Origin of the sequence: Acaryochloris sp. CCMEE 5410, from assembly GCF_000238775.2 — a bacterium.
GTDB lineage: Bacteria > Cyanobacteriota > Cyanobacteriia > Thermosynechococcales > Thermosynechococcaceae > Acaryochloris.
Map to the genome: position 1 here is coordinate 1,575,857 of NZ_AFEJ02000002.1, position 57,671 is coordinate 1,633,527.

Consider the following 57,671-nt stretch of genomic DNA (forward strand, 5'->3'; position numbering starts at 1 on the left):
CCCCACCAGTTCGAGTTGCAAAAACTTAGGATAAAGATGTAAAGGGTTCATGTAGTACTGAGTTAGAGTTGGCAAAAATCGCTAGACTAAACCCAATTCCAAGAAGCAACCCACATTCTGCATTACGAGAAACCAACCATGAACGTCAGCCTCAGTCTGGCCCTAAACGATGACCAACTTGATGCATCCCAAGGAACGCAACAACGGCAATTATCCATTGCTGTGTCTGCCATTCACGACACGGGATTGAACAATGGCACTCGCAACGCGCCCTTGAACCTCTGTCTGATATTGGATCACAGTGGCTCAATGACGGGCCGTCCGTTAACAACGGTCAAAGAAGCGGCCCAAAGCCTGATCGATCGACTCAATCCTGGCGATCGCATTGCTGTCGTAGCCTTTGATCACCACGCCAAAGTCCTGGTGCCCAATCAACTCGTGGAAGACCCCGAGCAAATTAAAGCCCTGATCCAAAGGCTTGAGCCTAAAGGGGGCACTGCCATTGATGATGGTATGAAGCTAGGGATTGAAGAGTTAGCGGTCGGTAAACAAGGCACGATTTCCCAAGCTTTTCTGCTCACAGATGGTGAAAATGAACATGGCGATAATCAGCGCTGTCAACAGTTTGCTGAGCTAGCAGCAGGGTATAACATAACACTCAATACCCTAGGCTTTGGCAGTCATTGGAATGAAGATGTCCTGGAAGGCATCGCGGATTCTGGGGGAGGAAGCCTCTCCTTTATCGAAAAGCCAGAGAATGCCGTAGATGTGTTCAATAGCCTGTTTACCCGCATTGAGACCGTCAGCTTAACCAATGCCCATTTCTTAATTTCCCTAAACCCCGGGGTCCGGCTGGCGAATCTCAAACCTGTAGCTCAAGTCACCCCCGAGACCGTAGAGCTACCAATTACAGAGGAAGGCGAGTTGGCCATTATTCGGATCGGAGATCTGATGACCCAAATGCAACGGACGGTACTAGCCAATCTTTATATTGACCAGCTCCCATCAGGTCGACAGACTATTGCTACCCTTCAGGTCCGCTATGACAATCCTGCGTTGGAACAAACGGATCTGCTCTCCGAGAAAATCCCGGTTGAAATTGAGGTGACGGAAAGTTATCAACCCTCTTCGAACCCAGACGTTCAGAAAAATATTTTGGCGTTAGCCAAATATCGTCAGACGCAAATTGCAGAAACAAAGCTGCAGGAAGGCGATCGTGCGGGTGCAGCAACCATGCTGCAAATGGCCGCAACTACTGCCTTGCAAATGGGGGATGAAAATGCTGCCACAATCTTACAAGGCAGCGCCACTCGTCTACAGGCAGGAGAAGAGCTGTCGGATAGCGATCGCAAAAAAACCCGCATCGTGTCCAAAACGACATTACAAGCCCCTTCCTAACCCGTAGAGCGATGCTCGATCCATCTGCCACGCTGCTCACATCATTCACCCAACAGCACCTATGACTGGCTTACTTTTTTTGGCCGCTTTTGTAATTCTCGGAGTCGGCTATCAACGCGCCCGTCCCATGGGACAAATTGGCGTTTTAGCCTGGTTTCAATCCCTGGTCCTTATGGGACCCTGGCTGCTCATGTTTGGTCTGCTTAGTTTGGGGATTACCCTCAATCTAGCGAGCGTTCTGTTGATGGTCGTCTTGTCTGTTAGCCTCTATATCATCCTAGGCCGACGATTACGCTCTTTAGCCAATCAAGACTCCCAGCAGGTTCGTCCCCCAAACACCCCAGATCGCTCTTCCACAGAATCAGCAACAGCCCCTAACCCAGATAATCCTACTACTGATAGCAAAGCCCCCGAGTCTCAGCCCTTGAGGTTCCCCAACGACAATTGCCCCGCCTCCCATTTCAGCAGACGATCTCAAAGCCATCCAGGGAATCTTTGGCATTGACACTTTTTTTGCCACAGAAACCATTCCCTATCAAGATGGGGTGATTATTCAGGGAAATTTGAGAGGAGATGCCCCCACCGTTCATTCCGAGTTAACCCAACAACTCGAATCAAGATTGCCAGAGCAGTATCGTTTATTTCTGGTCGAGAATACGGACGAAAAACCCATCGTCATTGTCTTACCGCGACGCAACGATCCAAAAGTCGGTGGGTGGACCCAAAAGCTGTTTGCAACCATTCTCAGTTTAGCTACCATTGGATCCTGCCTTATTACAAGTGCCTTTTTATTGTCTTTCAACCTCGTTGAACAACCCGAGCGGTTATCAGAAGCACTCCCTATCGGCTTAGGATTAGTGGGCGTGTTAGTCGCCCATGAAGTTGGCCATCAGATTAGTGCCCAACGCTATCAGGTGCGTTTAAGTTGGCCCTTCCCTTTTCCAGCCCTACAAATTGGTTCTTTTGGTGTCTTTAATCGGTTTGAATCTCTACTTCCTAATCGCCAAAGCTTATTTGATATCGCCTTTTCTGGCCCGGCTGCTGGGGGTTTATTTTCTCTCACATTGCTTATTTTGGGATTAATTTTGTCCCCGTCCAGCCCTATCTTACCCCTTGATATTTCGTTTCTGAGAGGGTCGATTTTAGTGGGGATGTTAGCGCGTCTGTTCTTGGGAGATACCTTGCAAGTCTCCAGCATCTTGGTTCATCCCTTAGTCGGTGTAGGCTGGATTGGCCTAGTTATAACAGCCCTGAATTTAATGCCTGCTGGCTCTTTAGATGGAGGACGGATTATTCAAGCCATCTATGGACGAAAAATTGCGCGTTTAAGCACCTGGATTACCCTTGTGATACTGGCTCTGATTGCCATCGCCAACCCCATTGCCTTGTATTGGGCCATCATTATTTTGCTCCTTCAGCGAGATTTAGAACGTCCCAGCCTTAATGAGCTTACGGAACCAGATGATACCCGAGCAGCATTAGGATTAGCGGCTTTATTTATCATGGTGGCCATCCTTATGCCGCTTTCTCCAAGTTTAGCGACCCGTATTGGTATTGGTACGTAGTAGCATGTCTAACCATAAGGCATAGCAATGAGGATTAATTAGGTGAGCAAGGCAAACGGACGTCGAGGCTTATCTGATTCTCATCAGGGTTGGCCTGAGCTGAGAGACGTGGAGAGTGATGAATGGCTAATCTAGCATCGAGCATTCCCCTGCCATACACCAGTCTCAGGTGAATTCATGCAACGTTCCCATGCCAAGTCGGTCATTCTCTTTTTGCTAATCAGCAGTTTATGGCCCATCCCTGGGTTAGGACAGAGTCAGGCTACACAGATCTCGCTAGACCAAGCCAAGCAGGAGCTCAAGGCAGGGCAATATAATCAAGCTGAAATTCATCTACGTCAGATTGTGCAAGATCAACCTCAGTCGGCCGAGGCCTATTTCAATTTAGGGCTAAGCCTACATCTACAGCTCGAATTAGACGAAGCGATAAAAACCTACGAACAGGCGATCCAACTTGACCCCACTTACGACCGCCCTTATACCAATATGGGGTTAGCGTTGATTGAAGCCAATCAACTGGATGAAGCCAGTACTGTATTCAAACAGGTCTTATCTTTACCAGAACGCCCCGAACAACCTGCTAGCATCCACACCTTGGCCCACTACAATTTAGCCATTATCCTCAAACGGCAAGGCAAGCTAGATGCTGCACAGCAGGAGGTTCAGGCAGCTCTAGCCATCACACCTGGTTTTACGCAAGCTCAAACGCTCCAACAAATGCTGAACTGAAATACTCGCCTTTATTTCCCCTTGGACAAGATATAGCCCACGGTGCGATTTTCAGGCTTAAAGGTCGCTTGGGCAATGCGCTGAACATCTTCTGGAGTAACTGATTCAATCTTTTCAAGTTCACTAAATAGATTGCGCCAATCTCCAGTTTTGACTTCATACTCTGTCAGCAGCCTTGCCATACCGCTATTCGAATCTAGCGATCGCAATAGGCTAGCCCGAGCCTGGGTTTTCAGACGATCCAAGTCTTGAATATCCACCAATTCCGTTTTGAGTTTTGCCAACTCAGCATTCAACGCAGTAGCGACTTCATCTACCGTATGTCCAGGGGCTGTTAACGCGTAGAACAACATCAGGTTCGGATATTTGTCCCCAGGGAAGCCACTAAAGCCTTCGGCACTCAAGGCAATCTTCTGCGATTCCACTAAGGACTTATAAAGCCGAGATGTGCGGCCATCACTCAGCAAGCTAGCAATCAGTTCATAGATGACATGATCTGGATCGCTAATGGCCGGACGATGATAGCCTTCTAGATACCAAGGTTGGGACTTTAGCTCCAGAGTGACAGACTTTGTTTTCTGCTGTGGAGGTTCTACCTCCGTGACTTTAGGCGGCTGCGATCGCGACTTGAAGCGGCCAAAATAAGTTTTCGCAAGCTTCTTCACCTCTTTGGGATTCACATCTCCCACAACGGCAATAGTTAAATTACCAGGGCCATAGTAGGTATCAAAGAAGTCTTGAACATTCTGGCGAGTTAAATTGCGAAGATCTTTTTCATAGCCAATCACCGGCTGCAGATAAGGGTGGATATCAAAGGCTTCGCCTAAGAAGACTTCCACCATTTTGCCGATGGGGGAATTATCCGTGCGTAGCCGCCGTTCTTCTAAGATGACTTCTTTTTCCTTATAGAACTCCCGAAAAACAGGCTCTAAGAAGCGCTCTGATTCCAAAGACATCCAGAGTTCCAGCTTATTGGCAGGCAAACTATAGAAATAGCGAGTCGCATCTGAAGAGGTCGTGGCATTAAGGCCCACTCCCCCTTCTTGATTGATAATTTGGCCCATCTCATTTTGCTTGACCAGTTCCCCGGCTTGCTTGGAAACTTCAGCAAATTCTTGGGTTAAGGATTGGACAGCTTGCTCATCTTTTTTTGCTTTAGCCGCTTGGATTTGGTCAAAGAGTTTGTCTTGCTGCTCTAAAAGTGGCTCTTCAGACTCATAGTCTGTCGCACCAATCCGGCGAGTGCCTTTGAACGCTAAATGTTCTAGATAATGGGCAACCCCCGTTTGTCCCACTGGTTCATCAGAACCACCCACATCTGCATAAGTATGCAACGCAACAACAGGTGCCTGATGTCTTTCTAGAACAATAAACTTCAGGCCATTTTTGAGCCGGAATGTTGTCACCTTATCCTTGACACGGTCCAGATAGGGTTGGATAGATTGACCCACTTCTGCTGGAGGGGATTTCGGGGTTTCTGCCCAAACCGGTTGACTATAAAGAGCGAGGCTAACAAAGGCAGCCAATAGCAACAAAGCAATTTTGTGTAATCTAGACAACCGCATTCTCCTTTGTAATGGCGTCGGAGTTACTGAGTTTTCTCCAGAATCGGGTTCATCCCGTGACGTTGGATCAGTTGCATTCTATCTTGCGCTTCTCGCACAGAGGCAAATGACCCCACTTGCATCACGGATCGTCCTTTGTAGGAAGATCGAAATGCACCGGGAACCAACCCTTTAAGCTTACTTTTTTGACGGGAGTTAAAGGCTGACACGACGACTCGATATCGCGGTCCCAATGCAATCGTGGAGGAGGGGGGTGCAGGGGGTAAACCCGCTCGAAGATTATAGATATCAGAGCCTTTATCTGCTCGACCTATGGGAATTCGAGAACCTGGTACCGGGAGCACACCTACCAGAGCAGGCACAGTTCTTAGGGCGAGACGACGCCGACTATCTTTGATGACCTCAGGCTTTAAACCATTTCGTTCCATCAGCTTAACCATGCGTTCCAGTTTGGAGCGACTGTCAAATAACCCCACTTGCATCACGGACCGCCCCTTATGGGAGGATCGAAAGGCATCGGGGACCAGAGACTTAATTTTAGATTTTTGTTTGGTATTGCGAGGTCTAACAACCACCCGATACAGGGTACTAGACTGGCGGGCAGCTGATTGAAACCGACGCCCACTGTCAGCGGATGGGGAAGGAACCGGAATATCTACACCACGACTAGCAATTGAAGAAGGAGGGACGGCAGCAATTCGAGACGGCCCATTTTCAATCACCTCTGGCCTCAAGTCATTGCGCTTCAACAACTTGACGATGTTATCGACTTTGGAGCGGCTATTGAACAAGCCGACCTGCATCACCGAACGACCTTGGTAGTTGGATTGAAATGCATCTGGCACTATTGATTTGATGCGAGACTTTTGCTGACTATCATAAGGCTCAACGACAACGCGATAGAGAAAGCCTGACCGTGAGGCTGATGCAGTCCGAGAAGGAACAGGAATATCGACGGCTCTCTCAGGGGAAGGGGGCACAATAGGCTCCCTCCTCGCGGATGATCGCGGGGGAGGAGATAAGCGCCGTCCTGCAAAAACAGCCGGCTGTGCTTGCTCCGTATTGAGATAAACATGGCCTAGGGTTTTGCCATTGTAGGTCCGTTTAGCAAACTGCCAGCCCGAATTTAAATGAATTTTGAGCAAGCCAGAACTCATGCCTCCGGTCCTACCGATGACCATGGGTTCTCCTAACCGGCGAGAACTAGGCATACCTAGCAACAACAGCTCATCCCCTTGTTTCTGCAACGTCAATTGGTAATTTAACCCTAGATCTCTACCTGCCTGACGAATAGAGTAGCCATTGCTATCGGTGCTGCGACCACAAATTCCCGTAAAGTCGAACTGGAGCAACAGGGGTTCAATTTCCGTTGGACTCGATCCATGCTCTTTCCAACATTTTTTGCTGCTAGAAATTTGCTCCAGGATCAGCAGATTGTAGTAGCCTCGATCGCGGGGGACTGCAACCGCAATAAATTTATTTTGGGGAACAGCTGTTTTTCCAAAGGTAGCGGCTAATAAGGTTTGAGGGCTGCGTTTACTCTCTAATAGGTCTGGATTTGTAGTGGGTATTCCAACTGCGATCGCAGGTAAAGTCGTCGCAAATGGAATGGCAGCAGCAGCGAATGCCGTCAACCTATGAAGAGATAAGTAATGCATGGGGTTGTCTCCAGCGCCCTGATTGATGACGATGAATGCTCTTTAAGTATTATTCCCAAACTAAAAAAAAGAAATCAGTCAGATCTAGGTTGAAGCTTGAGTTTTACAAGATTAACTTAAACCTTTGGATTTTGAAGTGGATTTTTTGTTCTCGGTTATAAAACAGAACATTTATCAGTTTGAGTCGGTTTCTAACTCTGGATAGAGTATCAGAACCCGCTCCAGATGGATAGTACCCAAAAAGCCTTTATCACCTACCTGTCGAAGCAACGGCAACTGAAGTTCCCAACGGTAAGCAATTGGGGCAATCCCAAGGACAAATAGCTCAGAACCACTCCATTAAATCTTTTCGCACAAAAAATCTTTGATCAGCCTTCCTCTTCTTCCTGAATCCAAGTTTCTTTGGGATCCGGCGTTTGAGACATCTGGGGATTCATCCCTTCAGGAAAGTCCTCGTCTTGTATCCAAGTTTGCCTTGGATCTGACGTTTGAGGCGCATCCATCGCGGGGGATAGCTGATCATCTTGAATCCAAGTTTGTTTTGGATCTTGCAGTTGAGTCGGCGGCGAATCGATGCCAAACGGATTATCTACCGCTTCCATCCAAGCCTGTTGAGGCTCCTGAAGCTGGGTTGGACTAGAGTCTTGGAGTTGAGTTGAACTGGAATCTTGAAGTTGAGTCGGATTTGGTTCTTGCAATTGGGTAGCGCTGAGATCTTGGAGCTGTGTCAGACTCGAGTCTTGGAGCTGAGTTGGGTTAGGCTCCTGCAGTTGGGTGGCACTCAAGTCTTGGAGCTGAGTCGCCGTTGGGTCTTGGAGCTGAGTCGGGTTCGAATCCAATGGATCGTATAGCTGGGTTGGGCTTGAATCAAGGTCCTGTGCGGCTGCCAGATCTTCACTGTCAGGGACTTGAAGCTGAGTCGCCGTTGGGTCTTGGAGCTGAGTCTTTGGGCCTCGCTGGGATGGCGGCGTATCCTGCAGTTCAGTTTTAGGATTTTGAATGCGAGTTTGTGCCTGTAACTCCCGAGACGTAATATCCACCCACTCATCCGGGGCTTCTGGTTCCATTTCAGGAATCTGCAGCTCAGTTTCTGATCCTTGCAGCTTCGTTTCAGCTGGCATAGCCATCTCGTTAACTGCCCCTGCCGTCGCCGCCCCCAACACCACATTTTCAGGGGAAAGAGGACTACCGCCTTCCTCACCCACTGGCCCTGAAGGGGATGGAGTTGGGGGCTCTTGTAACGCTGTTTCAGGCGCTTGAATCCGAGTTGGTCTTATTTTTTCAGCATAATTGGGGGCCGGTCGCGGTGCTGGTTTTGGCTTAGATTTTGCCAGCAATGTTTTCAATACACCACCCACGAGTCCCCCCAACACCAAAACCATAAGAGCTATGGGTAGCCACCCTAGTCCGCCAGACGTATCTTGAGGGTCTCCTGCCGTCTCTGTGCTCGCAGATGGTGGGTCCGTACCATCTGGACTAGAACCATCCGATGATGCCGACGGGGGATTGCCTGATTGAGCATAATCCGCAGATCCAGCATTGGCATCTGTTTTTCCGTCCTGGGCAGAATCCTTCGTCGATGAACCATTGGCGCTGGCGTCATCGGATATTGCAGGTTGGGTCTTCGCTTCAGCAATCGCATCTTGTCCCGGAGCAGAGGCCACAAAGTCGAGAAACGTCTTAGTCGAGGCAGTGGGCGTACCTTGATAGACATAGGTAAAGGGCTGAGAAAAGGGATAGCGCGGATCATCCGGCAAAGTGTTGTACATGGAGAGGGGACGAATCGCTTCAGCTTCGCCAATCTGGCTGGCAAGGGCATAGCTAATGCCATCCTTACCCAATTCATCCATCAGCGCCGAAACGTCATCTTGATCTAACTGCACAATTTGACCGCCCGCTTCAAAGTTAGCGGCTCGGAATAATTCATAGGTTTGTAGCGTACTTTGAAGATTGCTGGCTATCGGACGATGAATCACACGGATAGGGGCAGAGGGTCCTCCCAATTCGGACCAGTTCGTAATTTCTCCCCGAAAAATCTTTACCACTTGGTCAATAGTTAACCCCTTGGCAAAGGGATTATCTTGGCCTACCACAATGGCAATTTTTTCCCGGGTAACGGGGACTTGGACTAAACCCTGTGCTTTCTCTTCCTCAGTAAGGAGACGGCTAATGGCCGCTAAATCAGCCTGTTGACCTTTGACCTGGAGCGGAGCATCAGCCTGCTGGCGCTTAATCTCAACCGTCGTATCCGGGGTTTGATTTTCATAGTGCTGCTTGAGCGCCTGATTAATCGGAGCCATGCGGGTCAGATTGTCGATGCGAATGGTTGTCGCCCCTTCCTGAGCTTGCACCCGTTGCCCAACCGATTCCGGCAAAAGGATTGCCGAGGAGACCCCCAACGTGACCACCATCGCTAGCTGGGAAATAGAAGTAGATCGTTTGGGTCTCATGTACTCAGCCTCCAACAAAATATATAGGCGTTAGTAACCAGTCGCGTTAAATCGATATTGACCGTCGTCCATTGATCCTGCTGCCAGCATCATGTCCTGAGCACTATCTCTGGGGATACTGGCAAGCATTAAAATATGCGCCTACCAAGCCTACTCCAGAGAATAATTTGGCCATGACAAAGCAGTTGGATATTAACAGTCACTTAGGAAAACTCCAAGAGTGAAGAGCATACCGAACTGCTGATCGAGTTTGCACAGACCAATTATCACAACTCTAAGGGCAGTCTCGTAAAATCACTTTTATTTTTAAGGTTTTCTCAAGTGCATATTCAATGTCGCTCAAGCTCAAGGTCGCTTAAATCGTTGATCGTTCAGTAGCTGGGTTAAACCTTGGGGGGCTAACCCGTCCGGATCGATGGGCATATATCTATGTAGACTAGGTAAAAGATGGGAAGAGTAGGAGTAGGTGGTTGCGGACTTGCGATCGCAAGTCTGAGGAAAGTCCGGGCTCTCGAAAGGCCAGACTTGCTGGGTAACGCCCAGTGCGGGTGACCGTGAGGAGAGTGCCACAGAAACATACCGCCGATGGCTTGTTTCGCTACAGGATAGCCAAACATTCACAGGTAAGGGTGCAAGGGTGCGGTAAGAGCGCACCAGCAACGTCGAGAGGCGTTGGCTCGGTAAACCCCGGTGGAGAGCAAGGCAGAGGGCAACGGTTGGTCTTTTCCCCGCTCTCGTTTGTAGCGCCGCTTGAGGCGTCTGGTAACAGGCGTCCCAGATAGATAACTACCCTCTTTCGACCAAACATGGGCAAATGTCCAGGTGGAGGAAGAGAACAGAACCCGGCTTACCGCCTGCTCTTCCCTCTGTTCTAAGGGGGTATTCCCTTTGCTTTAAACTTCATCTTTACTTCCACTATCAATGGCCAGTTGCCCTCCTCAACGACAACGACAGCTCGAAAAATTGATCCTGCGACTAGGGCTGCCTGGGAATGCCCCTATTCGCTGGGATCTTCTCGATCTGGCCCTGACCCATCCCTCTGCCTCTGGGCAGGCCAATTATGAACAATTAGAATTTGTGGGCGACGCCGTTGTCCGTCTCTTAGCTGCTGTTCTTTTACAGGCAGAGAACGTTCAGGGATCCGTGGGAGAATGGTCTGCGATTCGTTCCGTCTTGGTCAGCGATCGCCACCTAGCGACCCTAGCCGCTAACTATGGTCTGGATCGATTTCTACTGCTAGGTCCCAGTACCCTGAAGGATCGCCGAGGCCAAGACTCTCGACTAGCCGATGCGTTTGAAGCCGTCTTGGGGGCCCTTTATCTCAGCACCGGTGACCTCTCGCTAATTCAGCCCTGGCTCCAAGATCCTTTGCGAAAAAAGGCAGAGCAGGTCAGAATCGATCCCGCGTATCAGAACTATAAAGCGGCCCTCCAGCAATGGACTCAGGCCGTTTATCAACAATTGCCCGAATATCGAGTCCAAGAGACTTCACCTCCATCCCTGGATCCTAGTGACGTGATGGCTGACCGCTTTACCGCCGAAGTCTGGCTGCAAGAGGAATTATTGGGGGTGGGGAAAGGGCACTCTATCAAAGCAGCGGAGAAAGCCGCAGCCCAAATAGCCTTTTTAAAAGTCCAGTCGCCGTTGGCCGAGACTGAGTTTTAGGTTTCAACAGTCCCTTTTCCATCATTCGATAGGATAATGGATATATATCTACGGCTCAAAGATTCATAGAAAAGGATAAAAATGATGGATCTGGTCCTACTCCAGAATAAGCTTGATAATCTTTCCTTCGCGGTCTTGTTTGTAACCATGTTGGTCTATTGGGGAGGACTTGCCTTTCCCAACATTCCGTTTTTCCCCACCTTGGGAACCGCCGGAATGGCCATCGCGAATCTATGTATGGCTTGCTTACTCGGCGCTCGTTGGATGGAAGGGGGCTATTTCCCCATTAGCAACCTGTATGAATCTTTATTCTTCTTAGCCTGGGGTGTCACCACCATTCATCTCTTAGCCGAATGGCTCAGTCGGAGCCGATTGGTCGGAGCTGCAACTGCGCCCGTGGCCATGGGGATCGCTGCCTTTGCAGCTCTATCTTTACCTGATGAGATGCAATCCTCAGCGCCCTTGGTGCCTGCCCTCAAATCGAATTGGCTGATGATGCATGTCAGCGTCATGATGCTGAGCTACTCGGCCTTGCTTGTGGGGTCTTTATTAGCCATTGCCTTTTTAATCGTGACCTTTGGTCAGCCCGTAGAACTCAAAGGCAGCTCGATTGGCACCGGCAGCTTCCGCAAGCGAGAACCTCAAGCCCCCGCCGCTTCTGCCGCCAGCAACTTGGATGATGGATTATCGATGGGTTCAGCTCAAGCCACTGCTGTGCTCACTCCCGTCTCTACTCCTCAAGCGCCTTCTTTTTCTCTAAACCGCATGAGCCTGGCAGAATCCTTAGATAACCTGAGTTACCGCATGATTGGATTGGGATTTCCCCTATTAACCGTGGGAATTATTGCCGGTGCTGTATGGGCGAATGAAGCCTGGGGGGCACCCTGGAGCTGGGACCCCAAAGAAACTTGGGCTTTAATTACTTGGCTCGTATTTGCTGCCTACCTCCATGCCCGGATCACTCGGGGGTGGCAAGGGCGACGCCCAGCCTATTTAGCTACAGGGGGATTTTTTGTCGTCTGGGTATGTTATCTAGGAGTCAACCTATTAGGCAAAGGATTACATTCCTATGGCTGGTTCTTTTAAGTCGTTCCAGTAGATCGTTCAAAATACCCTCAAACTTAAACCAATTGCAGCATCAATGCTCGATACAGCAAGGCAGTCACCCCATAGCTAATCATCACAATTGTGGGGACTGCCAGGGCTGCAATGGGTTCCGCAATTTTGCCAATTTTGGTGTAGCCACTGTATAAGCCCAGAATGGCAAAACTGGAAGCAAACAGACTCAAGGCAATCAACTCAATTTGACCGAGCTGCATCGCCAAGCCGCAAAGAATCGCCCAGACGCCCACGGGCAACATGGCCGACCCAGCAACCAGCAAATCTCCAGACCAGCTGCCACCCTTTCCCACCATCCGCCGAATAAGACTGCCCGCTAACACTAGGCTAGAAAAAGCCACTAAGCTAAGCAGCATCACTTGGGAATCAGACACGGTCCAGGTTTCTGGGGCAAAGAGATGGTTCCCTCCCACCACACAGCCCATAGCCAGCCCCGCACCAATCAAGCTAATACCAATGGATTGATACGGCAACTGACTTTGCCACACCTGTAGGGCAGCACCACTGGGATTCACCAGCAGGCGAGGTAAAGTCGTCAAAGCAGTAGTTGCCAAAATTGCCCCATTTCGAGGCAGATTCAAGAGGATATTGGCGGGCTTGCGATTGAGATCTTTGAGGGTGGCGATGGCCCGTTGGTAGTGACCAATATGCCCCTGTTGTCGGAACAAACTCGCAGCTGCTTGCAGATCACGAATCGCCAAGCGCTCTTTCACTTTGATATAAGCGATGCCTCGGTGATAAAACGCTTGGGCGTAGTCTTTTTCGAGGGCAATGGCTTGGGAATAGGATTCAATAGATAAATCTAAATGGCCTAACCGATAGCAAGATCGTCCTCGAAAAAAGAAGGCTTGAGCCGATTGGGGCTGAATGCTCAAAATATGATCACAATCTTGCAAAACTTCCCGATTATGGCCGAGGGCAAACCGAGCTTGACATCGCCCCATATAGGCTTCTAAATAACGCTTATCGAGATGAATCGCTTGGGTAAAATCGGCAATCGCAGTGGCATAATTTCGTCTATTTGCCTTCTGTACCCCTTGCATAAAATACTGTTGAGCATCTTGGAGAACAACAGAACCAGGTTCTTCAACAAATGGAGATCGAGGACCATCGTTATGATCATAAATAACCCGCTGATCACGATTACTCAGAACTTCATAGGCCGTACATATTTTTTGGAAAACCTCTGCAGCCCTAGGGTTATTGGGATTTAAGTCGGGATGATACTGGCGAACCAGTCGACGAAAAGCCGTTTTGATATCTGCTGGAGTCGCCTGTGGAGACACCTGCAGCACACTGTAATGATCTTGTGAGTCCACCATGAAAGTTTTGGAAGCTAAACCGTTCGACAACTGATTGAGGATTTAAGATGTGATCTTGCTTACACGCTCTTCTTCCCAAGTATGGCATTTCGGTTAAAAGATGTATCTATCAGCCCAAAATTCTTATTTTTCTTAGTATTTGTTTCCATTCCCAAAAATTGTTGTGAATAGACTTTACTCTAGCCTTAGAAAAATGCTTTCAACCCTTAAGTTTATCTGCAATAAATGAGGTCTTCCCCAAAATCAAGCTTCCTCCTAGAGACCTGTCGTGATTAATTCTGCTCCTTGGACTCCGCTTCATGCTCATTTGCACCACATCCTGAAAGTACGGCAACTTTTGCCCATGCAACAGCGAATCTTAATCGCTCTTTCGGGTGGACAAGATTCATTTTGCCTCTTACAGCTTTTAGTTGACCTACAGCCCAAATGGGGTTGGCAACTCGCCATTGCCCATGGCGATCATCGCTGGCCTCTAGATTCTGATGCTAACGCCCACCATGTTACTCAAATTGCCCGCCAATATCAGTTGCCCTACTTCCTACGCCAAGCCACCACGGAACTCAGAAGCGAAGCCGCCGGACGCCAATGGCGATATCAGATCCTGACAGAAATTGCCCAACAGGAAGCATATCCCCTGGTTGTCTCTGCCCATACTGCCAGCGATCGGGCAGAGACCTTGCTCTATAACTTAATACGAGGCAGTGGTACAGATGGCTTACAAGCCTTAAGTTGGCAGCGTCCTCTCTCAGATCGGGTGATGCTCGTGCGGCCTTTACTCGAAGTGACGCGGGCCCAAACCGGAGAATTTTGTCAGCATAGAAATCTGCCGATCTGGCAGGATGCCATGAATCAAAACCTTGTCTATCGCCGTAATCGCATTCGGCTAGAAGTTCTCCCTCATCTTAAGACCCATTTCAATCCTCAAGTGGAAACCACCCTGGCTCATACTGCAGAGATCTTGCAAGGTGATGTTGATTTTTTAGAAACAGAAACCCAGAAACTATTGGCGATTTCCCTGCCTAGTTCCCCTCCGGTCTTATCTGAAACAGAACAATATTGGGGGTATATTGATCGGGATACCCTCCAATCTGCTCCCCTGGCATTACAACGCCGAGCCCTGCGTCATTTTTTGCAGCAGGCTATCGATATGACTGCTAATTTCCAACAGATCGAAAAAGTGATGGCTCTAGTGAAAGCGCCGAATCATTCCCGCACTGATCCGCTGAAAAAACAATGGGTAGCAGAAGTCATTCAACCCTGGATAGTGATTCGCTCCCTTTCATAACACCAGTTGCCCTAAGAAATGGTGTAAAAGCAACATTTACATTCAGAGCAGATGACAGGGCCAATTAATGGGCTAAACCGATTACTGCCTGCAAGACAAGAAGGCCAAACTGAGATTAATTCCCCTAAAAATCGTTCGCATACCAGAGTAGGTCAATAACAGGAGAAGGGTAGCTGTTAACAGGGAGCATGTCACCTTTGCAGATTGTTTTGAAATCGTTCAGGATACAAGTGTTGCCCAGAAGTCTTCATCAATGAACTCCGAAAAAGCAGCTCAACTCAAAGTCCATCTTGATGCGATAGCCCAATTACTGTACGAAGAAAGCGATCCAGAGAACCTGAAGACGCTAGAAGGTATTGAGATGACGGTGCGTCAGCAAATTCAGACCCATGTCAGTCCCGAACTCGGTCATTTTTTATCCGCACAGCTACTGGCACAGCAGCAGGCCGCAACCGACGCCTGAAAGCACCTTGGGCGTTCTAAGCATTACAACTCAACAGGCACAGCATCTAGCCGTTTCCCCCTATCGTCAAATCAGTCCTCATTTAGAGAATTGTTGCTTGCGCATCAGTGCCAATGTCTCCTATGCTCAAACTGCTAAAGATGTGGCTTATTTAACTGGGATTCAGGTACCAGCCAAAACCCAGCAGCGATTGGTGCATCAACAACGGTTTCCTACCCCCCAGGCTCATGAAGCTTTAACCGAAGTGAGTGTAGATGGTGGCAAAGTGCGCATCCGCACCCCTTTAGGACACCCTTGTCAGTGGAAAGACTATAAAACCCTGGCAACGCATGTGGGACTCATCGCGGATTATCACAATAATGCCCGGCTCATTGACTGGACTCACCAGCAACCGTTAGCCTCTCCACTGACTTGTTTAGGGGATGGTCATGATGGCATTTGGAATATCATTCGTCAGCTGAGCATACCTGAGCAACGGCGAGAGATTCTGGACTGGTACCATCTGGTGGAAAATCTTCATAAGGTCGGTGGGTCCCTCAAACGTCTGCACCAGGCTGAGCAGCTCTTATGGCAGGGGAAGGTTGATGAAACCTTGGCTCTATTTGAGTCATTGAAGAAAAAGCAGGCCCAAGTCTTTTGCAACTATGTTCGCAAACATCGGCATCGGATCGTCAATTATGACTATTACCAGAGTGAGCAAATCTGCTCTATTGGGTCTGGGGCTGTTGAATCTGCTATCAAGCAGATTAGTCGCAGAGTCAAAATTTCAGGGGCGCAGTGGAATGAAAGTAATGTCCCGCAAGTGCTGGCACATCGGTGTGCTTACCTCAATGGCTTAATTGGAATGCAAAGGTGACATGCTCCCTGTTAACATCCCATGACTTCCATCTACGGTGAGAATCTAACCTAGATAATTCATCATTTAATCCATCTCACTGCCAGTCGGTGGCAATCGTCAAAGCCTTAAGAATAGGGGCCTGAACCTTTATTAGATCCCTCACTTTTCTATGCGTAAATCGGAACAGATTAGCGCGATCTGCTATAGGTTAGAAAAGTGAGGTGACACTCCAAAAAGTGTCACTTTTCTGTCATTCAACAACATTCTTCAAGATATTCTAAAGCCAGTGAGGAGTGATTCAGATGAAAAGCTCTTGAGGTCGAAACACGGCAAGACTCTCAAGAGCTTTTTTATTTTTAAATATCTGTTATTCCATCATCACAAATATTACGGTTCCGTCTCTACCTTGGACCCAAACCAATATCCTTTGCCATAGATCGTATGGATGAGCGGTGGAGAGTTTTTGGCGGCAATTTTTCGACGCAGCAGCCGAATTTGGGCGGCTAAGACATTGCTACTCGGTTGATCGCCACTCGGCCATAGATGTTGGTAAATCTGGTCATGGGTGAGCAGTTGGTGAGGGTGTTGCATCAGATAGGTCAGCAGTTGACTCTCTTTTTCTGACAAGGTGATTGCCTGTCCCTGACAATAGGCAATTTGGCTTTCCAAATCCAGTTCTAAGCCTTCCATCTGGATGCGCTGGGACAAGGATTCCGGCGATGTTTGCGAGAACTGCTCACTCCGACGCAGAAGCGCCCGCACACGTGCCAGTAGCTCTCTTAATTCAAAGGGCTTGACTAGGTAGTCATCTGCACCCGCATCCAGGCCTTGTACCCGATCGTCTAGGGTATCTTTGGCGGTCAGGAATAAAACGGGGGTGAGTTGGGATTGCGATCTCAACTCCTGACACACTTCAATCCCCGACAATTTGGGCAACATCCAATCCAGGATCAGTAAGTCATACAGGAGTCCCTGTCCGATCTGGCGCTGCACCGCGAGTAAAGCGGCTTCCCCATCATTGGCAACATCCACGCCATACCCCTCTCGCTTGAGCAGACGGCTAAGGGCATCGGTTAGTTCAACCTCATCATCAACTAGCAAGATTTGACTCATCGATCACACCAGCAGCTATCTAGCCAGAGCATAGGGTACTGTTAAGGGAAGATCCCCAGCATTGCCCCAGGTAGGATTACACAGGATTATGCCACAACCCGAAAACGCCTCTCCTCAAAGTGGGAACAGCAGTCTCGGCTTTGTCCTCAAAGTCTTGGGCCTTTCCACTATCCTATCGGTTGCCATCAAAGCTTTAGGTCCCCTTCTACCCATTTCTGGCTCCAATCCCTTGGCTTTGGGGGTCGTACTCACACCTTCCCTGGTGCTTGGGGGGTTGTTACTACTCCGAGGTCAACGTCAATCGGGATAGATCTGTAATTTCTGTATAGGTCGGTCCTGGGGGAGTTTTGCCAGATCGGTTTAACCACAAACCTCTCAGTCCGGCCTGTTCAGCCCCTTGATAGTCATCCTCCCAACTATCACCAATATGCCAAGCCCCGTTCATCCTGTCGGGATGTTTGGCTAACGCAACGGTAAAGACCTGAGGGTCTGGTTTGGCAGCACCGACTTCGGTAGAACTGGTAACGGTGTCAAAATAATCCCTCAGGTTTAGGGCGGCCAAAACTGAATGTAACCGACTGTCAAAATTAGATATCACCCCTAATTGAATGCCTTGCTGCTGCCATTGTTGAAGAACCTGCGGCACTTCAGGATAAACAAACCAAGGGTCGGGGGTGGCGAAGTGATCAAACAAAATTTGAAAGAAATCATCAAAATCGGCAAAAGCAGAAAAGGCATCTACCTGTTGAAAGGCACGGGTAGCCACCGCCTTCCACCAACGCAATTCCTGGGCAGGCAAGTCTGATGGCGCAACCCCTGGGAAGGCCGCTTTCGGGGCGGAGAAGAAGCTTTCGATAAAGGCTTGATTCAAAGATTGGGGGTCAACCTGAACCCCTGCTTGGGCCGCAAAGCGGCTATAAATCTCTCCCACCGTCCCCTGTACCCCAAATAAGGTACCAACGGCATCGAGAAAAATAACAGAGGGCTTCATAGGTTAGCTTGGGAATAACGGTAGCGGATAGGCCATCGATCATGGTACCAGGGCGAAACACGGATGAATCATTCCCATAAACTTCTGGCCAAAGCGGGGCGGGTCCTGTTGGGGCTTCTGATCAGCCTGGTGTTGCTGGTTATGGTTTTACATGGGTTACAGATCATCAATGCTTGGCAACTCCCCCTGAAGCCGGTTCTGGCCTTTTTAGGAGGTGGCAGTCTGTCCTGCTGGATAGCCGCCCAGATCATGAAGGGGTGGCATCAATCTCCGCGGGCAGCCCCTCGAACACTCCGTTGGCGGCGGAGAGTGCTCTTTATCAGTCTTTTTTTGCTGATTAGCCTGAACGCCAGCACTTATTTGGCTGCCTATACCCTCACCCATGTTCGTGACCCAGGACAGTGGGGGCTGGGCTTTCCTAAACCCACTAATATCCGTACACCCCAAGAACGGGGCCTATCCTACTCCACCCATCGATTGCCAATCAATTCATCTGCCTGGCTAGAAGCCTGGCTGATTCCAGCGACAGGCACTCCTGCTCAAGGGACAGTGGTGATGTTTCCTGGCAATCGCAGTACGAAGGACCGGCAGCTCATCGGTCCTGCCCAAACTTTTTCGCAGTTAGGCTATAACTCCCTCCTAGTCGATTATCGAGGAGTGGGCGGTTCCAGTGGATACAGCACAACGGTAGGGATGCGAGAAGCGGAAGATGTCGTCGTCGCATTCAACGCATTACCTGCTCTGGATTTACAGCCACCCGTCATTGCCTATGGCGTGTCTATGGGGAGTGCAGCGATACTGAATGCGATCGCAACTCAAAACCTCCAGCCCGATGCCATCATTATTGAGCTTCCTTTTGCCCGATTTATTGATGCCGTCCGTAGCCGCCTACAACATCACCAGATCCCTCCGTTTCCTTTAGCAGAATTACTGGTCTTTTGGGGAGGCGTACAGCATGGTGTCAATGGATTTAGCCATAATCCCGTTGAATTTGCCCGTGCTATCCAATGCCCCACCTTAGTGATGCAGGGCCAGCAAGACCCTTGGACTACCGTGGCAGAAGTCAAAACCCTCTTTCAGCAAATCACCGCCCCCAAACAATTGGTGATTGCACCAGATGGAGGACATCACCAACTGATTGGGATTGATCGAGCTTTATGGGAAACCAGCCTGAGTCATTTCTTACAATCGATCAACGCTGATCGGGAGTCATAGAATCCCCTCCCAAGACTCCCTTGAACCGTCACTTGAATAGTCACAGCAGGAGAGCATCGCTTGCCCTCTGGTCAAATTCTAGACCTTAGGCAGAGGCCACAGTGCTAGTCTCCAATGGTTGTACAAACACCCTGTGAGACTGCATCAGCGCTTTTTGCATTTGATCCGCTGAAAGGGGCTTAGACAATAAGTAGCCCTGAACACAATCACAATGATGTTGCTGGAGCCATTGCAGCTGTGCTTGGGTTTCTACTCCCTCAGCAATCGCAGTCATCCCTAAGTTGTGGGCCAAGGTAATCATGGTTCGCACAATTTCCGACTTTTCCGTATCGGTCACCAACCCTTCAATAAAGGAACGATCGATTTTCAGGGTGTCTAAGGGGAAGTTATGTAAAAAGCTCAGAGATGAATACCCTGTCCCAAAGTCGTCGATCTGGAGTTGAAGCCCCAAAGCGCGCAGTTGACTAATGAGTTCAGACACCATCACCTCATTTTCCATAATCATGGTTTCTGTAATTTCTAGCTTGAGGTGACGGGCACTGACTCCCGTCTCCGATAGAATCGATTGGATTTGTTTGCCTAAACTGGCCTGAGAAAATTGCTTACGGGATAGATTAACGCTAATACTCAAGGGTGGAATCTCAGTCAGGGTCTGATGCCACTGCCATAACTGTTGACAGGATTCTTCCAGGACCCACTGACCAATCGCTAGGATTAATCCTGTTTCCTCTGCTACAGGAATAAATTCCTGGGGTGAAATTAGGCCTCGCTGAGGATGTTGCCAACGGATCAGCGCTTCTAAGCTAACGATTTCATGGGTTTTGAGGGAAATAATCGGTTGATAGTAGAGCTGAAATTCTTGGTTGGCAATGGCGGCTCGCAGATCGGTTTCTACCCGAAGCAATGCCTGAACGCGATCGCGCATGGCTGCTTCAAAGACGACATATCTAGACTTGCCCAGGGCTTTGGCCCGATACATGGCATTATCCGCATCCCGTAATAAATTTTCAGCCTGGGGCGAATGGTCTGAATTCAGAGCAATACCGATACTGGCCGAAATATAAACTGTATGCCCCTGAAGTTCAAAGGCTTTCTCTAGCTCACGATTCAAGCGACTGGCCACTTGTTCCGCTTGATCTTGCCCAGCAATATTTTCCAGAAGAATGGCAAATTCATCGCCGCCTAACCGGGCAATCACATCACCGGGGCGTAACGCCGCCGTCAGACGTTTAGCCACTTCAATCAGTAGCTGATCCCCAATGGCATGGCCCAAACTATCATTAATCACCTTAAACCGATCGCAATCCAGAAACAGCACGGCAAATAGATAGTTCGTCTGGCGATTGACGCGTGTCAGGGTCCGGTGAAGCTGGTCCAAAAATAACGCCCGACTCGGCAACTCCGTGAGATGATCGTATAGCGCCACATGGTTGGTGAGATCGGTATGTGACCCGGCCATCCGTACCACACGATTATGGGGACCAAACACCGCCATGCCGCGGCTACTGACCCAACGATAGGACTGGTCCAGGTGAAGCATACGATATTGACATTCAAAGGCAGTTGTTTCTCGTCGCAAATGCCGCCGTAAATCGGTGCGGAATCGTTCCTTATCTTCCGGGTGAATACGGTCAAACCATTCCTGAATGGAAGGTTGAAGCGCCGCTTCGGCTTGGCCAATAATCGCGGCCCAACGGGGAGAATAATAAACTTGATGGGTTTGTAAGTTCCAATCCCAAAGGCCATCATTTGAGGCTTGGGCCACCAGATTATATTGTTCTTCTCGCTCCTGCAACGCCACTAATGTCCGAGTATGGTTAATGGCATACCGGATCGACCGCTCCAGTAAAGCAGACGTAATCGTCCCTTTCACCAAATAATCCGTCGCCCCTGCTGTCATCGCAGCTAAGTCGATCTCGCGATCTTCCTGGCCCGTCAACAAGATAATCGGAATCCGATGGCCTAAAGCAACCACTTCCTCTAACAAGTCCAAGCCTGTTCGACTGCCTAAGCGAAAATCGAACACATAAATATCATGCTGGTGACGCTGAACCGCCTGTAGTCCTTTGTCATAGGTATCCGCCCAGTCCAGATCGAACTGGATGCTTTGAAAATCGTCTAGGAGATCTTCAAAAAAGAAATAGTCATCTTCATCATCTTCCACCAGCAATAGTTTGATATGCAGTGGATCAAGATGCCTCACAACATTGCTCCGGGGGTAATGCCACAACAGTAAACCAATACTGGCCTAGGGTTTGCATCACCTCAACTAATGCGTCAAAGGTCACAGGTTTGGTGATGTAGGTATTGGCCCCCAAGTCATAACTGCGATAAATATCAATATCCGTATTAGAGGTGGTTAAGACTACAATCGGAATGCGGCGAAGTTCAGGATTCGCTTTAATCTCCTGCAAGGCTTCTCGTCCGTCTTTCTTCGGCATATTGAGATCCAGTAAGATCAGACCAGGGCGAGGCGACGTTTTTGGGTCGGTATATTGACCTCGACGAAATAAGTAATCCATCAACTCTTCGCCATCTTTGACAAAGCGAAGATCATTACTCAGTCGGCTCTCCTCTAGAGCTTCGGCCGTAAGCATCCGATCATCTTCATCATCGTCAGCCATCAAAATCGTGATTGGGGCAGCATTGACTGAGGTCATGATTGGGGCTCCATGGAGGTTTGGGTAAGCGGTAAGGTGATGAAAAATGTTGCGCCTTGGCCCGGTGAGCTTTCAGCAGTGATGGTGCCACCATGATGCTCGGCAATTTTGGCACAGACCGCTAGGCCAATGCCCGTGCCATCATATTCATTGCGACTATGTAAACGCTGAAACACTCGAAAAATACGGTCCGTATACTTTTGCTCAAAGCCAATTCCATTATCTTCAACGCTAATTTGGTACAGGCTCTCGGTCTCAGTACTTTCATTAACCGACTGCCCGCCAATCGTGATGCAGAGGGGCTGATCCGGCTGACGAAACTTGAGAGCATTACTAATCAGGTTTTGAAACAGTTGGCGAATTTGCATCGGTTCAGCATCAATCGTAGGTAACGCAGTCACCTCAACCTGGGCCTCCGTTTCCTGAATCCGAATTTCCAGATCATCTAAAACGCTGCCCACCACTTCATTGAGATCAACTTCAGTAAAGGGTTGTGACTTTGACGTCACTCGAGAAAAAGCCAATAGGTTCTGCACCAGTTGCCGCATGCGGCCCGCCGCTTTTTGCATGCGGTCCACATAATCTTTCCCCCGATCGCTCAGATCATCTCTACATTTCGTTTGTAATCGATCACCAAAGGCCTCAATTTTGCGGAGGGGCTCTTGTAAATCATGGGAGGCTACATAGGCAAATTGTTCTAATTCCTTATTGGAGCGGAGTAAGGCTTCATTCGAACGAGCTAACGCCTCAGACTCTTCTGCTAGCTTGGCTTCAGCTTCCTGCTTGGCTTTTTCCTGCCGTATCAGAACGGCTTGAGCATAGCCAACGATAATGACGAGTACCCCATATAGCCCGACAAAGATAACGATAACGGCGATCAGCCCTTCTTGCTGAGCGTCTTCTACCTGTTGTACGAGCGGTGTGACATTGCTATAGACCTCGATCACACCTTCAATCTCTGAATCAGCACCCTGAGGCCGCAGGGGTAAATAGCTGGAAATCAGTTTTTTTTCTGTCAGGAGTCCCTGTACACTCCGAAATTTCTTTCTATGGGACAGCTTAGTGATGGTTTCACCAGAACGCGCTGTCAGGAATCCAGAATATTTCGATTTATCCTGACCAATTTGTTTGGCGTTGGTCGAAAACACCACTCGACCGTTTAAATCGAAAATTTTGAGTTTGGCGATGGACGTTCCTTGAATCAGACGACGAACGGTGTCATCGATATCTTCAATCTGAGGGTGATTTTGTAAGTCTTTCCTAGATAAGGACTCCGTAGAACTCAAGAAAGATTTGTGCTGAGGCCATACCGAATTAGCAAAGACTTGGGTAATTTCAACATTCTTTTGCTCACTCGCACTAATCAGTTGGGCCGTTGTCGTTTGCTGATTATAGTGCCGCAAGAAGAGGGTGGCGCTCCCACAGGCAACTAAACTCGCAATCGAAAAATATCGCAGTAACTTAAACAAAAGCTAAATTCCAAAGGCAATACATCCTGGTGCCCTGATCCTTTTGTCAGGTTCCCTTTGGTTAGAATTCCCAGGATTTCCTACCTTTGGAACAAATCATTGATGGACATCACAATAAACGCGATATGTGAAGTTTTAAAAAGTATTCTAATTACGACCTATTTACCAATACAAAAACGGCTAAATATTCGGTCGAGCACTGATTCTGTGATGTCTTCTCCCGTGATTTCGCCTAAGGCCTGAATTGCCCCTCTCAAGTCTATGGTCCAGAAATCTAGGGGGAGCTGATCTGCGATCGCAACCTGAACATGCTCCAAAGCGGTTTGGGCTTTCTGCAAAGCGGCGGCCTGTCGCTGATTAATCGCCCAATCTAAATTGGCAGCTTGCAGAGACCGAGTTTGCACCGTTTCCAATATTGCCGTTTCCAATTCAGAGATGCCCTGGTTTTGGGCGGCAATGGTAGACACCACCTGAGCAATTGTTTCAGGGTAAATCACCTGCTCTTGGGGGACTAAATCCACTTTATTCACAATCAAAATCATCGGCAGCCCTTGAAACACCTGATAGAGCTGCTGATCTTCGGAAGTCCATCCAGCAGAGGCATCGATGGTGAGCAAGACCAGGTCAGCTGATTGAGCTGCTCGATGTGATCGCGTAACGCCAATTTGTTCAACCTGATCTTTGGTCTCGCGAATACCTGCGGTATCTAAAACCTGAATGGGAATGCCTCCCACCACTAACTGGGATTCCACCACATCTCGTGTGGTGCCGGGGAGATCCGTAACGATGGCGCGATCGCATCGACACCACGCATTCAATAAACTCGACTTCCCCACATTCGGACGACCAACAATCGCCACCTTCAAACCATTGCGCAGCAATTCCCCCTGATCTGCCGTCGCCAAGATCGCTTGAAGGGTAGTATGAATCTCTTGCAATTCAGCCTGAACACTGACTTCATCCAAGGGCGGTAAATCATCCTCAAAATCGACCCTAGCCTCTACTTCTGCTAGGGTATCCAGACAGCGCTGCCGCAGCACTCGAATGGGGGATGCCAGCTTGCCCTGCACACCTGCTAAGGCTGCCTGTGCCGCCTGGGGAGAACGCGCCCCCACCAAATCTGCTACCCCTTCAGCCTGGGTCAAGTCCAAGCGGCCATTCAAAAAAGCTCTGAGGGTAAATTCTCCCGGCTGTGCCAGCTCAGCCCCCGCTTGCAAGCACGCTTCTAACACCTGCTGCACCGGAATCATACCCCCATGGCAATGGAATTCCACCACATCTTCCCGGGTATAGGAGCGAGGGGCCAACATCAACAGCAACAAAGCTTCATCAATCACCTGCTGAGTCGAAGGCTGTTGAATATACCCATAAAGCACCCGATGGCTCTCCCATAGCTGGTTTCCCGGTGTATGAAACAGCTGCTTTGCAATCGATACTGCATCTGCCCCCGACAAGCGAACGATACCAATACTGCCCTGTTGGGGCACAATAGCGGTTGCGATCGCAGCAATCGTAGTTTGCTTCATAAGCGGTCCGGGAGATGTCTGTTTATACAAGCAATGTCAACCAGTTTATGGTGAGACCTTTGGCATTGTCCCTTCCTTATCGGCCCTCCGTCCTCAAATCGATTGATGCTGACTCTTAAGGTCTTCGTCAAATTGTTAGCCTTCTAGCCAAGCTATACTGGCCTGCAGGCTCGCCGTCCTGAAGCAAACCGAGCCTCTTACTGTTACCTGTCATCCATACCCATGCCCAGTCAAGTTGAATATAAAACAACACGCCGGTTTATGAACATTTGGGTTTACTTGGCCCTTGGCGCTGTTGGCATGATCATTTTGGCCGGATTGAGTTCCATTTTTTTCGTCAAGCCGTTAGCCTCCAAAACCCTGCAGGCCCGGGAAGGTCAACCTGCACGATTACAGCCGTTTAAAGTTAAGCCTCAAGCCATTGGCGCGGTCCGAGTAGATGTCACGGCCCGAATCCCCACCAATCGCTACCTCGCCTATGAGGTGCAAATTCGCGACCAACAAGACAAAATCTTGGCAGCCGGTCTCAAAAATGCCTGGAATGAGTCAGGGATTTGGCGCGAAGAAGGGCAAACAGGCACCTGGCAAGAAGATGATTTAGACGCAGGTTTAGATGTCAGTAGTGCCAAAGCGGAACCCCTAACTGTTGTGGTCGAGGTGCTGGAGTATGGCACCTCTCGTAACCAGACCCTCACCGAGTCCGTTTCCTTCCGCATTAAAGTCAATCAAGGCATTATCGACACCCGCTATCTATGGCCTGGGTTTTGGGGTGGCTTACTGATGGCGGGTTTAACCTGTCTCTTTTCCAAGTCGGCTGGAGCCACCTTAAGCGATAAAAGCATTGGGGATAGTGACTTAGGGGACCGAGTCAATGCCGGGGGGCCAAACAAACTGATCAAAGTCATCGTCAAAACTGTGGCCGACGAAACCTCTCCTCCTTCTCTCAACTGCCGACTAATGGTCAGAGACGGCAATGGTGATGAGCTGTTTAATGCCTCGGAAGTGATGCCCCTCAAATTCAAGCGGGATGAAGACGGCGATATCGACAGTACCCATGGTCAAGCCACCTTTTTTCTGGTGCTGGAAAAACCCAGTTCCTACGGGTTTTATGTAGAAGTCACCCCCGATGCTCCTGTCGATTCAACGCGGCTGATCATCAAGCAAGGTGCTGTGACTTTAGGGGCCGTCAAAGTCGCCCATATTGGCGCAGCCTAAATCCAGCCCCCTTCTCAAAGATGCAACTCGATTTTTTCTCATTTAGGATGGCAGTAGAAACCTTTTAAACTATGCTGACAAAACTTTTTTCAGTCGCAACAGTCGCCATTGTAGTCGCTTCTATCTTGGCTGCATACACCCAACGCTCCGCCTTTCAGCTCCGACAAGAAAATCAACCCCATTACTGGACCCGTCACGGCACCCGAACGTCTGGGCGCTATCGGGGAGGTGTTTGGATCGTCTCTCCGGCCCGGTCTTCCTACAGTGGATTTCGGGGTGGCAGTCTGGGCGTGGGTAAATAAGCTGCGGTATGGCCGAGTCAGAATCAACTTCTGGGGCAGTCCAGAGGCCTGAATCTATTCCTCTCAGCTCTAGTCAGCAACGCTGGTTACTGGCAGCCGCTGCCATCTCTTCCAGTGTGGGCCTCGCCGCAGAATTACTCTTAGGAACCCTAGCCAGTTATTTAGTCGGCAATACTGCCTTAGCTTACGGTGTAGCCGTAGGGGGCTTTCTAGCTGCCATGGGATTAGGGGCCTATATCAGTCAATTTATTGCCGTAGACAATCAACAAAGCCAGTTAATCAAAGTTTTCTTACAAATTGAGTTGTGGGTTGCCCCATTAACCGCTGGCTTACCCATTGGACTGTTTGTCGTTTTTGTCGCCGATGGACCGATTTGGCTAGGGCTCTTTCTTGTCACCCTCATTTTGGGTATTCTTTCGGGCCTAGAAGTCCCCATTTTGACTCGCATTATTGAACAGGATCGGGACGTCAAGTTCGCCCTTGCTGGCGTCTTGGCCTTAGATTATGTTGGCGCTTTAATCGGTTCTTTGGCGTTTCCAGTCCTACTTCTGCCCCTGTTGGGATTATTTCCCACCGCCGTGCTGATCGGGTCTTTACCCGCTTTTATGGTCTTTCGGTTAGGACGCTTGTTTCGAGGCATGCGGTCCTGGAGTTATTGGGGCCTCTGCATCGGCGTTGGCTTATGTGTGTTTGCTCCGTTCGTGATACCGTTTAGCGATCGCTTAGAAAATACCCTGTACAGAGCCCCCATTGTTAGTCGTATTCAGTCCACCTACCAGCGCATCGTCCTCACCCGCTCTGGCAACGATACACGACTGTATCTCGATGGTGACCTCCAGCTATCCACCGTCGATGAATACCGCTATCACGAAGCCCTGGTCCATCCAGCCCTGAGCACCCATCCCCAGCGACGCCAAGTGCTGGTGCTCGGCGCTGGAGACGGCATGGCCGTGAGGGAAATCCTTAAATGGCCGGAAGTTGAAAAAGTGGTGCTTGTTGAGCTAGATCCTGCCGTCGTGAAACTCGCCCGTCAGTATCCGGTGCTCGTCGATCGCAACGCCCATGCCCTAGACGATCCTCGGGTAGACGTGGTGTATGGAGATGCCTTTAAGCTCGCCCCTCAACTGCCGGATACCTTTGACATCATCATTGCCGATTTCCCAGATCCCGATCGCCCGGCCCTCGCCAAGCTCTACTCTCAAGGGTTTTATCGACAACTGTTCGCTCGCCTCGCCCCCAACGGCATCTTCGTCACCCAGGCATCCAGTCCTTTTTTTGCTCCAAAGGTTATGGACTGTATCGCCACAACCCTGACAGCTACTGATTTGCAAGTTTATCCCTACACCGTCAATGTGCCGAGCTTTGGTCCCTGGGGGTTTGTCTTGGCGTCGCCGAAGCCAGTCCAGTTTTCATCCCAAAGCCTAACGGTTCCCACTCAGTTCCTGACCCCGGCCCTCCTCCCTGAACTCTTTCAACTTCCCAAAGATATTTCTATCGGTAACGCCAAGATCAATCGGCTCACCGATCCAGTTATAGTTCAGTACCAAGCCGATCCACGCTGGTCGGCCTATTATTGAAACACTCTAGAGGCAGACTATGGCTTACCTTTGGCTATTTATCATCATCATGGGCGTACTGGGTGTTGTTCTCTATATGAGACAACAGTCTGGCAAATCCCTCCCCTTCGCCTCCCAGCCCCAAGCATTACCGTCCCTCGAACGCACTGTTTTTACCCTAGAAGTGGGGGATATTGTCCAACATCTAGGAATTGATTGGGTGGTTGAAGGCAAACTCGTCTATGACGATCAAGGCTACTCCTGGTTAGAGTATCTACTCCAAGACGGCAACCGCCGTCAGTGGCTCTCCGTTGAAGAAGATGATGTGGTTGAAGTAGCGCTTTTAGAGGTCACCACAGCCTTAGAAGTCGGCACCAATCCGCCCCCAGAACTGACCTTCGCCAATGAGACCTACCGCCATAAGGGATCTGGCATGGCCCAAATGACCCGCAAAGGGTCGACCCTGAATCGCAATGCCGAACGATGCCACTATTTTGACTATCAGGGACCAGACAACAAAATTCTCTCCATCGAGAACTGGGATGGCGATATTGAAGTGACGATTGGTCAAAAAATTCATCCCTCCATGCTGACCTTACTCCCAGGAGATGGTCGTCGCATTTACGGGGCTTAATGTTGCGCAACGTTTGGTTCAGACCAGATACGCAATAGGATATTCTGACTAAGTTACACCGTTAGGGAAGTCAGAGGTCAAGTATGGGCAGCGATTTCAGTGAGTGGGTCAGAATCGCCTTGTCAGAAGAGACTTTCCCCCAAGCTTCAGCCTTAACCCTTTTATCGGACCCCAATATCGACCTACTGTCCTTGGTTGCGGCAGCCGGAGAGGTGCGCATGACCTATTTTGGTCGGCAAGTAATGCTACACCGCATCAATGATATTCAAAACGGCCTCTGCCCAGAAGATTGTGGCTATTGCGCCCAGTCTAAAATTTCCGATGCCCCGATCAAAAAATATCCGCTCAAAAGCGAAGAGGACATTATCCAAGAGGCCTATGAAGCCAAAGCGAAGGGGGTATATCGGTACTGCATGGTGTCGAGCGGTCGAGGACCGACTGCCGAACGGACCCAGCATTTAGCCCATATTATTCGCCGCATCAAAACTGAAGTGGGGATTCAAACCTGTCTTTCTGCCGGTTTAATGGACCAAGAACAGGCTGCTGTCCTCAAGGAAGCAGGACTAGACCGTCTCAACCACAATCTCAATACCAGCGAGTCACACACACCTGATATCGTCACCACCCATACATTTCAAGATCGAATTAACACGTTAAAAGCAGCTCGGTCAGCTGGACTAGATTTATGTAGCGGCATGATTGCAGGCATGGGCGAAACGGACCAGGATATCGTTGACGTAGCCTATCAACTACATGAGTACCAGGTCCCCTCGATTCCCATTAACTTCCTGATACCCATTTCTGGGAATCCCATTTATGACTGTAACCAGCTCACGCCCCAACGCTGCTTACGGATTCTGTGTCTATTTCGATTCGTGAACCCCAAAGCTGAGATTCGCATTGGGGGTGGCAGAGAAGGACATTTAAGAAGCTTGCAAGCTCTGGCACTTTACCCCGCCAACTCTCTTTTTGTGGAAGGCTATCTAGCCACAAGAGGCCATAGTGTCGACCAAGTCTACCAGCTCATTCATGATGCAGGTTTCGAGGTTGCCGGAGAGACTTCGTTGACAGGCGATCTGAGTGCAACATCCCAATTTCAGTTGGATGACAATCCCAACATTTTGAATCCACAAACCACCATCAGTTGTTCCAACTCATAAGGGAAAAACATTAATCAACAGAAATGCCTTGAAGACTTTTTCTTCAAGGCATTTATTAAGGATCGAATTTTGATCCACAACCTGAATAATCGAATATAATCACCCAGGCTATGAGAGTTTGCAGTCTGAGAATATTAGCGAGAACGGTTCATCTTCCGTTTAGCCAACACACCAACAACGCCCAAGCAGGCAAATAAACCAGCGGTAGCCGCTTCAGCAGGCTCAGGAACGCTAGGAGGAGCTGGATCAGGGGGGTCAATGACTGGAGGTGCAGGGTCAGCGGGATCATCATCACCGCCAACAACGAACGGAAGTGCTGCCGCTGCCGCACCTGCTGGAATTAATGCAGCCGCCAAAGGAAAACCTGCGGCAGCGGGTAAACCCCCTTCAGGAGCGACACCGCCAATGCCACAATCAATCAACCCATTCTCTGCAATGAGGGTCTGAGAGGACAGCAGCCCGGTTGGCACATCCGAGGTGGTCGCATTAGCCAGCAAGTTGGGACCTAAATCTTGGCTTAATGGGCCAGAAGACTCTTGCAAAGCTTCAGGGGAAATAATGGGCTCTTCTTCGCAAACATCGCTTTGAGCGGTCTCTGTATTGAGCTTTGAGTCAGCCTCAATCGAATCCCCAAGACCAAGCTGAGCAGCATGGCTGAAGGGAGTATTTATAGCGTTATACAAAACGACCAGCGATAAGGCAGTCAATGAGCCACATGTCTTTAACAATTTCATAGTTGAGATTCGATCCTTAGATGGTTTTCCCCGCTTGATATTCGAAGACGAAGTTACCATAAATCTGCGAAATAAGCTGTGTAAGCCAATACTTATGCAAATTTTCAGGTACTCGCTACATTATGCCAAACAACTCCGAAAAAGCAACTAGAGTCAGTTGAAATTAGGATGGAAAATTATTCCCTGGACAAATTTTAGAGCCCTCACTCCTTTGGATTGGAAAAATTCAGCAAACCTTAATCTCTTGAAACAGAATCCAAATTTTTCCCAGAGGGGAACCGTAATACCTGTGAGAGCAACACATCCACAGCAGTGGAAATCCCTTCGCCTTAAAAGTTTAAGGTTTGTGAACAATCTCTTCTGGTATTCTCTCAATCCAGAGATCATTTGCGTAGTTCCGATAAATAAAGCCTAGTCAAGAATTTAGAATATTCTGTCATGCCTATGCCGCTTTAACCCTAATGATTCAAAATTCTCTGAACTTAAGCAAATCGAGTAAAACGCTTTAAAGCAGCAATGCCCTCTGCAACAGATATTGCAGAGGGCATCCACTGAGATTAAGGAAAGTCCCTTCGACACTAGCAGCATCCATACCCCGTAATGCTTGGATTTTAGGCCTGCTAATCTGCGCCTTACCCTTTCGGTGCAAGTTGCCATTTCGGGGACTTGAACTGGGCTTATGCGGGGGGTATGACAGCCCAATGAACCTAACATAGCTGGAAACACCCGATAGGCTAAACCGCAGAACTACTGAACTTGAAGGATATTTTTGGGGAAAATTTTCCGTACTATTTCGGATTTTTTTGAAGGAATCGCTAAAATCCTCTGAGCGCAAGATAATCAAACTTTGACTGCCCCTCTGATCTCTTTAGAACAATATCCGTGCTTACACGGATGCATCAACATCAATATTGAGTTCTATAAAAACCTCAAGAGCGAGCAGACAGAAGCTATGTCACACTAGATCACTGTGCAGATTGCATTGTGATCAACGATTCAAACATTTAAAGCATGGGTAAGCAACGTGTTCTTTCAGGTGTCCAACCCACTGGCACCCTTCACTTAGGTAATTACTTGGGAGCCATTCGGAATTGGGTCGAAGGACAGAGCAACTATGAAAACTATTTTTTTATTGCGGATCTCCATGCCATCACTGTTCCCCATGATCCTCAACAACTAGCCGATAATACCTATTCCCTTGCTGCCCTGTATTTGGCCTGCGGCTTAGATCCTGAACACACTACAATTTTTGTTCAGTCTCATATCTCTGCCCATGCAGAACTGGCCTGGCTATTTAACTGTATTACACCGCTGAATTGGCTCGAGCGCATGATCCAGTTCAAAGAGAAGGCCCTTAAGCAAGGAGAGAACGTCAGCATTGGCTTACTCGACTATCCCGTTTTGCAAGCCGCCGACATCCTGCTGTATCAAGCGGATCTAGTGCCCGTGGGGGAAGACCAAAAGCAGCATCTAGAACTCACCAGAGATATTGCAGCCCGTCTGAACTTTCAGTATGGAACCGAAGAGAATCCTATTCTCAAGGTGCCAGAGCCTCTTATTCGCCCGGAGGGAGCCCGGATCATGAGCCTGACAGACGGCACCAATAAAATGTCCAAGTCAGATCCCTCGGAACAAAGTCGAATTACCTTGCTAGACACTCCCGATCAAATTCGCAATAAAATTAAGCGATGCAAAACTGATCCCGTCCGAGGACTAAGTTTTGATGATCCAGACCGCCCAGAATGCCAAAATCTGCTCACCTTATATCAGTTAATGTCAGGGCAAGCTAAAACGGCAGTCGCAGAGGAATGTGCAGAGATGGGCTGGGGACAGTTCAAGCCCCTGCTGACTGAGGTAATGATTGAGGGCCTGCGCCCCATCCAAGACCGCTATACAGCGTTAATGACGAATAAACAAGATTTGGAGGGGGTTCTCCAACAGGGCAAAGACCAAGCCAGTGAGATTGCCAACAAGACCTTAACGAAGGTCAAGGATGCCTTGGGTTATTCTCGGCCCCTCTAAGGGTGACTGGTTTGGGTAACCGGCATTAGATCTTGGGAGTCACTAGGCGCTTCTAAGGGCAGCGTGAAATGAAAGGCACTGCCTTGATCGCGTCCGGCAGATTCCGCCCAGATTCTGCCCTTCATCCCTTGAATCACTTGTCGGCAAATGGCTAATCCCAAGCCCGTACCACCTTTACTACGCCGCAGAAAGTCTTCTTCTTGATAGAAAGAATCAAAGATAGATTCCAATCGGCTCGGCTCAATGCCTCTCCCGGTATCGGCGACAATGACTTCCAAACAGTCATCGTCTGGGGAAATATGGGCTTGAATGGTCACTTCCCCATCCACCCCTGTGAACTTACAAGCATTGTCCAGAATCCGATTAAGCACTTCTTCTAGGCCTTCCGCATCGACCTGAATGGTGGGTAGATGCGGATCAACCTCCACGCTGATGGTGGGTAGATCTTTACTGTTGTTGCTCGATCGCATGGAACTCAAGGCCAGCTCTAGGGTTTCTTGAAATTCAATGGACTCGATTTGGTTATAGATTTGTCCCCCCTCTAACCGAGAGAGAATCAGAATATCTTGAATCAAATCCCGCAAACGACCTAAGTCTTCTAGGGCCGTGCTCAGGAGGGCTTGACGAAAGACTGGCGAAATATCCGGTTCACTATCCAAACTTTCTAAACAAACCTGGATAGTAGACAGGGGAGTCCGCAGTTCATGGCCGACAATGGCAATCAAATTACTCCGGGTTTGTTCGAGAGCAGCCAAGTTGCGGTTGAGGGATTCAGAATCTGAATAGGCTTGAGCTTGGGTGAGGGCAACCCCGGCTTGGGCAGCAATGGCTTCGACTAGGGCAATATCATTTTCATGCCACTGATAAATCAGGGGTCCACCATGGTGCAACTCTAAGACCCCCAACAATTCTCCCTGATGTCGAATGGGGGCAATCAACCAGGAATGAATTTGCCATTGTTCTAACTTGGCTGCAAATTTTTTATCCTGGCGCAGGTGTTGAACCTCAAAGACATCGGCAATGGCAATGGCCCGTTCTTGGGCTAGAGCAACAGATAAGAGAGGATTGGTGCTAATGGGCCAGGGGGTTCCTTGTAAGGAGGGCAAGCCTGGGGCCACAAATTCATACTCGATTTCAACGGCTTCATCGGTGCGATCGCAACAGTAGAGAATACACCGACAATGCTCGAATACTTTACCTAACTCATTGACGGCAACCGCCAACACTTCTTTCGGGTCAAGGGATTGGCGGATCGCAGCCGTCATGGCATTAGCAAACCGCTCTTTTCGTTCTTTGGCTGATAGGGCTCGATAGGCTTTGAGTAATTTATATTGACTCGCCTGTAAATAGGTCACCAGTCGTTGGCCAAACACCCGCGACTGCAAGACAGGCAAAGGCGGAATGGAAGCGGCCGAGGTTAAACAGTATTGCTTCTTGGCCTTTTTGACTTTGGACGCTAGCTCAGGACGATATTGGGCAATCCGATCCAATAAAAGGTTGGCGGCATGCAGGCATACGTCTCGCTCAAAGGTCCAAATGCCTTCATATCGTTGAGACTGTTCTACGGAAGTGAGTACTTTTTTCTGTTCTTGGCAGGCCAAGCAGGCCGTGTAGTCTTGACCAACAATAATCAAATGTTTTTCGTTGGCCAAACTATCCTCAAGATCGAGGGGAATGGTTTCGTATTGATCCGATGCGATCGCAAAACTGGATTCCGGCTCGGGGGCCGCCAGGACATAGACATGATCTGTCTTTTGAGCAATACGCTGGTATCGACGGGTTTCTTGGCGATAAAAGCGCTCCTGTTGAAAACTAGCGATGACGAGGGGGGCTTCATTTCCCGCCAACACAACATCTTCAATGGCCCGACAGAGAGCATTGAGAGACGACTTAAAATACATCTGTGGATGCAGATCTGGTAAGTCCGTTAACAGAGTCTGCAACAAAGAGTCTAAATTACTCACACCAACAGTTTGCTGAATCTTGCTTAGATTAGGGACAACGGCCTGACACGAGTAGGGAAAGTTAACAGCAGAAAAAAGCGAACTGAGGCTCGTTTTGGCATAAAGCCAAGGATGCGCCCCCCCTTATGGCTAAAAAGGTTCGGATAACCAACAACATATAAATTCAGAAATATGAATTTATGATTGACCCAGTACTAGCCAGCATAGCGCAGGACGGTGCCCTTAATGCTGTACTTCACTAGACTTAGCCAAGTTCTACCCCTCGATAATTAGGCCTTATTTTTATCCCAGATCTAGAGTTAATCCATTTTGCGTCCAAGCGGCATTGGAACAAAGTCACGAGAAAAGGATTCGGATCAGCGTAAACTGTTACTCAATATTTTCTGACAAGCGATCGCATAACCCATGATTCAACGAAAAACTTGGCAACGCTTTGGCCTGTTAACCTTACTCGGGATATTCCTGAGTTGGTTAATTAGCTGCACACCAGCCCCCCAAAGTAATGGCAATACCCTGGATTTTTGGACGATGCAGCTCTCGCCCAAATTCGACGCCTATTTTGAGCAGGTTATTGACCAGTTTGAAAAAGATAATCCAGAGATCAAGGTGAAGTGGACGGATGTGCCCTGGGCGGCCATGCAAAGCAAAATTCTCGCGGCTGTCGCTGCTAAGACGGCTCCCGATGTCGTCAATCTCAATCCTGACTTTGCCTCTCAGCTAGCCAGTAAAGGGAGTTGGTTGGATTTAGATGAAGCCATCGACCAAGCCGATCGCGATCGCTATCTCTCTAATATTTGGGATGCCAGTTCCTTGAACGGCAAAACCTTTGGCATTCCCTGGTACTTAACGGCCCGGATCGCCATTTACAACAAAGAAATTTTTGATGAGGCTGGCATTTCAGAACCTCCTAAGACCTATGCAGAATTGGCAGCTGCAGCCAAGAAAATCAAAGATAAAACAGGGAAATATGCCTTCTTTGTAACCACGGTGCCCACGGATTCTGGAGAGTTAATGGAATCCTTTGTCCAAATGGGGGTCAAGCTAGTGGATCCTGCAGGTAAGGCCGCCTTCAACTCCCCGGAAGGGAAAGCCGCCTTCCAATATTGGGTGGATCTCTACAAACAAAAACTAATCCCCCCCGCAGTCTTGACCGAAGGACATAAGCGAGCCGTTGATTTATATCAATCAGGGGAAGTGGCCTTGCTGTCTTCCAGCCCTCAATTTTTGAATAGTGTTAAAACCAATGCCCCTAACATTGCCAAAAACTCTGTTGCGGCCCCTCAAATTACAGGCTCCACGGGCAAAAAAAATGTGGCGGTCATGAACCTGATCATCCCTAAAGATACGGATAAAGCAGAAGCCGCCCTTAAATTCGCCCTGTTTGTCACCAACCCTGAGAATCAGCTCACCTTTGCTAAAGAAGCTGATGTTCTGCCTTCTACCACAGAGTCTTTAGCAAATCCTTATTTCAGTGAAGTAAAAGACGGCGATGATATCTCCCAAGCTCGGGTCGTCAGCGCCCAACAAATGGAGGATGCTGAGATCTTGATTCCGGCCATGAAGGACATCAAAAAACTGCAGAAAATCCTCTATGAGAATCTGCAGCAGGCCATGCTCGATAAGAAGTCGGTAGATCAAGCCATCACCGATGCCGAGAAAGCCTGGAATCAAACCGTAGGAGCATAAGTTTGCAGATAGTGTCCCACGAGATATAACGAACCACATAACACATGCATTGAGGGTGTCTCGGGCTCAGGTCTAAAGGCATCCTCTAATGCTTTTTCTAGGCTGGGAAAGCACTGACAACACGCCAACCTAGGACAAACCGTCTTCGCCAATTCTGCTAAGGCTTGGGGTTCAGCGCTACTGTGGCCGGGAACTGGAACTAGGGATAGGGTATCCCCTGGCTGCAGAAGAATCTCCAGAATATCTTGGTGATCCTTAGTGGATAACATGCCCATGAGCCAATGGACCTGAGGCGGTTGCTGGCTATCCACATGCTGTCGTAAGCCCCGAGCTGCTGCTACATTATGGGCACCGTCAATCAGTAATGGGTGCTGTCGCCAGTGAACCCACTGCAACCGTCCCGGCCAACGGGTATTCGCCATCCCGGTGATAATGGCTTCATCTGAAATCTGCCAGCCTTGGAGTTGAAGCTGTTGGAGGGTTGCGATCGCAACCGCCGTATTCGTCAATTGAATCTCCCCCGGCAAGCTGAGGGGAAATATCACACCCGCCGATTCTGCCCAAGGCAACGTATCAGGAGTGGCATGGGGAGCCTTAACTCGCCGAGCCGGTTGAGGCCAGGTCGCCGGGCAGTTAAGCTGTTGAATTTTGGCCTGGACTACTGCTGCAGCTTCGGGGGGTAGGGGACCCACCACCGCGGGCCGCTGGGCCTTTAGAACTCCTGCCTTTTCCCCAGCGATATCGGCCAAAGTCGGTCCTAAGCGCTGCCAATGTTCGCGACTTAATGAGGTAATCACGCTGACTAAGGGCTGCTCACAAACATTCGTCGCATCTAAGCGTCCCCCCAACCCCACTTCAATCACCGCCAGATCCACCTGCTGCTGGGCAAAATACTGCCAAGCCAGGGCAGTGATCACCTCAAATTGGGTGAGCGGAGATGGTAAGGAAATCGAGGCCATCTCTGCCTCTAAATCCACTAAAAGCTTTGTCAGGGCTGAGGTCTCAATGGGCTGATTATTAATACAAATTCGTTCAGTCCAGTCCACCAAATGGGGAGAGGTATAGCGGCCGACTCGATACCCAGCCGCTGTTAATACGGACGACAGATAGGCACAAACAGACCCCTTGCCATTCGTACCGGCCACATGAATGATCGGCACCTGCAGGTGAGGTTGCCCAATTTGATCAAGCAGATACTGGATCCGCTCTAGGCCCAGATGTATACCAAACCGCTCGTAACGACTAATTAGAGATGAAAACAATGAGAGCAGCCATTAGAAACAAACGGAAGGACTCAGAGCCCTGGCCCCGAATTATCCAAGGAAATTGGGCGAGGTTTGCGTCCTGCTTTTTTGGGTACCACCCGCTTAGTATAGGTCGCCGGAATTTGGGAGCCAAGAATATTCACCTGTTGATATTTCCGATCGGCTTCTAGCTGCTGCAGCTGCGTATAGTCGACCCAATGAATACAATCTACAGGGCAAGTATCAATCGCTTCTTGGACAATCTCAAACGCATCACCATCCTGCCGAAACACCCGTGACCGCCCATATCCTGGCTCGATATAAAATGTGTTTCTCGCAACGTGGGCACAATGCTTACAGCCAATACAGGTCGGTTCATCTACATAAACCCCTTTTTGGCGAATCACACCGCCCAGCTCAGGTTCTAGACCAGTACGCTCATTTTCAGTACGAAACCCACCCCCCAGTTCAGGCTCTAAGCCTGAGCGTGAGGAAGCAGGTTGAGTAGATTTTGGCGTCCCGTCGGGGACGCCAGCATTTTTTAAATCAGTCATCACGCATTCCAGCGCTGAACCACTAGGCGAATGGAGCCATCTTCATTATTGACTTGCTCGGCGACCTGGAAGCCTTGCTGAGCAGTGGTATTAATCACAGTGTGGTACGCATAGCGCTGAGTCACTTGCTCTAAGAAGCGATCAACGGACCAAGCCTGCTGCCAAAAGTCCATGTCAGCAACAAGCTCATACGCTTCGTCTGTTTTGCTGAAGCCAATGTCATAGCCGTTGTCTTGTTCAATCACCAACTCAGCAGATTGGGTTTTGCCTTTGTAGCCTCTAATGGGCTGAGGGCCAGCTTTCCAGTCTAAACCGAGATCGTTTAAAGCTGCCTGCAATGAAGGCAGGTTACGAATTTGAGTTTTGATTTGGCTGAAATGAGACATAGTGACTTAATTTTTGTGAGTGATATGAACAATTAGGAGAGGAAACTTGAGCCTAAAACCCAGGATTTACCATTGGCTATGGCCAACTTGATTGACAGCAGTCTGCTGCAAGGTATCTGGTTGAGTAAAAAATTCTGAGGTGGGTTGATGGCTCACCACTTTGCCAAGTTGGGCTTCAATAGCGGCAGTCACTTCTGCACAGGACGCGCCTACGATGCCGGTCACCATTTCTTGCACCCGACCATCTGGGTAAATGACAAACTCAAGGGTTTCCATGCTTTATAAACCACCGAAGACTAGAGGAGCTGGGCAAGATCCAATGCACTCCAGCATCGAACCTATATAAGTTGTCTTAATGAACCGTTATCAATTTAGGACAAATTATAACAAAAGTTCTTGATCGAGAGAGTAACGACTTGAAATTAGTTTCTAAGAAGACTCAAAAGGCGTCAAGTCTTGATATGTAAAATTTTGTAGAGGCATCAAGAGGCCTGCAGCCTAAAGGATTAACGCTAGTTTCGAAGAACTAACATCCAACCTTTTTTCTATTCCAGCCCTGGACTAAGCCCTTCTTTAAATCTTGGTAAAAGGCATATTAGTAAAGACTTAACCGCAATATTGGGCAAGGGATACCGCCGCTCCGTTAAGACGGTAACGTAGTTGTGCGAAGAAAGTCATTCATTTATCCATTCTCTTAATAAGAAAGATAAAGAAACGTATCTCTCTTTACAAAACAGACACAAAAAGACTAGGCCAACCTGCCTCCCCATCTGAACAGATGAGAGCTAAAACGCTTTCTGCCAACCCAGGGTTAACACCCAATCTGTTTCTAACTGGGGACCATCCAGGGACTGATAAACCGGCAGGGCAAACTCTACGGCTAACCGATGGCCTGCCAAGACTCCCTGATTAACGAGAAAGTTGAGTCCCAAGCCCACATCCAAACGAGTTCCCCCTCGGAGATTGGGGTTGGCGGTCGGGATAATCGCCGGATTCAGGCGAGGATCGGCACCTGTAATATTGCCCCAGGTCGCCCCTTTCAACCGTATCGAGGTACTCAACCAGTTATTCCAACGGCGGGCTCCCCATCCTGTTAGATTGAAGCGATTACCGAGCCGATAACTATTACCATTTGTTCCTAGACGAAGGGTGCCTAAGGCCTGTCCGCCCCAGGACCAATGATCGGATTGGCCTAAATAGGTGATCCCAGGGTGTAAATCAAAGGTGCCTGATCCCAACTGCATGGGATAGGGAAGGACTTGATTTGGACCTGCAGGGGTATCGTCTCTGCTGTTAGTCGATCCAGTTGGGAAGCTGATCCCCGCGTTGAAGTGAATCCGCTGCCGATCTTGGTCGAGAATTTTGTACAGCCCCATCAACTGAATATCCCCAAAACCATCGGACTGAGTGGTAAACCGTGTCCCCATACGGGTGACATGTTCCATACTTTTGAAGATATAGGGAGCCATCACACTCAGAGTGAGTTCATCAGTAGGGGCATACATGGCTCCTAACATGTGCATGTCCGTCGTCATTTCGGTGGGGGTGACTGGAAACTGTTGCAGTACTTGAGCAGGCGTCAAATCAGTTGTGCCACCTCGATTGCCCGCCATCTCCATCCGCATAAAGCGGTAGGAAAACATCACTTCGCCTGCTCCATGGGTATGATCGCCCATGACACCAATCGGTGCATGGCCGTCGGGACGCCCTGAACGCCACAGGTTATCTGAGGATTCTGCCGGTTCCGACTGATCATCCTTCTCAGCAGACGGTTCTTCCTCAGATGAGTCACTCTCTAGACGATCGGCAATATGTAGGGGGGCATCTCCTGAGGCAATAACGCCCCAATCTTGAGGATGATCAACCGATTTTGGTTGTAGTTCAGCCATGGTCTGGAGACTCGATTTAAACCCCGTTTGTGGATCATCAGAAGCCTCGTTTTGGAGATCAGATTCTAAAACAACAGGTTGCGCTTCAGAACCCTTGCGAGAAAACAGCTCTGAAACTTCTAGCAGTTGGGGCTGCTGTACTTTGAAATCTTCAGCCATGCAGGGTTCTATTCCTAGGAGAATAGTGAGGATCATGGCACTAGAAGACTGTAATGCCTGGGGAGAACACCAAAGGAGGTTAACTTTCAAAACAAATCCTATTTTTTCGCAGATAAAGATAACTCGGTATTCTCGTCAAATCCCTTTATGGCGTCAAAAGACCAGCCGTCTTAGTTCGACTGCGAGTCAAAGAGGGAAGTCACGCCTAAAAACTCAGCATCAGGGGTGAGCTGAGTCGGCAGCGAAGATGTCCCCGTCAACCCTACGACTTGATTACTTCAACTGCTTGGCATAAAGACTGGCATAGCGAGACAGACCATTCGCCATCAGCTGTTGATGGGTGCCAGATTCGACAATTTGGCCGTTTTCCACGACAAAAATTCGATCCGAGTTCAGAACGGTTGTCAGACGATGAGCAATCAGGATAACGGTGCACTGACCCGAGGCAGGCCCGCCCATCAGATTCTCCAAGGCGGCCTGAACCAATGCTTCCGATTCTGTGTCCAAGGCAGATGTGGCCTCATCCAATACCAAAATACGGGGATTACGAAAGACGGCTCGGGCGATCGCAATTCGCTGACGCTGTCCCCCTGAGAGGGTGGTACCTTGTTCTCCTAAATAGGTATGAAAACCTTGAGGAAGCTGCTGAATAAATTCGCTAGCATTAGCAATATCAGCGGCTTTCTGGACCTGGGATAACTCAAAGTCAGCCTGACCATAGGCAATATTCTGGCTGATCGTACCTGAGAATAAATAGGTGTGCTGTGGCACGATACCAATCTGCTGATACCAACTCTGGCGAGAGACGGATTGTAGATCAATCCCATCGACCAAAATTTGGCCTGCTGTCGGCTGATACAGGCGCAACAACAGATGAGCCAAGGTGGATTTGCCTGCACCGGATGGGCCAATTAGAGCGATGGTCTCTCCGGGTTGCACCTGAAAACTCAGGTTCTTTAACACCGGTTGCTGAGGGTGATAGGCAAAAGAAACATGCCGGAATTCCACCGCCCCTTTGATGTAGGGCAATGGTTTGGCATTCTGAGGCTCAGGGTGACGAGGTAACTCAAGGAGAGCCTGAATGCGATCAATAGAGGCTTGTCCCTGTTTGAATTTGTTGTAGTTTTCGGTAATCAGATTAATCGGATCGATAAGTAAGACTGCGGCAGCCACAAAGCTAATAAATTGACTGGGGGTCAACTGTCCCAAACTGATTTGCCAGCCACCTAAGAGAAAGAGTAGCGAGACTGCGATCGCTTCAATAATGCCAACAATCGGATACTGAATCGCTTTAATCCGCTCGACGGCAAACGTAGCCTGACGGCTTTGTCGAGCCACCTGCATAAACCGCTCCATCTCATAGTCTTCAGCACCATAGGCTTTGACCACTGCCATACCCCTGAGGGTCTCCGTCAGGAGGCTAGCCAAGCTGGCCACTTGGGTCTGACTTCTGCGAGCAAAGGCTAACAGGCGTTCACCAAACCAACCAATCACCCAGCCCACCAATGGCGCTAAGACCAAAGCAGCAACGGTCAAGGTCCAGTTGAGGTAAATCATATAGGCCAGAACCGCCACTAGCTGTAGGGCACAGGGCACAGATTGATGAAACAACTGGTTGAGAATCTCACCAATGCGATCAATATCTTCCGTCATTCGATAGACTAAATCGCCTGTAGCAGCTTGCTGAAAATAGGGCAGTTCTTGCTGCTGAAGCTGGGTATAGACACGGCGACGAAGATTCAAGGTGATATCAAAGGCGACTTGAGCCATCAACACATCTTGGCCATATTCAAACCCACCTCGAATCACAAAGAACAGGCCAACGACACCCGGTAAATAAAGGAGGGCCTCGAGGTTTTGGTCCCCCACATACTGGGCGGCCTGACCAATCAGGACGGCAATCATCGGCATGGACAGCACGTAGACCACCGTACAGATCAATGCGAAGGTCAATGATCGTCGATACACCCGGATATGGGGGAAAAGTGCTAAATAGGAGAGACGAGAGTTCAATAGCAATTCAGTCCATCACGGCAGCTTTCGGCATCCGCCCAGTAGGATAGAGAAATAGCCCGCTGGGCCAAGCACAGCTTATACGATCAAACCTGGCGCCCCCCTGTACGACGAATTGGTACTCACCGAGCCATCAACCTGACGATTGAGATTTGCCCATGACATCTCCTAAACCTTCTCCGTCAAAGACCTTTCTAGGGAATGTGACGCAGGTGGTTCGTACCATTCAAGCAAAAGCAGATCTGTCAAAGCTTACCCTGAAGCGGAATGCTCGGGTGCCAGAGCTAAAAATTAATTCCGGTGAAGGGGAACCCCAAAGCTATCCCCTGATTAGCGATCGCTATATTATTGGCCGCAGTGCCCGCACCTGTGACATTGTGATTCGTAATCCCATCGTCAGCCAGGTACATGCCTCGATTCAGCGGGATGGCAAACACCGCACCTTTTTGATTCGGGATGAACAATCCACCAACGGCATCTTTCGCCGCAAACGCCGGGTGGACTCCCATGCCTTGCGCCATAAAGATGTCCTCACCCTCGGACCCGCCGCTTTAGAAGCTGCGGTCAGTGTCGAATATATCGATCCACCACCCTGGTACGTGCGAGGGATGCGCTATCTCCTCTATGGCACTGCAGGCGTCGTGGGTTTAACTCTCCTCGTCGTCGCTGCAGAATGGCAAAAATTCACTGTTCGCCCCTTACCCACCACCAACCAAGGGCCGATCGTGGTCCTGTCTCGGGACCAAACGCCATTAGCACGACGCCGAGATACGGTTCATGGCGAGTTGAAAAGTCTGGATGATTTTTCTCCCCATATTGTGAATGCCCTACTAGCCTCTGAGGACAGTCGATTCTATTGGCATATGGGCGTCGATCCCATTGGTATTGTCCGGGCGGTGGTTACAAACGTCGCTGGAGGTAGCCTAAGAGAAGGGGCCAGTACGATTACCCAACAGCTGGCCCGTAGCGTTTTTCGTAGCTATGTCGGCAGTGAAGATACCCTGGATCGGAAATTCCGAGAAGCTGTCGTCGCCTTAAAGTTAGAGACCTACTACAGCAAAGACTTTTTGTTGTTGACCTATCTAAATAAGGTCTATTTAGGCATCTATGCCAATGGGTTCGAAGACGCAGCTCGCTTTTACTTTGATAAGTCTGCCAAAGACTTAAGCATTGCCGAATCTGCCACCCTCGTAGGCATTTTACCTGCCCCTAACGCCTTTAACCCTGTCCAGGATTACAATGCGGCCCTAGAATTCCGCAATCGAGTCATTACCCGTATGGCTCAGCAAGGTCGAATTAGCCAGGAAGACGCCAATCGCGCCCGTCGCTCTCGCATCGAAATTAGCCCCAAAGCTCGGGAAGAACTGCAAAGTGTAAAGGCCCCTTACTATTACAGCTATGTCTTTGATGAGTTAGAGGAATTGTTAGGGGCCAGTCTGGCCCAAGAAGGCAATTTTATTGTCACGACTAATTTAGATCTGGCGGTTCAAAACACGGCAGAACAAACCCTGGCCAATGCCGTCGCCACCTCTGGCTCAACCTTTGGCTACTCCCAAGGGGCATTACTCACCGTGGATTATGAAGCGGGAGAAATTATTGCATTAGTGGGCGGCACCGACTTTAGTAAAAGTCAGTTTAACCGGGTCACCCAAGCCCAGCGGCAGCCAGGGTCAACTTTTAAGCTATTTGGCTATACGGCAGCCGTGGATGCCAACATCTCCCCCAATAAAACCTATTCCTGCTCTCCGTTGGCGTGGCAAGGACAGACCTTTACTGGCTGCCAGAATGGCGGCAGCGGCAATATTGATATGTTTCGGGGATTTGCCCTGTCCGAGAACGTAGTAGCTTTGCGCGTAGCCCAAGATGTGGGTATTTCCCGAGTGATCCAAACCGCTCGCCAATTAGGAATTACCTCTCCCTTGCAGGCAGTTCCAGCCCTAGTATTGGGACAAAGTGAAGTAACGCCCCTGGAACTCACCCGGGCGTTCGCCATTGTGGCCAATCGCGGTCGTCGCCATACTCCTCGTGCAATTCGTCAGGTGCTCGATGCCGGAGACTGCAAAGATTCCCGTTCTATTTCTACCTGCCGAGTCATTTATGACGGCACCCAAAATGCCAGCACTCAAGTGATCGATCCTGGGGTTGCTGTGGTGATGCAAGACATGATGCGCCAAGTGGTCCAATCCGGTACAGGGCGAGGCGCTGCGGTTGCCTCTGGGGCTGCAGGGAAAACAGGCACCACGAATTTGGGCCGAGATTTATGGTTTGTCGGTTATGTGCCTCGCCGCAATTTATTGACGGGAATTTGGCTCGGCAATGATGACAATAGCCCTACTTCAGGGAGTAGTGCCCAAGCGGCGGCCGTATGGGGCGATTATATGCGGCAAATCGTCAATCAATGACAGGGAGTAAAGCTGAAAGTTATATTAAGATATGTTATCTATTCTTACAAAAAATCTTAAGATTAAGCCGTAATAACCCTTGCCACGCTTTTGGAAGATCCTGCACTTAAATCAGAGCAAACCTTAAATCCTGACCTCAATGTTCAAAAAGCATTACTGGTCGCCCTCAGCTGGTTCCTAGTGATCGCAGTCATCATCGGTGCTGTCTATCAGCTCCGCTTATCTGATCCCTATGTGCGAGATGTCTTGCATCAAGAAGGAGACGTGTCTCAAGGGAATGCTATTTTCCAACTCAATTGCTCTGGCTGTCACGGCACTTCAGGGGACGGAAAAGTTGGCCCCAGCCTGCATCGAGTCGCCGCCCATCGGTCGCAGGTCGGTTTAATTTATCAAATTACGAGCGGTAAAACGCCGCCAATGCCTAAGTTTCAAGCTAGTCCCCAAGAAATGGCTGATTTATTGGAATATTTAAAAACCCTCTAATCTGCTTCCTGGCGGGCTTGCAAAATAGCCTGACGAAATCCCAACACAATCACGATATTAGAGAGGGTCAAAAAGACTTCGGCTGAGCCATGCAGCCAGTCGACATTGGCTAAGGATACCCCATAGGTCTTGAGGGCATAAATACCTGCCGGGATGGTGACGGCAATAAATAGCAAGGTTAGGTAAAACCCAATCAACGCTAACCGAGGAGCTTGACCGGAGCGAGTCAAAAACCACAGAAACCCCAGATAAGGAATCAGAGAAATCGCAAATAGTGCGTCTTTAGTAGCCATAATTCAACAGGTTAAGCATCGGGGTTGGGTTGACGTTGGGACCAGAGCAGGGCAGCTACACCACAGAGAGTGACATTGCCGAGAACGGTCATAGACGCTTGCAGGGTCACAAGCCATTCCAGCTCAACGGGATTATCGAAAAAATGCCAAGTGCAGGCACACATGGCCCCCACTAAGGCGGGTAACATGGCCAGGGAAAACCACCGCCAGGTCGGGTTTTGACTGACTTCGCTATAGGTCCAGATCAGCCAAATGGCCATAATCCACTCGATCACGCTGGAAACGTGAATAATCCAGGTGGGAATTGAGAGGGCGTGCATAACCAATACATGAATAAGGGGCGGTCTAGGATAATCTTACAAAAGATTGGATTGGGAGAGGTCTGAAACCGATGCGGGCAATTTTAAGTGGCTACTATGGTTTCGGCAATGGCGGTGATGAGGCCTTGCTTGCGACCCTGCTGCAAATGCTGCCGAAGGAGGTGTCGCCCCTGGTTTTGTCTTCGAATCCCAAACAGACCGCGCGACAGTATCAGGTGGAGACTTGCGATCGCAACCATTCGATCCGCGTATTTCAGGCCATCCAACAGTCGCAAGCCTTTATTTGGGGTGGCGGTAGCCTCATCCAAGATGCCACCAGTGCCCTTAGTCCGGTCTACTACATTGGCCTAATGGGATTGGCCCAGGGATTAGGCTTAAAAACCATTGCCTGGGCGCAGGGGATTGGCCCTCTCAAACGCAAAAGCACTCAAATTCTGGCTCGACGAGCATTTCGCAACTGTTCTGCGGTGAGCGTGCGCGATCAGGCGTCTGCTAAATATATCGAAGATTGGGGGATTCCTTACCAAATCGCCCCTGATCCAGTTTGGAATTTAGCGGCAAAGCCCGTGGGATGGGTGGATAAACTGCCATCGCCAAAGGTGGCATTGGTGTTAAGGTCGCACCCCCAACTCACTCCCCCTCGTTTGCAAAACCTAACTATAGCCCTGGTAAAGTTCCAGGCCCAAACCCAAGCCCATATTTTGATTATTCCGTTTCAAGCCACTCAGGATTTGGAGATTGCCCAATCTATTCACGACCAAATCCCTGACCATAGTTCACTCATTCGTCTGACCAACCCCAGCGACCTGAAAGGGGTGTTCCAAACCGTCGATATGACCATTGCTATGCGGTTGCATGGGCTAATTATGGCTGCAGCTGAAGGCAACCGTTGTTTTGCTTTGAGCTATGACCCCAAGGTTCGCCAGTTTATGCAGGCTCAACAGTGTCCTGGCTGGGATTTAGTTCAAATCCCTGATGACCCAGAGGTGATTTGCCAAAGCTGGCTGGAGCATTTTCAAAAAGGAACGGCCTTGCCGAGGGACGAAATAGCCAATCGCACTCAACAGGCCCTTAGCCACCAACAGGTTTTGCACGAGACCCTACTCTCATGACAAAAATCACTATCCTGACGATCGGCTCCCGAGGAGATATTCAACCTTTTTGTGCCTTAGCCCTAGGTCTGATGGCCAAAGGTTATTCGGTGACGTTAGCGGCTAGCTTTAACTTTGCAGATTTTGTTCAAGAGCTGGGCATCCCCTTTGCCCCCATTGCAGGTGACTTTCGACAGCTTCTATCCACACCCGATGGGCTGGCCTTGCTCCAGGGCAATACGAATGTCACTTTAATAGATGATCAATTGCGATGGCAGCAATATCACGATGCCTGGAATGCCTGTCAGGGAAGTGACTTACTCATTTTTGCCCCCTTAGCGGCTTGGGGATATCACTTGGCTGAAGCGCTCAATATTCCAGCGATTCTGGTCACGCCAATTCCTGTTACCGCCACCCGTTCTTATCCGTTTCTCAAATTTGCAGATTCTTCCCAAGGGAAATTAGCCAGTTATTTCAACGTCTTTACATTTCGATTGGTAGAGTTTCTCTCTTGGCAAAAAAGCCGATTGCTGATGAATCAGTTTAGACAAGAGGTACTGCAGTTGCCTCCTATCTCACGGATGGGAACACGCTATCGTCGCTCCCACCCACCCCACCTATCACCACTCCCTGTTCTCAACTGTTACAGCCAGGCAGTCTTGCCACCACCCTCGGATTGGCCATCCCATGTGCATCAGGGCAGTTATTTATTTCTGGATAATTCAACTCCCTACACGCCCTCTCCTGAGCTACAAGCATTTCTCCAAGCTGACCCCAAACCTTTCTACATTGGCTTTGGTAGCATGATGGCCTGCAATCCTGAAATAATTGTTGACACCATTGTTACGACTCTCCGAAGAACTGGACAGCGCGCTATTTTCTGTACGGGTTGGGGTGGATTTACAACTTCGGAAGTACCGGATTTCCTTTATGTAACCCAGGAGGTACCTCATGATTGGCTTCTACCCCAGGTGACTGCTGCCATCCACCATGGTGGCTCGGGGACCACTGCCGCCACACTGAGGGCTGGAACGCCTTCTATTGTGGTGCCATTTTTTGCCGATCAGCCTGCCTGGGGTAAGCGGCTAGAACAGTTAGGGGTTGGAACTGCACCGCTTCCTTTTGCTGAGTTAACAGCTGAAACTTTGGCAGACAGAATTCAGACTATCCTTGACACTCCATCCATGCAGCACAAAGCCCAAGACCTCAGCCGACAAATTCAAAGTGAAGATGGAGTGGCTATGGCAATTGAAGTGATTGAACATTATCTTCAATGAACTAAGTCATTTGAATGCCAGTCAAATCCCCAAACTTCTTCGGCCTTCTATCGTTTGTTTCCTGTTAATTCGCCAATAACATAGATGGGTAACGATAAAACTCACGATGACTTCTAATGCAGCATTTCAGGTAGCTAAGCAACGGATTGCAGAGGCAAAGAGGATAGCAGCACCTACCCTTGATCTTTGTAGTTTAAAACTAACAGAAGTCCCCAAAGAAATTGGGCAACTTACCAATCTGATAGCACTTTCCTTATCCGGCAACCAACTAACAGAAGTCCCCAAAGAAATTGGGAAACTTACCAATCTGATAGCACTTTCCTTATCCGGCAACCAACTAACAGAAGTCCCCAAAGAAATTGGGAAACTTGCCAATTTAACCCAACTTCGTCTCCACCAAAATCGACTAACGGAAGTTCCTGAAGAAATTGGGCAACTTGCTAGCTTGACAGAGCTTAGCCTCTTTCAAAATCAACTAACAGAAGTTCCTAAAGAAATAGGACAACTCATCAACCTGACGGAACTTTACCTCTCCCAAAATCAGCTGATGAAGATACCCAAAGACCTTGAACGACTCATCAGTCTAACAAAACTTTACCTCTCCCAAAATCAACTAACAGAAGCCCCGAAAGAACTTGGGAAACTCATCAATCTAATGGAGCTTTACCTCTCCCAGAATCAACTAACAGAAGTACCCAAGGAATTCGGACAACTCACCAGCCTAATAAAGCTGAACCTCTCCCAAAATAGACTGACAGGGGTTCCACAAGAACTTGGAGAACTCAAAAGCCTGACGGAACTCCATCTCTCCCAAAACAAACTCATGGAGGTACCAAAAGAACTTGGAAAACTTACCAACTTAACCTGGCTTCACATCGACCAAAATCAACTAACAGAGATTCCTGAAGAAATCGGACAACTTACCAAGCTAACAGAACTTTCCCTCTCCCATAATCAATTAAAAGAAGTACCTAAAGAACTCGGACAACTTGCTAGGCTTACTCGTTTTTCCCTCAGCCAAAATCAACTAATAGAGATACCAAAAGAAATCGGGAAAATCGCCAAATTAATCTGGCTTCGCATCGACCAAAATCAGCTAACAGAGGTTCCCAGAGAACTTAGTCAACTCGTCAATTTAACTCGACTCCACCTCCACCAAAATCAACTAACGAAAATTCCTAAAGAGCTTGGGAAAGTTACCAAGCTAACAGAACTTTCTCTCTCCCAGAACCAACTAATAGAAGTACCTAAAGAACTTGGGCAACTCATCAATCTAGTGGAGCTTCGCCTCAACCAAAATCAATTGACTAAGGTTCCCAAAGAACTTGGAAAACTCACCAATCTGACTCGACTCCACCTCTCCTATAATAAGCTGATAGAAGTCCCCAAAGAACTTGGAAAACTCGCTAGCCTGAGGGAGCTTGACCTCGACCAAAATCAATTGACTAAGGTTCCCAAAGAACTTGGAAAACTTGCCAAGCTGGTGATACTTGACCTCAGCAATAACTCACTCAACCCTGAGCTGTCAGCAGCGTATGAGCAAGGACTAGAAACCTTTTTTGCCTATTTACAGGCGCAGGATGAGAACCAAATTATCTTGAATGAAGCCAAGCTCATCTTGATTGGTGAAGGGGAAGTCGGTAAGACTAGCTTATTGGGCGCACTTCGGGGTGATCCGTGGGTCGAAAATCGAGAAACGACGCATGGTGTCGAAGTCGATATCAAGTCCCTAGCTGTTCAAGATACTAATAGCGGCACCGACATCACCTTTAATGGCTGGGATTTTGGGGGCCAAAATATCTATCGCCATACCCACCAACTTTTCTTTACTGCCCCAGCAATTTATCTTGCCGTTTGGAATCCTCGCCGCGGCCCAGAGCAATGCCGGGTCGATGAGTGGATCAAAATGGTCAAACATCGTGCCTATGATGATGCTCGGCCTGATGTAAAGCCCTATATTTTTGTTGTAGCAACCCATGGTGGCCCCAACGAGCGGCTTGATCATATAGACGAACAAGCCCTCCGAGATGAATTTGGGGATTTAACTGTCAGATTTCACCATGTGGATAGCAAAACTAAGTTTCAGCTTGATGACCTTAAACAGTCCATTACCAAGACTGCTGCCCAAATCCCGCAAATTGGACGGGCTGTACCTGCGAGTTGGCAGCAAGTGCTAGAGGCGATTCGTGAGCGCAGCCAAACCGAACCCTGGATTACTTACGAACAGTTTCAAATTCTCTGCACCGAACAGCAGGTGGATTTAGCCTTAGCCAAAACCTACGCAGCCATCCTCAACGAATTAGGGCATCTGATTCACTACAACACAGATCCGACCCTCAAAGATACCGTTATCCTCAAGCCCGAATGGCTAAGTAAAGCCATCAGCTTTGTTTTAGAAGATCCTCAAGTCAAAGCTCAGAATGGCCTGGTCCGCCATAGCCGTCTCAGCCATTTATGGAATGACCCAGCTAGAGGCGATGATCGCTATCCTCTCGAACTGCATCCCGTCTTTTGCAAGCTGATGGAACGATTTGATCTGTCCTATCAAGTCGAACTGCCCGATGTCGATGCCCAAACCACCAGCTTAATTGCCCAACTGGTCCCCAGCAAACGACCTGAGAACTGGGAACAAGCTTGGATACTACAACCCGGTGATACAGAACGAACCCAAGTCTGTCGTCTGCTCGATAAAGAAACGGGACGCACCGTAGAAGCTGAAGGATTAATGTATCGGCTAATTGTCCGCTTACATCGCTATTCCCTGGGCCGTCAAAATTACTACGATAGCCGTCACTGGAAAAATGGCCTGATTCTAGACGATGGTTTTAACGGTCGCGCCTTTATTGAAGAAATTGGAGGTGACCTCTATGTCACCGTCCGCGCCGCCTACCCCACAGGCTTCCTCGGGCATCTCTGTGCCGAAATTATATGGCTCGTCAAATCCTTCTGGAAAGGCATTGACCCTCGCCTCTATATTCCCTGCCCTACCGAAAACTGTAAAGGCTTGCTAGAGCGGGAGGAAATCCTAGAGTTCAAGAACCAGGGCATGCCCAAGGTGCGCTGTGCCGTCTGCAAAACCTTCCACCCCATTGATGGTTTAATGGCCACCACTGTTGCCAAACCGGAATGGCAAGACGCTGTATCGGAACTAAAGCAAGGACAGCAACAGATCCTCACCGCCTTCAATACCAACTTTGATGCCCTTAGCGTTCAGCTCAAGATCCTAATGAGCCAAGCTGACGAGCAATTCCAAGCCCTCCTCACCACTCTGACTGATCCAGCTAAAGACGGTCCTCGCCTCTTTAGCTTTGAACCCGTCGATCCAGGCTTTTGGGATAAACCCAACTGGATAGCGCAAAAATTCCGGCTCACCCTCTGGTGCGAACATAGTCGGTTGCCCTTACCAGTAATCAGTGGTGAAGCCAAGACAGGTGTTTACGAACTAGAAATCACTCACGATTGGCTGAAACGAGCCTCTCCCTTTCTCCGAATTCTGTCGGTTACCCTCAAACTAGCCTTACCCATCGCCATTCCCGGCACCAAGCTTGCCACCGATGACGACGAGTACAAGGCCATCACCGAACAGCTAGAATTTGGCATCAAATCATCCACCTCGTTAATTTCAGGCAGCGAAAAAGTGGGCGATTGGTTAGTGGCAGGGGACGCCACCGAATTAAACCAGGCCAGTACAGCAACCCAAAACGTAATTCGTGCCCAAGGCTCAGTTCTACGAGAGCTTCATGCATTACTCAGGGAGAAAGATCCAGCCAGTAGCTTTGGTGGCCTCGAACGAGTCCAAAATAGGGTTTGCTGAAAAAGTAAATTGAGCTAATTCCTGGCATCAAATCGTACAATCAACCCAGTTGTGACGGCCAGGGCCATATTCCTTCACTGGCCCTAGAAAAGCCCCAAGGCAGCCCTGGCAGCTCCATAACGCTTTCCAACACCAGCAATCCCACCCAAAAATGAATGATAAAAGGTGGCGGAGCCACCGCTCTAGATTCATCACCAAGAACGTGATAGCAATCGCACTAGCAGCCGTATCCGCTAACTTCGCCATCACTCGATTCAAGCCAAATCTTCGCTTGGCCTGCCCAAACTTGCCCTCAATTTGGACTCTCACCTTTTCGTCCTCCCGTGCTTGTTGCTTGAGTTGGCCCTGCACCTGGGGTCTTGTTGAGGTCTTCCTAACGGTGGTCCACTCAATCGGATACCTCGAGCTTTACACCATCGTCGATTAGCTCGGGTTCGATAGATTTGGTCGGCATGGACTGAGAGAGGATAATGGCCAAAGCGACGATGAAAAGCTTCCACTTGATATTGAAGATGCTGGGATTCATTGAACGCATCCCAGCTTAAACGTTCCAGAAACACACATCCGTTGACACAACTGAGGGATAGCTTGGCCCCAAACTCAACAGGTACTCCAGCTTTGCCTCGGACCATCGGTCGGACATGAGGCTGAGTGAGGCTGACAATACGGTCATCTACTCGACGCACGTGCTGTTGATACATCCACTCTTGCTGTCGAAAGACTTCATGAATCACCAGCAACAGACGGTACTGTCGCCGGGACAGTCGGGACAGAGACGCTCCTAAAGCTATCAATCCATCAATGTGGGCTAGATTCCGACGCACATAGCCCAACTGCTGACGAATCCCTTTACGAATCAGCTTGCGACTCGGTTGACGTTTCTTGGCAATGGCCAGATAAGCTTTGCGGGCCTTTTGGCGGTAGGTGCGAGGTTTGCCCTTGAGAGACAGCATGACTTGAGCATATAAAGCATCAAGGATGGCTTCACTCGCTTTGCGGGCATCATTGAGCAGATCTAAGTCTGTCGGATAGCGAATATCGGCTGGCGCACAGGTCGCGTCTATCAACAATTGGCCCTGGTTGGGAGGGGCAGGAGGCTCATCTTCGTCATCTTCAGGAGAAGGAGATGACTCAGGGGACATCACAACAGGAGAACCCTCAGATGCGAGCACTGATTCCACGACTGCGTCGTTGACTTGAGTCAGCAGCTCTAGATTCAACCGTTGGCGAAAGTGAACCAGCATGGAGGCATCAAACGGAGCACTCTCTCGATATTCACTAAACCCAGAAAGTACTGCAAGTAGGGGTTCTCTCGAATCTGTTCTACGGTCTCTGCGTCGGATACACCCAATTTCTCTTTGATGATTAAGGTCCCTAAGGCCACACGAAAGGGTTTGGCAGGTGCCCCATGGTCTGACTGAATTGGTCTGCATATTCTGATTCAAAGCTTTCCCAGGGAATCAGCTCGGCGAGTTTGACCCAGCGATTCTCTTCTGATAGTTTGCCTCCGAAGGGCAAGTAGAAGTTCTTAAAGGACAGTTGACCGGGGGATGGGCGACGATACATTGGGGTGCATGTGCAAAGGTTTTGAGTATTTTGAACGATTTTCCTTGCACTTCTCAAGGGCGCTCAACACTTGGATACACTGCAAATATTCAACCTTAGACTTTCGAAGCAAGCCCAAAATAAACGCAGAGAATTCCTATGGGTACATCCCAATTACGTCAGTGAATATTAGTACCTCTGAATCTCAATTCGGCACAAACAACTCATTAGGTTCTCTTTACGGATCATTGGCATATCCCTCTGGAATACTTACCAATTGTCGAACCTCTATTGGCTTACCTGGAAAAGCAACAGGACACACGATTCCGTCACTCACGACATTCTGAGTCGAATAATCACCATCCCATAAGTCTCTAAACATTGTCATTTCCCTTCCAGCCACATCAATGACCCAATACTCCGCAATACCTGCTTCCGCATAGAGCTTTCGTTTAGTGTTCAAATCGTAAGCCAGAGTAGAATCTGCAACCTCCACTAACCAATAAATATCTTCTGGATAGGGATGATGCTGTAGATAACGAGTATCCGGTCGACGCACAATCGCAATATCTGGCTCAGGTTCAGACTTAGCCAGGGTAATAGGATGGCCCTCAAAAACGACTGCTTGCTTTTGAAGTATTTGTCTCAGGTAACCAGCATCGCGATCAGTAAAAAATCGATGAAGCTCCCGCTCTGGCGTGATATCCCAAATTTCTCCATTGATCAGTTCACAGCGCCGATGGTCAAGAATACCCAACTTTCGCATGCGCTGATAGTCTGCAACTGACCATTGGGTGGGTGTCCGCACAACTGAACTCTCCCTTACAGGCCGAAGGTGTATCCATATCCTAACTTCACCTGACAGCCGACTCAGAGATCTATCAACATACGAGATAGTGAACAACCCCAGCCATTTTTATTCACTCTGCAAGATATTGATGCAGCAACTCATTACGATTTTTCTGCCGGGCAGGTTCCAAGCAAGGAACGATCTGCCATTGAGTATCTAAACGTTCTAGCGATGCCACCAATAGCATCGTCACACCCTGCCATTGAGCATTAGACAAAGAACACTGCAACAACACCTCTTGGTTGGCATCATTCAAAATTCGCCAAAACGCATTTTCAGTCTGACTAAAATCTTGCTTCTGGGTTTCCCCACAATCAATCGAAACCACAAACAACAGCTTGGCGATATCTGTTGGTAACATCAGCAGATAAACTAACAACTCCTCATCATCCCCTTCCCCCTCACCCGTCAAGTTGTCAGCGAGCAACTTAATCGCGCCAGACGGATGGCGAGGACGCCCCGCGTAAATCATGCCCTCATTTCCATCCATTAACGTTCCATCCACTCCCAGGGCCAAAACCGTCAGATCCAAATCCAGTGATGATTCTTCCTGGGCATCCCAACCCAAACCACAACGGAGTTGAGAAATATGAGGTGGTAAAGCTCGCGGGCCAGAAGCGGGAGTCATGCCATAGTGTTGCGTTAACGTATCCTACACAATATCAAGATCAGGGCTCGTCCATGCTCAACCTTTAATAGACCGACATGCAGCATGAAAAAGCCCCCCAGCAAACCAGCAGACTCAATTCTTTACGGTTAATGTCCTTGCCCCTAAGACAGCAACTGAATGCCACTACTACAAAATTTAGTCACCAAAATTTCTAAATCTGGATCTGGGAGTGCCGTTTGTAGCTGGGTCGCCATCAACTCGGCTTTTGAGCGCGAATCCACTAACCCAAACACCGTTGGTCCTGACCCCGACATCATCGTTCCCAAGGCTCCAAAAGATTGGAATAAGTCGCGAATTTCCTGCACCTGAGGATGTTCAGGCAAGACCACTTTCTCCAAATCGTTATATAGATATTGAGGCACTTTTTGGGAGTCGCGATGGGAAATTGCGGCTAACAGTTCCACCGAATGTCCTTCACGTCGCCGCTTTTCTAACGCTTCTGGATCACGAGCATAGGACTCACTAAATTGTTGCCGATAGGTCTTATAGGCCCAAGGCGTGGCAACGGACAAACTGCGATACTTGGCCAACACTGCATAGAGCTGATCCAAGTCAGGAAGGGGCGTCAATTCTTCCCCTCGCCCTAAAGCCAAGGCCGTTCCCCCCGACACACAAAAAGGAATATCAGACCCCAACTTGGCCGCATAGGTATGGAGTTCAGCTTGGGTTAATCCCAACCCCCACATCAGATCCAAGCCCACCAACACCGCTGCTGCATCTGCAGAACCTCCCGCCAGACCCGCACCAATGGGAATTTTTTTATCAATCGTAATGGCAACACCGCCTTTGCCGGGGAACTGCTCCTGCATCAGCCGCGCAGCCCGATGGGCCAAGTTCGACTCGTCGCAAGGCACTTGAGGGTGATTACAAAACAGCTGAATCCGGTCACCACTGAGAGGCTGTAACTCCACGATATCCGCCAGGTTAACGCTCTGCATCACCATCACCAATTCATGGAACCCATCCGGTCGATCGCCAATAATTTCCAACAATAGATTGATCTTGGCGGGAGCCTTCAGCGTATAAGCATGCATCATAAGTTAGAGGCCGGATGAACCAGTGCAATCAACACTCTACCTCGTCTATACCTGGCTTGGATGCACAGAATCACTTAAGGCAATCCACTGGGCCACACTCAGGTCTTCTGCACGAGCCTGGAGACTGATATTGAGGGTATTCAAACACTCTGATAACTGGTCTCGATCCACGAGTGACTTGAGGTTATTGCGCAACATCTTGCGGCGACTGCTAAATCCTACTTTTAGTAAGGTTGAAAGCCATTGCGGATTTTGGGCAGGTTGGGGATAGAGACGAGGGGTCAGTCGCACCACCGCCGACTCTACTTTAGGGGCAGGCTTAAAGGCAGAGGCGGGGACTGGACAAATCAATTCGCAGTCTGCGAGATATTGCGATCGCACCGACAATCCATTAAAGATCTTTGAACCCGGCTCAGCCACCAATCGATCCGCTACCTCTTTTTGGATCAGCAAGACCACCGTTTCATAAACAGGTTGAGCAGGGGCATCAATACGGCCCAGCAGCTTACTCAGAATCGGACTCGTAATGTTATAGGGAATATTGGCAACGACTTTATTCGGGAGCGGCTCTGCTAGTTCTGCCGCCACATCCAAGTTGAGAAAGTCAAGTTCTAGTAATGTGAAATTTTCCTGGTCATTAAAGGTGTGACGCAAGGATTTACATAGGTCTCGATCTAGCTCAACGGAAACCACGGACTGAGCTTGGGCCAGCAGTTCTCGGGTCAAGACCCCTCTGCCCGGACCGATTTCAAGAATGCGATCGCATCCTTGTATCTTGGCTGCAGCAATAATCTGCCGGAGCACAGCCTGGCTTTTTAGCCAATGCTGAGCAAAACGTTTACGGGGCCTGGGCATTGTAGATTTACCGAAATACCATCAATATTAGCCTGAGATCCAAGCTTTAGCTCCGTACATTCTTAAGCTTTTCATAATAATCGTCCCAAACCACCAAGGCATCCACTAACAAACACATTATTATTTAGGAAAAATGTATTTAACGATACATTCTTGTGATTCGGATCACTTATCCAGGTGATGCGAGTCCGTACTGTACTGACAAGTAGGTGATAGATTCTGTGTTTCTCCAACTCAACTGATTGAACCAAGGGTTGAGTCAAAAAGTATGTTGTTGTGTCCGTCTTTGACGAGAATGAGCACAACAACCGTATGGTATTGGTATACATCCTTTTTTAGCAATAAAAATGACAACTTTTCCCACTCACCTGAGAAACCGGACCTCGAACACCACATTATTTTTCATAAGGAATAACTGATATCACCACAGTTTTAAAATAATTGACTCTCGACTGCATAGACTGTATTCAACGTAGATATCAAAC

The 57,671-nt window shown here is 49.0% G+C and carries 43 protein-coding genes, 1 other RNA gene and 3 pseudogenes; 22 read left to right on the plus strand and 25 right to left on the minus strand.

The genetic code is table 11. The annotated features are described in order from the left end of the window. Window positions 1-138: 138 nt before the first annotated feature. From ON05_RS28120 to ON05_RS28135, 3 genes and pseudogenes are all read left to right on the plus strand, one after another. Window positions 139-1,398: a VWA domain-containing protein gene (locus ON05_RS28120; RefSeq protein WP_010476704.1), complete on the plus strand. Its 1,260-nt coding sequence runs from the start codon at window positions 139-141 to the stop codon at window positions 1,396-1,398. A gap of 61 nt (window positions 1,399-1,459) precedes the next feature. After that, a pseudogene (locus ON05_RS28130) lies at window positions 1,460-2,963 on the plus strand (site-2 protease family protein). A gap of 177 nt (window positions 2,964-3,140) precedes the next feature. Beyond that, window positions 3,141-3,692 carry a tetratricopeptide repeat protein gene (locus ON05_RS28135; RefSeq protein WP_010476706.1) on the plus strand — a complete coding sequence of 184 codons (552 nt, stop codon included), beginning with the start codon at window positions 3,141-3,143 and terminating at the stop codon, window positions 3,690-3,692. Between the two features lie 11 nt (window positions 3,693-3,703). On the opposite strand, the gene ON05_RS28140 is transcribed toward ON05_RS28135, so the two are convergent. The 3 genes from ON05_RS28140 to ON05_RS28150 form a co-directional block, all read right to left on the minus strand. Further along, entirely contained in the window at window positions 3,704-5,257 is a 1,554-nt protein-coding gene (locus ON05_RS28140; RefSeq protein WP_039781132.1) for a pitrilysin family protein, read from the minus strand. A gap of 23 nt (window positions 5,258-5,280) precedes the next feature. Next, entirely contained in the window at window positions 5,281-6,915 is a 1,635-nt protein-coding gene (locus ON05_RS28145) for a DUF3747 domain-containing protein (protein WP_010476709.1), read from the minus strand. Between the two features lie 368 nt (window positions 6,916-7,283). After that, the gene (locus tag ON05_RS28150; RefSeq protein ID WP_010476711.1) at window positions 7,284-9,365 is read right to left on the minus strand and encodes a substrate-binding domain-containing protein; all 2,082 of its coding nucleotides are present in this window, start codon (window positions 9,363-9,365) and stop codon (window positions 7,284-7,286) included. A 452-nt stretch (window positions 9,366-9,817) separates the two neighbouring features. Between ON05_RS28150 and rnpB the strand changes: the two genes are divergently transcribed. From rnpB to ccsB, 3 genes are all read left to right on the plus strand, one after another. Continuing rightward, window positions 9,818-10,231: RNase P RNA component class A (gene rnpB, locus ON05_RS28155), an RNA gene on the plus strand. 55 nt (window positions 10,232-10,286) lie between these two features. Then, window positions 10,287-11,030, plus strand: coding sequence for a ribonuclease III family protein (locus ON05_RS28160; RefSeq protein WP_010476713.1), 744 nt, complete (start codon window positions 10,287-10,289; stop codon window positions 11,028-11,030). A gap of 84 nt (window positions 11,031-11,114) precedes the next feature. Then, the gene (ccsB, locus tag ON05_RS28165; RefSeq protein ID WP_010476714.1) at window positions 11,115-12,116 is read left to right on the plus strand and encodes a c-type cytochrome biogenesis protein CcsB; all 1,002 of its coding nucleotides are present in this window, start codon (window positions 11,115-11,117) and stop codon (window positions 12,114-12,116) included. 35 nt (window positions 12,117-12,151) lie between these two features. Here ccsB and ON05_RS28170 read toward each other — a convergent pair whose 3' ends face one another. Next, window positions 12,152-13,471 (minus strand): DnaJ domain-containing protein, encoded by a 1,320-nt coding sequence (locus tag ON05_RS28170; RefSeq protein ID WP_010476715.1) that lies wholly within the window; start codon window positions 13,469-13,471, stop codon window positions 12,152-12,154. A gap of 268 nt (window positions 13,472-13,739) precedes the next feature. On the opposite strand from ON05_RS28170, the gene tilS reads away from it, so the two are divergent. Both tilS and ON05_RS28180 read left to right on the plus strand, forming a co-directional pair. Beyond that, entirely contained in the window at window positions 13,740-14,756 is a 1,017-nt protein-coding gene (gene tilS / locus ON05_RS28175; RefSeq protein ID WP_029315411.1) for a tRNA lysidine(34) synthetase TilS, read from the plus strand. A 253-nt stretch (window positions 14,757-15,009) separates the two neighbouring features. Next, window positions 15,010-16,075: pseudogene (locus ON05_RS28180) on the plus strand (ISKra4 family transposase). 369 nt (window positions 16,076-16,444) lie between these two features. Here the strand turns inward: ON05_RS28180 and rppA are convergent. Next, the gene (rppA, locus tag ON05_RS28185) at window positions 16,445-17,170 is read right to left on the minus strand and encodes a two-component system response regulator RppA (RefSeq protein ID WP_010477896.1); all 726 of its coding nucleotides are present in this window, start codon (window positions 17,168-17,170) and stop codon (window positions 16,445-16,447) included. 88 nt (window positions 17,171-17,258) lie between these two features. Here rppA and ON05_RS28190 point away from each other — a divergent pair, with 88 nt between their 5' ends. Next, entirely contained in the window at window positions 17,259-17,480 is a 222-nt protein-coding gene (locus tag ON05_RS28190) for a hypothetical protein (protein ID WP_010477894.1), read from the plus strand. Here ON05_RS28190 and ON05_RS28195 read toward each other — a convergent pair. Beyond that, window positions 17,451-18,161, minus strand: a complete 711-nt coding sequence (locus ON05_RS28195) for an HAD-IA family hydrolase (RefSeq protein ID WP_010477892.1) — start codon at window positions 18,159-18,161, stop codon at window positions 17,451-17,453. The genes ON05_RS28190 and ON05_RS28195 overlap by 30 nt on opposite strands. A 63-nt stretch (window positions 18,162-18,224) precedes the next feature. Here ON05_RS28195 and ON05_RS28200 point away from each other — a divergent pair, with 63 nt between their 5' ends. Further along, window positions 18,225-19,376 (plus strand): alpha/beta hydrolase, encoded by a 1,152-nt coding sequence (locus tag ON05_RS28200; protein WP_010477890.1) that lies wholly within the window; start codon window positions 18,225-18,227, stop codon window positions 19,374-19,376. An 85-nt stretch (window positions 19,377-19,461) separates the two neighbouring features. Here ON05_RS28200 and ON05_RS28205 read toward each other — a convergent pair whose 3' ends face one another. From ON05_RS28205 to mnmE, 4 genes are all read right to left on the minus strand, one after another. Next, window positions 19,462-21,579, minus strand: a complete 2,118-nt coding sequence (locus ON05_RS28205; protein WP_010477888.1) for a bifunctional diguanylate cyclase/phosphodiesterase — start codon at window positions 21,577-21,579, stop codon at window positions 19,462-19,464. After that, a complete protein-coding gene (locus tag ON05_RS28210) occupies window positions 21,566-22,036 on the minus strand; it encodes a response regulator (protein ID WP_010477886.1) in 471 nt (156 codons plus the stop codon). Before ON05_RS28210 ends, ON05_RS28205 begins: the two co-directional genes overlap by 14 nt. Next, the gene (locus ON05_RS28215; RefSeq protein ID WP_010477883.1) at window positions 22,033-23,505 is read right to left on the minus strand and encodes an ATP-binding protein; all 1,473 of its coding nucleotides are present in this window, start codon (window positions 23,503-23,505) and stop codon (window positions 22,033-22,035) included. Before ON05_RS28215 ends, ON05_RS28210 begins: the two co-directional genes overlap by 4 nt. A 158-nt stretch (window positions 23,506-23,663) precedes the next feature. Beyond that, entirely contained in the window at window positions 23,664-25,031 is a 1,368-nt protein-coding gene (gene mnmE, locus ON05_RS28220; protein ID WP_010477881.1) for a tRNA uridine-5-carboxymethylaminomethyl(34) synthesis GTPase MnmE, read from the minus strand. Between the two features lie 261 nt (window positions 25,032-25,292). Here mnmE and ON05_RS28225 point away from each other — a divergent pair, with 261 nt between their 5' ends. The 5 genes from ON05_RS28225 (at window position 25,293) to bioB (ending at window position 29,898) form a co-directional block, all read left to right on the plus strand. Then, complete coding sequence (locus ON05_RS28225) at window positions 25,293-26,246, plus strand: hypothetical protein (protein WP_262562450.1); 954 nt, start codon at window positions 25,293-25,295, stop codon at window positions 26,244-26,246. A 71-nt stretch (window positions 26,247-26,317) separates the two neighbouring features. Next, window positions 26,318-26,548, plus strand: coding sequence for a hypothetical protein (locus ON05_RS28230; RefSeq protein ID WP_010477877.1), 231 nt, complete (start codon window positions 26,318-26,320; stop codon window positions 26,546-26,548). A gap of 8 nt (window positions 26,549-26,556) precedes the next feature. Then, the gene (locus tag ON05_RS28235; protein ID WP_010477875.1) at window positions 26,557-28,125 is read left to right on the plus strand and encodes a polyamine aminopropyltransferase; all 1,569 of its coding nucleotides are present in this window, start codon (window positions 26,557-26,559) and stop codon (window positions 28,123-28,125) included. A 19-nt stretch (window positions 28,126-28,144) separates the two neighbouring features. Further along, on the plus strand, window positions 28,145-28,738 hold the full coding sequence (locus ON05_RS28240; RefSeq protein WP_010477872.1) for a DUF4178 domain-containing protein: 594 nt from the start codon (window positions 28,145-28,147) through the stop codon (window positions 28,736-28,738). 83 nt (window positions 28,739-28,821) lie between these two features. Next, on the plus strand, window positions 28,822-29,898 hold the full coding sequence (gene bioB / locus ON05_RS28245; protein WP_010477870.1) for a biotin synthase BioB: 1,077 nt from the start codon (window positions 28,822-28,824) through the stop codon (window positions 29,896-29,898). Between the two features lie 134 nt (window positions 29,899-30,032). On the opposite strand, the gene ON05_RS28250 is transcribed toward bioB, so the two are convergent. Then, window positions 30,033-30,632, minus strand: a complete 600-nt coding sequence (locus ON05_RS28250; RefSeq protein WP_010477868.1) for a hypothetical protein — start codon at window positions 30,630-30,632, stop codon at window positions 30,033-30,035. 1,011 nt (window positions 30,633-31,643) lie between these two features. Here ON05_RS28250 and trpS point away from each other — a divergent pair. Next, window positions 31,644-32,654: a tryptophan--tRNA ligase gene (gene trpS, locus ON05_RS28255; RefSeq protein ID WP_010477865.1), complete on the plus strand. Its 1,011-nt coding sequence runs from the start codon at window positions 31,644-31,646 to the stop codon at window positions 32,652-32,654. On the opposite strand, the gene ON05_RS28260 is transcribed toward trpS, so the two are convergent. Next, on the minus strand, window positions 32,651-34,618 hold the full coding sequence (locus ON05_RS28260) for a DICT sensory domain-containing protein (protein ID WP_010477863.1): 1,968 nt from the start codon (window positions 34,616-34,618) through the stop codon (window positions 32,651-32,653). The genes trpS and ON05_RS28260 overlap by 4 nt on opposite strands. A gap of 405 nt (window positions 34,619-35,023) precedes the next feature. On the opposite strand from ON05_RS28260, the gene ON05_RS28265 reads away from it, so the two are divergent. Next, window positions 35,024-36,304, plus strand: a complete 1,281-nt coding sequence (locus ON05_RS28265) for a sugar ABC transporter substrate-binding protein (RefSeq protein ID WP_010477861.1) — start codon at window positions 35,024-35,026, stop codon at window positions 36,302-36,304. Here the strand turns inward: ON05_RS28265 and ON05_RS28270 are convergent. The 6 genes from ON05_RS28270 to ON05_RS28295 form a co-directional block, all read right to left on the minus strand. Continuing rightward, the gene (locus tag ON05_RS28270) at window positions 36,286-37,566 is read right to left on the minus strand and encodes a folylpolyglutamate synthase/dihydrofolate synthase family protein (RefSeq protein ID WP_010477859.1); all 1,281 of its coding nucleotides are present in this window, start codon (window positions 37,564-37,566) and stop codon (window positions 36,286-36,288) included. The two genes, ON05_RS28265 and ON05_RS28270, sit on opposite strands and share 19 nt — an antisense overlap. A 32-nt stretch (window positions 37,567-37,598) precedes the next feature. Beyond that, window positions 37,599-38,102, minus strand: coding sequence for a ferredoxin (locus ON05_RS28275; RefSeq protein WP_010477857.1), 504 nt, complete (start codon window positions 38,100-38,102; stop codon window positions 37,599-37,601). Next, complete coding sequence (locus tag ON05_RS28280; RefSeq protein ID WP_010477855.1) at window positions 38,102-38,488, minus strand: DUF1257 domain-containing protein; 387 nt, start codon at window positions 38,486-38,488, stop codon at window positions 38,102-38,104. The genes ON05_RS28275 and ON05_RS28280 overlap by 1 nt, the downstream gene beginning before the upstream one ends. 66 nt (window positions 38,489-38,554) lie before the next feature. Then, window positions 38,555-38,764 carry a DUF2997 domain-containing protein gene (locus tag ON05_RS28285; protein ID WP_010477853.1) on the minus strand — a complete coding sequence of 70 codons (210 nt, stop codon included), beginning with the start codon at window positions 38,762-38,764 and terminating at the stop codon, window positions 38,555-38,557. A 509-nt stretch (window positions 38,765-39,273) separates the two neighbouring features. After that, window positions 39,274-40,536, minus strand: coding sequence for a hypothetical protein (locus ON05_RS28290; protein WP_010477852.1), 1,263 nt, complete (start codon window positions 40,534-40,536; stop codon window positions 39,274-39,276). Between the two features lie 273 nt (window positions 40,537-40,809). Then, window positions 40,810-42,549, minus strand: a complete 1,740-nt coding sequence (locus ON05_RS28295; RefSeq protein WP_029315491.1) for an ABC transporter ATP-binding protein — start codon at window positions 42,547-42,549, stop codon at window positions 40,810-40,812. Between the two features lie 158 nt (window positions 42,550-42,707). Here ON05_RS28295 and ON05_RS28300 point away from each other — a divergent pair, with 158 nt between their 5' ends. Both ON05_RS28300 and ON05_RS28305 read left to right on the plus strand, forming a co-directional pair. Further along, complete coding sequence (locus ON05_RS28300) at window positions 42,708-44,951, plus strand: PBP1A family penicillin-binding protein (RefSeq protein WP_029315490.1); 2,244 nt, start codon at window positions 42,708-42,710, stop codon at window positions 44,949-44,951. Window positions 44,952-45,041: 90 nt separating this feature from the next. Further along, window positions 45,042-45,434: a cytochrome c gene (locus ON05_RS28305; RefSeq protein ID WP_010477845.1), complete on the plus strand. Its 393-nt coding sequence runs from the start codon at window positions 45,042-45,044 to the stop codon at window positions 45,432-45,434. Here the strand turns inward: ON05_RS28305 and ON05_RS28310 are convergent. Both ON05_RS28310 and ON05_RS28315 read right to left on the minus strand, forming a co-directional pair. Beyond that, complete coding sequence (locus ON05_RS28310) at window positions 45,431-45,727, minus strand: DUF3593 domain-containing protein (RefSeq protein ID WP_010477843.1); 297 nt, start codon at window positions 45,725-45,727, stop codon at window positions 45,431-45,433. The two genes, ON05_RS28305 and ON05_RS28310, sit on opposite strands and share 4 nt — an antisense overlap. Before the next feature lie 11 nt (window positions 45,728-45,738). Next, window positions 45,739-46,047, minus strand: a complete 309-nt coding sequence (locus tag ON05_RS28315; RefSeq protein WP_010477841.1) for a DUF2499 domain-containing protein — start codon at window positions 46,045-46,047, stop codon at window positions 45,739-45,741. 71 nt (window positions 46,048-46,118) lie between these two features. On the opposite strand from ON05_RS28315, the gene csaB reads away from it, so the two are divergent. The 3 genes from csaB (at window position 46,119) to ON05_RS28330 (ending at window position 52,229) form a co-directional block, all read left to right on the plus strand. After that, on the plus strand, window positions 46,119-47,159 hold the full coding sequence (csaB, locus tag ON05_RS28320; RefSeq protein WP_010477839.1) for a polysaccharide pyruvyl transferase CsaB: 1,041 nt from the start codon (window positions 46,119-46,121) through the stop codon (window positions 47,157-47,159). After that, window positions 47,156-48,415, plus strand: coding sequence for a glycosyltransferase (locus ON05_RS28325; RefSeq protein WP_010477837.1), 1,260 nt, complete (start codon window positions 47,156-47,158; stop codon window positions 48,413-48,415). Before csaB ends, ON05_RS28325 begins: the two co-directional genes overlap by 4 nt. Window positions 48,416-48,521: 106 nt before the next feature. Then, window positions 48,522-52,229: a leucine-rich repeat domain-containing protein gene (locus tag ON05_RS28330; RefSeq protein WP_010477835.1), complete on the plus strand. Its 3,708-nt coding sequence runs from the start codon at window positions 48,522-48,524 to the stop codon at window positions 52,227-52,229. Window positions 52,230-52,269: 40 nt separating this feature from the next. On the opposite strand, the pseudogene ON05_RS28335 reads toward ON05_RS28330, so the two are convergent. The 5 genes and pseudogenes from ON05_RS28335 to rsmA all read right to left on the minus strand — a co-directional run bounded on the left by ON05_RS28335 (window position 52,270) and on the right by rsmA (window position 57,186). Next, window positions 52,270-53,795 (minus strand): annotated as a pseudogene (locus ON05_RS28335) (IS5 family transposase). A gap of 217 nt (window positions 53,796-54,012) precedes the next feature. Continuing rightward, window positions 54,013-54,582, minus strand: a complete 570-nt coding sequence (locus ON05_RS28340) for a Uma2 family endonuclease (protein ID WP_010467884.1) — start codon at window positions 54,580-54,582, stop codon at window positions 54,013-54,015. A gap of 112 nt (window positions 54,583-54,694) precedes the next feature. Then, complete coding sequence (locus ON05_RS28345) at window positions 54,695-55,252, minus strand: TerD family protein (protein ID WP_010467886.1); 558 nt, start codon at window positions 55,250-55,252, stop codon at window positions 54,695-54,697. Window positions 55,253-55,395: 143 nt separating this feature from the next. Continuing rightward, window positions 55,396-56,328: a 4-(cytidine 5'-diphospho)-2-C-methyl-D-erythritol kinase gene (gene ispE / locus ON05_RS28350; RefSeq protein ID WP_029314921.1), complete on the minus strand. Its 933-nt coding sequence runs from the start codon at window positions 56,326-56,328 to the stop codon at window positions 55,396-55,398. Between the two features lie 48 nt (window positions 56,329-56,376). Further along, window positions 56,377-57,186, minus strand: coding sequence for a 16S rRNA (adenine(1518)-N(6)/adenine(1519)-N(6))-dimethyltransferase RsmA (gene rsmA / locus ON05_RS28355; protein ID WP_010467890.1), 810 nt, complete (start codon window positions 57,184-57,186; stop codon window positions 56,377-56,379). Between the last annotated feature and the right edge of the window lie 485 nt (window positions 57,187-57,671).

Bases quoted from the DNA above. Each gene is read 5' to 3' on its own strand.
- ON05_RS28135 (WP_010476706.1), top strand. From the start codon at position 3,141: ATGCAACGTTCCCATGCCAAGTCGGTCATTCTCTTTTTGCTAATCAGC.
- ON05_RS28265 (WP_010477861.1), top strand. From the start codon at position 35,024: ATGATTCAACGAAAAACTTGGCAACGCTTTGGCCTGTTAACCTTACTC.
- ON05_RS28285 (WP_010477853.1), bottom strand. From the start codon at position 38,764: ATGGAAACCCTTGAGTTTGTCATTTACCCAGATGGTCGGGTGCAAGAA.
- ispE (WP_029314921.1), bottom strand. From the start codon at position 56,328: ATGCATGCTTATACGCTGAAGGCTCCCGCCAAGATCAATCTATTGTTG.
- ccsB (WP_010476714.1), top strand. From the start codon at position 11,115: ATGGATCTGGTCCTACTCCAGAATAAGCTTGATAATCTTTCCTTCGCG.
- ON05_RS28290 (WP_010477852.1), bottom strand. From the start codon at position 40,536: ATGGCTGAAGATTTCAAAGTACAGCAGCCCCAACTGCTAGAAGTTTCA.
- ON05_RS28250 (WP_010477868.1), bottom strand. From the start codon at position 30,632: ATGAAATTGTTAAAGACATGTGGCTCATTGACTGCCTTATCGCTGGTC.
- ON05_RS28210 (WP_010477886.1), bottom strand. From the start codon at position 22,036: ATGACCTCAGTCAATGCTGCCCCAATCACGATTTTGATGGCTGACGAT.
- ON05_RS28140 (WP_039781132.1), bottom strand. From the start codon at position 5,257: ATGCGGTTGTCTAGATTACACAAAATTGCTTTGTTGCTATTGGCTGCC.
- ON05_RS28150 (WP_010476711.1), bottom strand. From the start codon at position 9,365: ATGAGACCCAAACGATCTACTTCTATTTCCCAGCTAGCGATGGTGGTC.
- ON05_RS28145 (WP_010476709.1), bottom strand. From the start codon at position 6,915: ATGCATTACTTATCTCTTCATAGGTTGACGGCATTCGCTGCTGCTGCC.
- ON05_RS28240 (WP_010477872.1), top strand. From the start codon at position 28,145: ATGGCTTACCTTTGGCTATTTATCATCATCATGGGCGTACTGGGTGTT.
- rsmA (WP_010467890.1), bottom strand. From the start codon at position 57,186: ATGCCCAGGCCCCGTAAACGTTTTGCTCAGCATTGGCTAAAAAGCCAG.
- trpS (WP_010477865.1), top strand. From the start codon at position 31,644: ATGGGTAAGCAACGTGTTCTTTCAGGTGTCCAACCCACTGGCACCCTT.
- ON05_RS28230 (WP_010477877.1), top strand. From the start codon at position 26,318: ATGCTGACAAAACTTTTTTCAGTCGCAACAGTCGCCATTGTAGTCGCT.
- mnmE (WP_010477881.1), bottom strand. From the start codon at position 25,031: ATGAAGCAAACTACGATTGCTGCGATCGCAACCGCTATTGTGCCCCAA.
- ON05_RS28160 (WP_010476713.1), top strand. From the start codon at position 10,287: ATGGCCAGTTGCCCTCCTCAACGACAACGACAGCTCGAAAAATTGATC.
- ON05_RS28195 (WP_010477892.1), bottom strand. From the start codon at position 18,161: ATGAAGCCCTCTGTTATTTTTCTCGATGCCGTTGGTACCTTATTTGGG.
- ON05_RS28325 (WP_010477837.1), top strand. From the start codon at position 47,156: ATGACAAAAATCACTATCCTGACGATCGGCTCCCGAGGAGATATTCAA.
- ON05_RS28235 (WP_010477875.1), top strand. From the start codon at position 26,557: ATGGCCGAGTCAGAATCAACTTCTGGGGCAGTCCAGAGGCCTGAATCT.
- ON05_RS28275 (WP_010477857.1), bottom strand. From the start codon at position 38,102: ATGACTGATTTAAAAAATGCTGGCGTCCCCGACGGGACGCCAAAATCT.
- ON05_RS28225 (WP_262562450.1), top strand. From the start codon at position 25,293: ATGAACATTTGGGTTTACTTGGCCCTTGGCGCTGTTGGCATGATCATT.
- ON05_RS28345 (WP_010467886.1), bottom strand. From the start codon at position 55,252: ATGACTCCCGCTTCTGGCCCGCGAGCTTTACCACCTCATATTTCTCAA.
- ON05_RS28300 (WP_029315490.1), top strand. From the start codon at position 42,708: ATGACATCTCCTAAACCTTCTCCGTCAAAGACCTTTCTAGGGAATGTG.
- ON05_RS28120 (WP_010476704.1), top strand. From the start codon at position 139: ATGAACGTCAGCCTCAGTCTGGCCCTAAACGATGACCAACTTGATGCA.
- csaB (WP_010477839.1), top strand. From the start codon at position 46,119: ATGCGGGCAATTTTAAGTGGCTACTATGGTTTCGGCAATGGCGGTGAT.
- ON05_RS28280 (WP_010477855.1), bottom strand. From the start codon at position 38,488: ATGTCTCATTTCAGCCAAATCAAAACTCAAATTCGTAACCTGCCTTCA.
- ON05_RS28190 (WP_010477894.1), top strand. From the start codon at position 17,259: ATGCCACAACCCGAAAACGCCTCTCCTCAAAGTGGGAACAGCAGTCTC.
- rppA (WP_010477896.1), bottom strand. From the start codon at position 17,170: ATGAGTCAAATCTTGCTAGTTGATGATGAGGTTGAACTAACCGATGCC.
- ON05_RS28310 (WP_010477843.1), bottom strand. From the start codon at position 45,727: ATGGCTACTAAAGACGCACTATTTGCGATTTCTCTGATTCCTTATCTG.
- ON05_RS28330 (WP_010477835.1), top strand. From the start codon at position 48,522: ATGACTTCTAATGCAGCATTTCAGGTAGCTAAGCAACGGATTGCAGAG.
- ON05_RS28170 (WP_010476715.1), bottom strand. From the start codon at position 13,471: ATGGTGGACTCACAAGATCATTACAGTGTGCTGCAGGTGTCTCCACAG.
- ON05_RS28315 (WP_010477841.1), bottom strand. From the start codon at position 46,047: ATGCACGCCCTCTCAATTCCCACCTGGATTATTCACGTTTCCAGCGTG.
- ON05_RS28200 (WP_010477890.1), top strand. From the start codon at position 18,225: ATGAATCATTCCCATAAACTTCTGGCCAAAGCGGGGCGGGTCCTGTTG.
- bioB (WP_010477870.1), top strand. From the start codon at position 28,822: ATGGGCAGCGATTTCAGTGAGTGGGTCAGAATCGCCTTGTCAGAAGAG.